Consider the following 54,520-nt stretch of genomic DNA (forward strand, 5'->3'; position numbering starts at 1 on the left):
ACAATCCGGATGCTCCAGTCGTCTACACCGGCCCACTGGACCGCTACTTCGGCTACGCCGAAGGGCACTTAGGTTGGCGCACATTGGATTTCGAGGTCGAAGTGCTGCCCACCGGAGATTTTCAGGGCACGCCGGTGATGAACTACAACGATCCGGACGTGCCGTACACCCGTATTCACGAGTTTCGCCACTTCCACCCCGAGCGGGACTACCCGACCGACAAGACGGTGATCATGCGGGAGTACTCGCGGTTCGCAGACGACGAGGACGAGCCCTACTATCCGATCAACACCGAGGCCGACCGCGCCCTGCTGACCGCATACCGCGCCAGGGCCAAAGCCGAGACCGCGTCGTCGAGAGTGCTCTTCGGGGGACGGCTGGGCACCTACCAATATCTCGACATGCACATGGCCATTGCCAGCGCACTGAACATGTACGACAACGTTGTTGCGCCGCACCTGCGCGATGGCCTGCCGTTAGAGGAAAGCATCCGCGGATGAGTGAGAAAGCCGTGAGCCTACTGGCCCGTGTCATCTTGCCGCGCCCGGGCGAACCGCTCGACGTGCGCAAGCTTTACCTGGAGGAGTCGACGACCAACGCGCGACGGGCGCACGCCGCGACGCGTACCTCGCTGCAGATCGGCACCGAGTCTCAGGTGTCGTTCGCCAGCTATTTCAACGCTTTTCCGGCCAGCTACTGGCGGCGCTGGACGACGCTGACGACCGTGGTGCTGCGCGCCGAGCTGACCGGCGCCGGGCGGGTCGACGTGTATCGGACCAAGGCCACCGGAGCACGGATTTTTGTCGAGGGGCGCGGATTTGCCAGCGACGCCGACCAGCCGGCGGTGATCGAATTCGAGATCGGCCTGCAGCCGTTCGAGGACGGTGGCTGGGTCTGGTTCGACATCACCACCGACAGCGACGTCACCTTGCACAGCGCCGGCTGGTATGCACCGGCGCCGGCGCCGGGCGTGGCTAATATCGCGGTCGGCATCCCGACCTTCAACCGACCCGCCGACTGCGTCAGCGCACTGCGTGAGCTCACGTCAGATCCGTTGGTGGACAATGTGATCGGTGCCGTGATCGTGCCCGACCAAGGTACTACGAAGGCCCGTAACCACCCCGATTTCCCCGAGGCTGCCGCGGCACTGGGCAACCGGCTTTCGATCCATGACCAGCCCAATTTGGGCGGTTCCGGCGGATACAGCCGGGTGATGTACGAGGCGCTGAAAAACACCGACTGCCAGCAGATCCTGTTCATGGACGATGACATCCGCATCGAGCCGGACACCATCTTGCGGGTGCTGGCACTGCACCGCTTCGCCAAGTCGCCGATGTTGGTGGGCGGCCAGATGCTCAACCTGCAGGAGCCGTCCCACCTGCACATCATGGGTGAGGTCGTCGATCGGTCGAAGTTCATGTGGACCGCGGCGCCGCACGCAGAATATGACCACGACTTCGCTGAATATGCCCTGAGCGACAAGAACATTCGCAGTAGCCTGCTGCACCGGCGCATCGACGCCGACTTCAACGGCTGGTGGACGTGCATGATCCCGCGGCAGGTCGCCGAAGAACTGGGTCAACCACTGCCACTGTTCATCAAGTGGGACGACGCCGACTACGGCCTGCGGGCCGCCGAACACGGCTACCCCACCGCCACGCTGCCCGGCGCCGCGATCTGGCACATGGCGTGGAGCGACAAGGACGACGCCATCGACTGGCAGGCCTACTTCCATCTGCGTAACCGGTTGGTGGTGGCAGCCATGCACTGGGACGGCGACATCATCGGCCTGCTGCGCAGCCACCTGAAAGCCACGCTGAAACACCTTGCCTGCCTGGAATATTCGACGGTCGCGATTCAAAACAGGGCGATCGACGACTTCCTGGCCGGCCCGGAGCACATCTTCTCGATCCTGGAATCCGCGCTACCGGAGGTGCACCGGCTGCGTAAGACCTATCCAGATGCGGTGGTGTTGCCGGCGGCCAGCGAACTGCCGGCGCCGTCACGCAAGAACACCCAGATGAAGCCGCCGGTGAACCCGCTGGCCATCAGCTACCGGCTGGCCCGCGGGACGCTGCACAATCTCACCAAGGCCGACCCGCGACACCACCAACGTCCGCAGTTGAATGTGCCGACCCAGGACGCCCGGTGGTTCAAGCTGTGCACGCTCGACGGCGCCACCGTCACAACGGCCGACGGCCGCGGCGTGGTCTACCGCCAGCGCGACCGGGCCAAGATGTTCAGCTTGTTGTGGCAATCGCTGCGCCGTCAGCGCCGGCTGGCCAGTCGGTTCGACGAGATGCGCCGCGTCTACCGCGAAGCCTTGCCGGTGCTGTCCAGCAAGCAGAAGTGGGAGACGGTGCTGTTCGCCGCCAGCGGGCCGTCCCCCAGGGCCCGAAAAGACGCGGCAGACAGCGTGCCTCGCGATGGCTGACGTCGTGGCCGAAACTGCCGCGCCGCGTGGCGAACTTGCTGTGCTGGTGGCTGTCCAAGCGGCGCTGGCCGATCGGCCGGGAATGGTGGCCGCCGCGCGGGGTCTGTCGCATTTCGGTGAGCACAGTATCGGCTGGCTGGCTGTCTCAGCGCTCGGCGCGGTCCTGCAGCCGCTGCGGCGCCGGGCGTGGCTGCGGGTCGGGGCCGGAGCCTTCGCCGCGCATGCGGCGGCTGTGCTGATCAAGCGGCTGGCGCGGCGCACCCGCCCGGATCATCCGGCGGTCGCAGTCAACGTCGGTACACCGAGTCGGCTGAGCTTTCCGTCCGCGCACGCCACGTCGACCACCGCGGCGGCAATCCTGTTGGCCCGGGTCACCGGGTCACCGCTGCCGGCCCTGGTGGTGCCACCGATGGCGTTGTCCCGGATGCTGCTGGGGGTGCACTATCCCAGCGACGTCGCCGTCGGCGTCGGCGTCGGCGTCGCCGTCGCAGCGGTCACGATGCGGGTTGACGGCCGGCTCAAAGGTGAGGTGCCGAATGAGTGAGGACGTGGTGCCGGTGACCGGACCTCCGGCCAACCTGATCGTCGGAGTCGTCAAGGCGATCCGCCCGCGGCAATGGGTGAAGAACGTGCTGGTGCTGGCCGCGCCGCTGGCCGCGCTAGGCCGCGGTGTGCGCTACGACTACACCCACGTACTGGTCGACGTGGGTGTCGCGTTCGTGGTGTTCTGCCTGGCCGCCTCGGCGGGATACCTGGTCAACGACGCCCGCGACGTCGAGGCCGACCGCGAGCACCCCACGAAGCGGTTTCGGCCGATCGCCGCTGGGGTGGTGCCCGAGTGGTTGGCCTATGCGTTAGCCGTGGTGCTCGGGGTGGCCTCGCTGGCGATCTCCTGGTGGCAGGCCCCGAACCTGGCGCTCGTGATCGCCGTCTACCTCGGCATTCAGCTGGCGTATTGCTTCGGTCTCAAACACCAAGCGGTGATCGACATTTGCATCGTCTCGTCGTTGTATTTGATCCGGGCGATCGCCGGTGGCGCGGCCGCCAATATCTACCTGTCGCAATGGTTCTTGTTGATGATGGCGTTCGGGTCGCTGTTCATGGTGGCCGGAAAGCGTTATGCCGAACTGCAATTGGCCGAGCGGACCGGCGCCAAGATCCGAAAGTCGCTGGAGAGCTACACCAGCACCTATCTGCGCTTCGTGTGGACGATGTCGGCGACCGCACTTTTGGTGTGTTATGGGCTGTGGGCGTTCGAGCGCGACGGCTATGAGGGCTCCTGGTTCATGGTGTCGATGGTTCCGTTCACCATCGCGATCCTGCGCTACGCGGTCGACGTCGACGGGGGGCTGGCCGGCGAACCCGAAGACATCGTGCTGCGGGACCGGATATTGCAGCTGATGGGCGTGATCTGGATCGGAACCGTTGGTGCTGCTGTTGCGTTCGGCTAACGCCGCGCCGGTCTCGTCTCGCCGGCCGGCGTCGGCGCCGGCGGGTCGGCCGGTGTTTCCTTACGACACGACGGTTCGGGTCAGCTTGTGGGTGAGCGTCGCGGTGGTCACCGTGCTGTTCGGCTGGGGGGCCTGGCAGCGGCGGTGGATCGCCGACGACGGGCTGATCGTGTTGCGGACGGTGCGCAACCTGCTAGCCGGCAACGGGCCGGTGTTCAACGCGGGCGAACGGGTGGAGGCCAACACCTCGGTGGTGTGGACCTATCTGGTCTATGCGGGAAGCTGGCTGGCCGGGCCGATGCGGATGGAATACGTGGCGCTGACGCTGGCGCTGGTGCTGAGCCTGCTGGGCATGGCGCTGCTGATGTTGGGAACGGGCCGGCTGTACGCGCCCAGCCTGCTGGGGCGACGAGCGGTGATGCTGCCGGCCGGCGCGCTGGTTTACATCGCGATACCGCCGGCGCGCGATTTTGCCACATCCGGGCTGGAAAGCGGCCTGGTGCTGGCCTACCTCGGGCTGCTTTGGTGGCTGATGGTCTGCTGGTCGCAGGCGCTGCGATCGCATCCGCCGGGCCGAATCTTCATTGGCGTAATGGCGTTCGTCGCGGGTTTAAGTGTCCTGGTGCGTCCCGAACTGGCGCTGATCGGTGGTCTGGCGTTGATCATGATGCTGGTCGCTGCACAGGGCTGGCGGTGGCGGTTGCTGATCGTGGTGTCTGGCGGGCTGCTTCCGGTGGCGTATCAGATCTTCCGGATGGGCTATTACGCGCTGCTGTTCCCCAGCACGGCGCTGGCCAAGGACGCAGCCGGTGACAAATGGCCGCACGGCCTGATTTATCTGTCCAACTTCAACCAGCCCTACGCGTTGTGGGTCCCCGCCCTGCTGTTGTTGGCACTGGGTCTGTTGCTGTTGACCACCCGTGGTCGGCCCTGGTGGATTCGACACGCACCGCCAGCCGGCTACGGACCGTTGGCGCGCACCGTGCAAAGCCCGGCCGCCGCCGTGGCCTTCATTGTGTTCAGTGGGTTGCTGCAGGCCCTGTACTGGATCCGGCAGGGCGGCGACTTCATGCACGGGCGGGTCCTGCTGGTGCCGATTGTTTGTCTGCTGGCACCGGTGGCCGTGGTGCCGGTGATGTTTCCCGACGGCACGAAGTTCTCCCGGGAGACCGGTTATTGGCTGGCCGGGGCGATCAGCGCGCTGTGGCTGGCGGTCGCGGGCTGGTCGCTGTGGGCGGCGAACTCGCCGGGAATGGGCGACGGCGCCACCCGCGTCACCTACTCCGGCATCGTCGACGAGCGCCGGTTCTACGCGCAGGCGACCGGGCATGCGCATCCACTGACCGCCGCCGACTACCTGGACTATCCACGGATGCGCGCGGTGCTGGTGGCGCTCAACAACACCCCGGAAGGGGCGCTACTGCTGCCCTCCGGCGACTACGACCGCTGGGATCTGGTGCCGCCGATCCCGCCGTCGGCAACCGGCGCACCCCAAAAGGGGCCGCACGCCGTCTTTTTCACCAACCTCGGCATGTTGAGCATGAACGTCGGCTTGGACATCAGGGTGCTCGACCAGATCGGATTGGCCAATCCGTTGGCCGCCCATACCGCGCGGTTGCAGTACGGCCGCATCGGTCACGACAAGAACCTGTTCCCGGACTGGGTGATCGCCGACGGCCCGTGGGTCAAGTGGTATCCGGGCGTTCCGGGATACCTTGACGCGCAGTGGGTCACCCAAGCCGAGGCAGCACTGCGCTGCCCCGCCACGCAGGCGGTGCTGAACTCGGTGCGCAGCCCGATGGGCCCGCGTCGGTTCCTGTCGAACTTCTTGCACGCCTACGAGTTCACCAAATATCGAATCGACCGTGTCCCGCGCTACGAGCTGCTCAGGTGTGGACTCGAAGTACCGGAGTCCGGCGTGGCCCCCTACACGGGGTTGCCGGCGGCAGGCCCGTGAGCCCCGCGGCGGCGCTCCCCGACGGTCGTTCCGCAGAAAATTTTGGCCACTCGCTTGCCGCGGCAGCACCGGAACCGCGTTGCCTCCGACAGCAACGCCGGATGAGACTGCTCACCGGCGGTAAATCCGTCGTGGGCACATTCATCACGGGGCCGGAACCGGCCCGCTATCCGCGCCAAACGGCGCGCCACCGCGGGCTTTCACGCTGCTCTCGATGAGAGAGTTCGCACCACGATGTGGTTGACTACACGAGCACTGTTGCACCTAGCGCATATCTAGCGCATGCAGTTCGACCCGAATATGGGCCAACCAAGGATGAGGAAAGCACGGATGAAGCTTGTTGACAGACTTCGCGGCGCGGTCAAGGGGATGCCGCGCCGCCTCGTTGTCGGCGCCGCCGGGGCAGCGCTGCTGCCGGGGCTGATCGGCGTCGTCGGCAGCTCCGCGACCGCGGGGGCGTTCTCCCGGCCGGGTCTGCCGGTCGATTACCTGCAGGTGCCGTCGGCGGCGATGGGTCGCGAGATCAAGGTTCAGTTCCAGAGCGGCGGAGCCAACGCGCCGGCGGTGTACCTGCTCGACGGCATGCGCGCCCGGGACGACTTCAACGGCTGGGACATCGAGACCCCGGCCTTCGAGTGGTACTACCAGTCCGGTCTGTCGGCGGTCATGCCAGTCGGCGGGCAGTCCAGCTTCTACAGCGACTGGTACAAGCCTGCCTGCGGTAAGGCCGGCTGCACGACCTACAAGTGGGAAACCTTCCTGACCAGCGAGCTGCCGCAATACCTGCAGGCCAACCAGCAGGTCAAGCCCACCGGCGGTGCCGTGGTCGGCCTGTCGATGGCAGGCGCGTCGGCATTGACTCTCGCGGCCTACCACCCGGACCAGTTCATCTACGCCGGCTCGATGTCGGCCCTGCTGGACCCGTCTCAGGGGATGGGGCCGTCGTTGATCAACCTGGCGATGGGTGACGCCGGCGGTTACAAGGCCGCCGACATGTGGGGCCCCAAGGAGGACCCGGCATGGCAGCGCAACGACCCGTTGCTGAACGTCGGAAAGATCGTCGCCAACAACACCCGGGTGTGGATCTACTGCGGCAACGGCAAGCCGTCGGAGCTGGGTGGCGACAACCTGCCGGCCAAGTTCCTCGAGGGTTTTGTGCGGACCAGCAACATCAAGTATCAGGACGCCTACAACGCCGCGGGGGGCCACAACGCCACGTTCAACTTCCCGGAGAACGGCACGCACAGCTGGGAGTACTGGGGCCAGCAGCTGAACGCGATGAAGCCCGACCTGCAGCGTGTGCTGGGCGCAACGCCTGGCGGCGGTGGCGGCACCACCGAGAGCGCGCCTCAGGGCACTGCGTCCAGCGCGGCCAGCCAGGGCACCCCGGCCAGCCAGGGCGGCAGCGGCGGGACGCCGGTTGCCGCGCAGGGCAGCCACGGCTAGGCGCCAATCATCACCGCTGACGGCGGCGACCTTCGGGTCGCCGCCGTTAGTCGTTTCCGGCCCTCCTGTCGCACCCGGTGTGGTTCACTACCTTGCGGGACGGGGCTGCCGCGGGGTTGGTGGAGCGACACGAGTGAGGTGGACATGAGGGGCCTGTCGATGCTGCTGCGGATGCTGTTCGCTGCCGTGCTTACCCTCGCATTGGGCGGTGTCACCGCGACGCATATCGGCTCGGCGCATGCGGCGGGTGTCGAAAATCTCATGGTGCCGTCGGGCGCGATGGGCCGCGACATCCCGGTGAGCTTCATGGCCGGCGGCCCGCACGCCGTGTACCTGCTGGACGCCTTCGACGCCGCCCCGGATGTCAGCAACTGGATGAACGCGGGAAACGCGGCGAACGCCCTGTCGGGCAAGGGAATCTCGGTGGTCGCGCCGGCGGGCGGCGCCTACAGCATGTACACCAACTGGGAACAGGACGGCAGCAAGCAGTGGGACACCTTCTTGTCCAGCGAGCTGCCGGACTGGCTGGCCGCCAACAAGGGCCTGGCGCCCGGGGGCCATGCGGTCGTCGGCGCCTCACAGGGCGGATACGGCGCAATGGCGCTGGCCTGCTTCCACCCCGACCGGTTCGGGTACGCCGGGTCATTGTCGGGCTTTTTGCGCCCGTCGGGTACGGACGAGACCGGCGCGATCACTGCCGGCATGGCGCAGTTCGGCGGCGTGGACTCCTACGGTATGTGGGGCGCGCCACAGCTGGGCCGGTGGAAATGGCATGACCCTTACGCGCACGCCTCGATGCTGGCCCAGAACAACAGCCGGATCTGGGTGTACAACCCGAGCGGCGGGGCCAGCAACCCGGCCGCGATGATCGGCCAGGAGGCCGTGGCCACGGGCAGCGGCCGGTTCTTCTATCAGCAGTACCGCAACGATGGCGGCCACAACGGGCACTTCGATTTCCCGGGCGGGGACAACGGCTGGGGTTCATGGAGCGCGCAGCTCGCGGCGATGTCCGGCGACATCGTCGGCGCGATTCGCTAGGCGGCGCAGGCTCGACGGCGCCGCATCACCGGCGGGCAGGATCGAGCCAGGAACCCGGTACCGTAAAGCAGGGTGCGACGGCCGCTGCATGGCACGTCGACCGGGCAACCGACCGACTCTGCTAGCAGGAGACATGGCTGTTAAGAAGGCTGCTAACGCACGGCGTAAGCGCCACCGTATCCTGGCATTGGTCGCGGCCGCCGCGACGGCCCTTGTTGTGGCCCTGGTCCTGGTGTTCGTGGTGCTCTATCTCCGCAACCCGGAGACCCCACCCAGCGCGGTGCCACCCAGCATCGCGCCGCCGACCAGCGGGCCCGCACATCCGAAGAAGCCGCGACCGGCCTTCCAAGACGCCAGTTGCCCCGACGTGCAGTTGCTTTCGATCCCCGGCACCTGGGAGTCGTCGTTACAGCTCAACCCGCTCAACCCGGTCGACTTTCCGAAGGCCTTGCTGCTCAACGTGACTCGCCCGATCACCGAGGAGTTCGACACTAACCGCGTCGAGGTGTACACCGTTCCCTACACCGCGCAGTTCCACAATCCGCTGTCGGGCGACAACCAGATCTCCTACAACGACAGCCGCAAGGAAGGCACCGCAGCGACGCTCAAGGCAATGACCGACATGAATGACAAGTGCCCGCTGACCAGCTATGTGCTGGTCGGCTTCTCCCAGGGGGCGGTGATCGCCGGTGACATCGCCAGCGACGTCGGCAACGGGCGCGGCCCTGTTGACGAAGACCTGGTGCTGGGTGTGACGTTGATCGCTGACGGGCGCCGCCAGCAGGGCGTGGGCCAAGATGTCGGCCCCAACCCGCCGGGCCAGGGCGCCGAGATCACCCTGCACGAGGTGCCGGTGCTGTCGACCATGGGCTTGACGATGACCGGTGAGCGGCCCGGCGGTTTCGGTGACCTCAATGGCCGAACCAATGAGATCTGCGGCCAGGGCGACCTGATCTGCGCGGCGCCGCAAGAAGCTTTCAGCATCGTCAACCTGCCGGGCACGCTGGACACCTTGGCCGGCGGCGCCGGTCAGCCCGTCCATGCGCTGTATGCCACGACTCAGTTCTGGAACTTGGATGGGCAGTCGGCCACGGAGTGGACGTTGAACTGGACCCGCAATCTCATCGAAAACGCGCCGCATCCCAAACACGGGTAACAGTTGTGTCAAGCGGTACCTTCGGATTTGGTTCGCAGCGCACCGCCCCTTAACATTAAGAGGAAATTAAGAAGAGCTGAGGTTGGTCTGCTGGGTCGACGCCGTGCTGATCGCACAGCGCGTTTCTGTACCATCTGGGAAGTTTGGCGTACGCGACAAACGCGCAGGCGAATTGGGCGGCATCCCGCCAGCCGCCCCGGAGTCGGATGTGGCCGTCCGCGGACATCATCCAGCCGTAATCCGATCTAGATGTGTCGTGACAGGAGAGTCGCATGGCCAACAGGTCTCACGTCGGGTACCACAACCCGTTCATCGTGGACGGAAAGATCAGGTTTCCCGATAACACCGACCTGGTGCGTCACGTCGAGAAGTGGGCATCAGTACGCGGCGACCGGCTGGCCTACCGGTTTCTGGATTACTCCACCGAGCGCGACGGTGTCGCGCGGGACATTTCTTGGGCGGAGTTCGGTGCCCGCAACCGGGCGGTCGGCGCCCGCCTGCAGCAAGTCACCCAACCGGGTGACCGCGTCGCGATTCTGTGCGCGCAAAATTTGGACTACCTCGTCGCATTCTTCGGCACCCTCTACGCGGGACGGATCGCGGTGCCGCTGTTCGACCCGGCCGAGCCGGGCCACGTCGGCCGTCTGCACGCCGTGCTCGACGACTGCACCCCATCGGCGATCTTGACCACCAGCGACTCCGCCGAGGGTGTCCGCAAGTTCTTCCGCAGCCGCCCGGCCAAGGAGCGGCCCCGGATCATCGCCGTCGATGCGGTGCCCAACGACGTCGCCGCCACCTGGGAGGGCGTGCCGGCCGATGCCGACACCATCGCATATCTGCAGTACACCTCCGGCTCCACCCGAACCCCGGCGGGTGTGCAGATCACGCATCTCAACCTGCCCACCAACGTGGTCCAAGTGATCAATGCGTTAGAGGGCAAAGATGGCGACCGCGGCGTCAGCTGGCTACCGTTTTTCCACGACATGGGCCTGATCACCGCCTTGTTGTCAACGGTGGTCGGCTACAGCTTCACCTTCATGACGCCCGCCGCCTTCGTGCGCCGGCCCAACCGCTGGATCCGCGAGCTGGCCCGCAAGGACGACGACACCGGCCAGACAATCTCCGCCGCGCCGAACTTCGCGTTCGAACATGCCGCACTGCGCGGACTGCCAAAAGACGACGACCCGCCGCTGGACCTGAGCAACGTCAGGTCGATCCTCAACGGCAGCGAGCCGGTATCGCCGGCTTCGATGCGCAAATTTCAGGAGGCGTTCGCGCCGTACGGCCTTCCTGACACGGCGATCAAGCCGTCCTACGGTCTGGCCGAGGCCACGCTGTTCGTCTCGACCACCCCAATGGATGAGGCACCCACGATCATCCACGTCGACCGGGACGCTCTGAACAACCACCGGTTCGTCGAGGTGGCCGCCGACGCGCCCAACGCTGTCGCGCAGGTCTCCGCCGGCAAGGTCGGTGTCGACGAACAGGCAGCGATCGTCGACGTCGAGACCGCCTCCGAACTGCCCGACGGCCAGATCGGCGAGATCTGGCTGCATGGCAAGAACATGGGTACCGGTTACTGGGCCCGCGAAGAAGAGACCCGGGAGACCTTTAAAAACATCCTCAAGTCGCGCACCAGCCCGTCGCACGCCGAGGGCGCACCCGACGACGGGCTATGGGTCAGCACAGGCGACTACGGCACCTACCACGAGGGCCACCTCTATATCACCGGCCGAGTGAAAGACCTGGTCATCATTGACGGCCGTAACCATTACCCGCAGGACTTGGAGTACTCGGCGCAGGAGGCCAGTCGGGCCTTACGCACCGGTTACGTGGCCGCGTTCTCGGTGCCGGCCAACCAGCTGCCCGCCCAGGTATTCGACGACCCGCACGCCGGGCTGAAGCACGACCCGGAAGATTCCTCCGAGCAGCTGGTGATCGTTGCTGAGCGCGCACCCGGCGCGCACAAGCTCGATTACCAACCGATCGCCGACGACATCCGGGCGGCCATTGCCGTCCGGCACGGCGTGACCGTGCGTGACGTGCTGCTGGTGTCGGCTGGATCGGTTCCGCGTACGTCCAGCGGCAAGATCGGCCGCCGCGCTTGCCGGACCGCCTACATCGACGGCAGTTTGCGCAGCGGCACCGCTTCCCCGAACGCCTTCCCCGACCAGGCGGACTGATTCTCGACGACCATGACTGATACAGACACCTCCGCGGCCCCGGCCGCTGCCCGCACCGACATGACCGTCGCCGAGGTGCGGCAATGGCTGCGCGACTGGGTCGGCAAAGCAACCGGGCATTCGCCCGACACGATCGACGAGGCCACCCCGATGGTGGAGCTGGGGCTGTCGTCGCGGGACGCGGTAGCGATGGCCGCCGACATCGAGGACCGCACCGGGGTCACGGTGTCCATTGCGGCCGCCTTCGAGCATCCGACCATCGAATCGCTGGCCACCTGGATCGTCGAAGGCGACCCGATGGACGAGGCCGGCGCCGACGCCGATCAGGACTGGACGCGCAGCGGACCGGTGGAACGGGTCGACATCGCGGTGGTGGGCCTGGCCACCCGGTTGCCGGGCGACATGAACACTCCCGAGGAGACCTGGCAGGCGCTGCTGGAAGGCCGCGACGCGATCACCGACCTGCCCGAGGGGCGCTGGTCGGAATTTCTGGAGGAGCCGCGGATCGCCGAGCGCGTCGGCAAGGCTCGCACCCGCGGCGGCTACCTCAACGACATCAAGGGTTTCGACTCGGAGTTCTTCGCGTTGTCGAAGACCGAAGCCGACAACATCGACCCGCAGCAGCGGATGGCGCTCGAGCTGACCTGGGAGGCCTTCGAGCACGCCCGCATCCCCGCCTCGAGCCTGCGCGGCGAATCCGTCGGGGTGTACGTCGGCACGTCGATCAACGACTACAGCTTCCTGGCGATGTCGGATCCGACCGTCGCGCACCCGTACGCGATCACCGGTACGGCGAGTTCCATTGTGGCCAACCGGGTGTCGTACTTCTACGACTTCCACGGTCCGTCGGTGGCGGTCGACACCGCCTGCTCGAGTTCACTGGTCGCCGCACACCAGGCGGTGCAGGCGCTGCGCAGCGGTGAGTGCGACGTGGCCGTCGCCGGAGGCGTCAACGCGCTGATCACCCCGGCGGTGACACTCGGTTTCGACGAGATCGGGCAGGTGCTGGCGCCGGACGGCCGGATCAAGTCGTTTTCGTCGGATGCCGACGGTTACACCCGCTCCGAGGGCGGCGCGATGCTGGTACTGAAGCGGGTCGACGACGCCCGCCGTGATGGTGACCAGATTCTCGCCGTCATCGCCGGCAGCGCAGTCAATCACGACGGGCGGTCGAACGGTCTGATCGCCCCCAACCCCGACGCGCAGGCCGACGTGCTGCGCCGGGCTTACAAGGACGCCGGCATCAACCCGCGCAGTGTCGACTACATCGAAGCGCATGGCACCGGCACCGTGCTCGGTGACCCGATCGAGGCTCAGGCGCTGGGCCGGGTGGTGGGCCGTGGCCGCCCGGCCGACAAGCCGGCCCTGCTCGGCGCAGTGAAAACCAATGTCGGACATATGGAGTCGGCGGCCGGTGCCGCCAGCCTGGTCAAGATGGTGCTGTCGTTGCAGCACGACAAGCTGCCGCCGTCGATCAACTACGCCGGCCCCAACCCCTACATCGACTTCGACGCAACGCATCTGCGCGTTTTGGATTCGGCGGCCGACTGGCCCCGCTACAGCGGCTACGCGGTCGCCGGGGTGTCCAGCTTCGGCTTCGGCGGCGCCAACGCACACGTGGTGCTGCGCGAGGTGCTCCCCCGCGACGTCGTCGAGCGTGAACCGGAACCGGAACCGGAGGCCGAACCCGCGGCCGCCACCGAGGAACAGCCCGCCGAGCATGTGCGGTTCGACGAGTACGGCGAGTTCATCGAAACCGACGGGGCCGGTTCCGAGGAGCTGGACTACGAACTGCCCGGCATCACCGAGGAGGCGTTGCGGCTCAAGGAGATCGCCTTAGAAGAGCTTGCAGCTGAAGAGCTTCCGGCGCCGCTGGTGCCGTTGGCCGTGTCAGCTTTTTTGACCTCTCGCAAGAAGGCGGCTGCCGCCGAACTGGCCGACTGGATGGAAAGTCCGGAGGGACGGGCGTCGTCGCTGGAGTCGATCGGCCGGTCGTTGTCTCGGCGCAACCATGGCCGTTCTCGTGCGGTGGTGCTGGCTCGCGACCACGACGACGCGATCAAGGGACTGCGGGCAATTGCCGAAGGTAAGCAGAAGCCCAACGTGTTCAGCACCGACGGGCCGGTGACCAACGGCCCGGTGTGGGCGATGGCCGGTTTCGGCGCGCAGCACCGCAAGATGGGCAAGAACCTGTATCTGCGCGACGAGGTCTTCGCGGAGTGGATCGAGAAGGTCGACGCGCTGATTCAAGACGAGCGCGGCTACTCGGTGCTGGAGCTGATCCTCGACGACTCGCAGGATTACGGCATCGAAACCAGCAACGTGGTGATCTTCGCGATCCAGATCGCGTTGGGCGAGCTTTTGAAGCATCACGGCGCCAAACCTGCTGCGGTGGTGGGCCAGTCGCTGGGTGAGCCCGCATCGGCCTACTTCGCCGGGGGGCTGTCGCTGGCCGACGCCACCCGGGTGATTTGCTCGCGCTCGCATCTGATGGGCGAGGGCGAGGCGATGCTATTCGGTGAATACATCCGATTCATGGCGTTGGTCGAGTACTCCGCCGACGAATTGAAGACGGTGTTCGCCGACTTCCCCGGCCTGGAGGTGTGCGTCTACGCGGCGCCCAGTCAGACCGTGATCGGCGGCCCGCCCGAGCAGATCGACGCGATTGTCGCCCGCTGCGAGGCCGAGGGCCGCTTCGCCCGCAAGCTGCAGACCAAGGGCGCCGGCCATACCTCCCAGATGGATCCGCTGCTCGGCGAGTTCTCCGCGGAGCTGCAAGGCATCACGCCGATGAGCCCCGGCGTCGGAATCTTCTCGACAGTGCACGAGGGCAGCTACATCCGACCCGGTGGCGAGCCGATCCACGACGTCGCCTACTGGCTCAAGGGCATGCGGCATTCGGTGTACTTCACCCACGGCGTGCGCAACGCCGTCGACAGTGGGTACACCACGTTCTTGGAGCTTGCGCCAAATCCGGTCGCGTTGATGCAAATTGGGTTGACCACCGCTGCTGCGGGATTACCTGATGCGCAACTGATTCCGACACTGGCCCGCAAACAGGACGACGTCGACTCGATGACCGCGACCATGGCGCAGCTGTTCGTCTACGGCCACGACCTCGACATCCGAACACTTTTCACTCGGGCCATCGGCCCCGAGGACTACGCCAGCATCCCGCCGACCCGGTTCCGGCGCAAGGAGCACTGGCTGGACGCGCACTTCTCCGGCGACGCTTCGGTGATGATGCCCGGCAACCATGTTGCGATGCCGGACGGTCGCCACGTCTGGGAATACGCGCCGCGCGGCGAGACCGACCTGGCTGCGTTGGTGAAAGCCGCTGCCGCACAGGTGCTTCCCGAAGCACAGTTGGCTGCTTCCGAACAGCGGGCGGTGCCTGGGGACAACGCCCGGCTGGTGACGACACTGGCCCGGCACCCCGGCGGTGCGTCGGTTCAGGTGCATGCCCGCATCGACGAGTCCTTCACCCTGGTCTACGACGCGCTGGTATCGCGGGCCGGTCAAGCGGCGGTGTTGCCGACGGCAGTGGGCGCCGGAACCGGAGTCGCAGCAACACCCACGCCGGAAGAGACTGCGCCGGTCGAACCTGAACCCGACGCCGTGCAGGACAGCCTCACTGCCCGCCAAGTCGGGGCTTTGCAGCGCTGGTCACCGGAATCCGGTGAGACCGTGGGCGAGCGGCTGGCCGCCATCGTGTCGATGGCGATGGGTTATGAGCCCGAAGACCTGCCGTGGGAGGTGCCACTGGTCGAGCTCGGCTTGGACTCGATGATGGCGGTGCGGATCAAGAACCGTGTCGAGTACGACTTCGATATGCCACCGATCCAGTTGCAGGCAGTCCGCGACGCCAACCTCTACAACGTCGAGGAACTGATCAAGTACGCGGTCGAGCATCGCGACGAGGTGCAGCAGCTGCACGAGCACCAGAAGACGTTGACGGCCGACGAGATCGCCAAGGAGCAGGCCGCGCTGATTTCCGGTGCAACGCCGGCCACGGTGACCGAAGCCGCTGATCCACAAGCGGAGCCGGAGACGCAAGCGCCACCGTCGGCCACCGATACGCCCATCCCGCCTCCGCCCACCGATCCTTCGGGCCCGCTTGCGCAGCCCGACCTGGCGGCCACCGCGCAGGCGCTCAACCAGCAGGCTGTCGCCGAGGCGCTGGGTTCCGATGTGCCGCCGCGCGACGCCGCCGAGCGGGTCACCTTCGCCACCTGGGCGATCGTCACCGGGAAATCGCCGGGCGGCATCTTCAACACGTTGCCCAAGCTCGACGACGACGCCGCCGCCAAGATGGCGCAACGACTGTCCGAACGCGCGGAGGGGTCGATCACCGCCGAGGACGTCAAAGCCGCCGAGACTATCGAGGCGCTGGCGACCACCGTGCGCGAATACCTGGAGGCGGGCCAGATCGACGGCTTCGTACGCACCCTTCGGGCCCGGCCCGAAGGCTCCACCAAGCCGCCGGTATTCGTGTTCCACGCCGCCGGCGGGTCCACGGTGGTGTACGAGCCGCTGCTCAACCGCCTGCCACCGGACACACCGATGTACGGCTTCGAGCGTGTCGAGGGCACCATTGACGAGCGCGCTGCGCAGTACGTACCTAAATTGCGGCAGCTTTGCGGTGACGGACCGTTCATCCTGGCCGGGTGGTCACTGGGCGGAGCGCTGGCCTATGCCTGCGCGATCGGCCTGCGGCAACAGGGCTGTGACGTTCCGTTCGTCGGGCTGATCGATGCGGTGCGCCCGGGCGAGGAGATCCCGCAGACCAAGGAGGAGACCCGCAAGCGCTGGGAGCGCTACGCGCGCTTCGCTGAGCGCACCTTCAATGTGCAGATCCCCGAGATCCCTTACGAGCAGCTGGAAGAGCTCGACGACGAAGGTCAGGTGCGCTTCGTCCTGGAAGCGGTCAAAGCCAGCGGCGTGCAGATTCCCGGCGGGATCATCGAGCACCAGCGCACGTCGTATCTGGATCAGCGGACCATCGACACCGCCCAGATTCAGCCCTACGAGGGACATGTCACGCTGTATATGGCCGACCGCTACCACGACGACGCCATCATGTTCGAGCCTCGGTATGCCACCCGCAAGCCCGACGGCGGCTGGGGTGACTATGTTGCCGATCTGGAGGTCGTGCCGATCGGCGGGGAGCACATTCAAGCCATCGACGAGCCGATCATCGCCAAGGTGGGCGCGCATATGACTCAGGCGCTCAACAAGATTCAAGCCGAGAGCGAGACCAAGTGACCACCAAGACCACCGCGGAGTTGCTGGCCGACCTGCAGGAGAAGCTGGAGCTGGCCAAGGAGCCCGGCGGTGAGAAGGCCGTCGCCAAGCGGGCCAAGAAGGGCATCCCCAGCGCGCGGGCGCGGATCCACGCGCTGGTGGACCCCGGCAGCTTCCTGGAGATCGGCGCGCTGTGCAAGACACCGGGCGACCCGAACGCGCTATACGGCGACGGGGTGGTGACCGGACACGGCCGGATCAACGGCCGTCCGGTGGCAGTGTTCTCCCACGACCAGACCGTGTTCCAGGGCTCGGTGGGGGAGATGTTCGGCCGCAAGGTGGCCAAGCTGATGGAGTGGTGCGCGATGACCGGCTGCCCGATCGTCGGCATCAACGACTCGGCCGGCGCCCGCATCCAGGACGCGGTCACCTCGCTGGCCTGGTATGCCGAGTTGGCCCGGCGACACGAAATGTTGCGCGGCCTGGTTCCGGAGGTCTCCATCATTCTCGGTAAATGTGCCGGCGGAGCGGTGTATTCACCCATCCAGACTGACCTGGTGGTGGCGGTACGCGACCAGGGCTACATGTTCATCACCGGCCCCGACGTGATCAAGGACGTCACCGGCGAGGACGTCAGCCTCGACGAGTTGGGCGGCGCGGATAACCAGGCCCGCTACGGCAACATCCACCAGGTCGTCGAGGACGAGGCCGCGGCCTTCCAGTACGTCCGCGACTACCTGAGCTTCCTGCCCGCCAACACCTTTGACGACCCGCCGATCGTCAACCCCGGCCTGGAGCCGGAGATCACTCCCAGCGATCTCGAGCTCGACTCGATCGTGCCGGACGCGGACAACACCGCCTACGACATGCACGAGATTTTGCTGCGCATCTTCGACGACGGCGACGTCTTCGATGTAGCAGCGCAGCGTGGCCTGGCGATGATCACCGCGTTCGCCCGGGTAGACGGACGGCCGGTCGGGGTGATCGCCAACCAGCCGATGCACATGTCCGGGGCGGTCGACACCGAGGCCTCCGACAAAGCAGCCGGCTTCATCCGGTTCTGCGACTCTTACAACCTGCCTTTGGTTTTCGTCGTCGACACCCCAGGTGCCATGCCGGGGGTACAGGAAGAGAAAAGCGGAATCATCAAGCGCGGCGGCCGATTCTTCAACGCCCTCGTCGAGGCCGACGTCCCGAAGGTCACGTTCATCGTTCGCAAGGCCTACGGCGGCGGCTACGCGGTGATGGGTTGCAAGCAGCTGGCCGCCGACTTGAACTTCGCGTGGCCCACCGCGCGGATCGCGGTGATCGGCGCTGACGGCGCGGCCCAGCTGCTGATGAAACGCTTCCCCGACCCGAATGCGCCCGAGGCGCAGCAGGTCAAGAAAGATTTCATCGAGGGCTACAACCTCAATATGGCCATCCCGTGGACGGCAGCGGAACGCGGCTACATCGACGGTGTGATTCAGCCACACGAAACCCGGCTGCTGCTGCGCAAGTCGCTGCGGATACTGCGCGACAAACAGAAGTACGACCGGGTGCAGCGTAAGCACGGCCTGACCCCGATCTAATTTGGCGCGAGCGAACCGCGCTCTTCTCATTTATTTCACCGGTGTCGCGATGTCGGGGCATGCCGCCTGTAATGCATTCGTGGCCCCGGCTACTTTGTTGACGACTTCGACATATCGCTTGAACCGGGCATCCTCAGGAATGTTGGCTGAGTTTTGTGCGATGTCCGCGAACTCCGCAAATCCGTCCGCCCATGCACTCAAATTACTTTTGGCTTCCGGCGATGACACCAAGCCCTCCGCTTGACGGCTTTTATCGGCGAGAGCGGTCCAGCGTTGAAGATCCTCGCGCCCGTCCACCTGCAAAGCCGCGGCATTGTCGGACTCACCCACCGACCGCCATTCGCGCGCTACATCAGCGACAACTTCACAGTCCGACGCCGCATAGGCCACCGCTTGTTTGTGGCGTGAAATCCATGCCGCAGCGAACACACCCGATACGACAGTGACAACGAGCACGACTAGGACTGCGGCCCGAAGCGTTCGAGTCGGCCTTAGTACCCGTCTCACGGGGCAGTAGCCATCGGACGCTTGGGGTCAAGTACGAACTGGCCACCATCCGGCGTCGGCAAATACATGGTAAGGCGCAGGTTATGTGCCTGCGCCTGGTATATATCTTTGATGTCAATCGGATGCCACTCGTTCATGCCGAAATTCGGTGTAAAAAATCCCGTTCCGCTCACACCGCGACGCATATGCTCGGCCTCGTAATTATAATCGATCCATTTCGCTTGATACCAATTACCGTCACGCTGAACCCAACGGATGTGATCGGGCTTGCCGTTGAACGTTTCACCGGTTAAACGGAATTTGTAGTTCTCCTGCATTCTCCACGATGGATCAACGCCCCATCCATTAGGCGGGCTGCCGACGACATCTTGGTAACCAGTCGGTCCGCCTTCGACAGGAGGCTTGATGTCACGATGCCAAGGCTGAGGCTGTGCGAAAGGGCCCATAGGCGGACCACCGCCGGGGCCGCTGGGGTGAGGCGTTGGGTCGAGCTGCCAGCGGCCACCGCCCGGGGCTGAGTCGGGCGGGGGCGGCGGATCCCACGGATATTGCCATCCCTCGTCGCCCATCAGCGTTTGGATCTTCGGTTCAGATTCGTCGCCCGGCTTACCGGGCTTCCGGTCGAGTTGGGATTCGTCCGTACCTTTGTTCCCGCCCAAGGTTGCGTATTCCTGGCCGAGGGCGTGTATCCGTCCGCCGATGCTGTTGAGTTCGTTGTTGGACCGGCGGACCACATCGGCGACTTCATCAATACCTCGACGTGCGATCTGGGCCTCCAGCTCTTCGCGGTTGACACCCGCAGGCAGCGAAGCAGCCGCATCCCGCACCCATTGTTTGATCGCATCCAGATTCTGGCGGCCCGCCGTGACCACCGCCGCAGAACGATCCACCTCCGCGGCAAGGCGTTGGTCTAGTTCAGCCATCCGGCCGAATCGGCTGGCGTGATCGGCATTAGCGCTCGCATACGCATCCGCAGCATTACCCGTCCAACGCGTCCCTGGTGCTGCAGCCTCCACCGTGGATTGCACCTGCCGCAACTGTGTGCTGCCATCAAGCTGGTCCCCCTGCTCAGGGGTGCCCTGCCCGAAGACTGCCTGGGCATTCGACCACGTCGAATAAAAGCCGCCTAACGAACCCACAGTCGCACCCCGTCTCACCAGCCAAGGGTTTGCCCCAGTCTAAAAGCACATCTCGCGGCCGCCGACACCAACATCTGACGGCGACCGCTAGCCGAGATAGTCGGCAAGTGCGTTACCGATCGCCGCGGCGCCCATGGCGTTGGGGTGCAGCGGAGCCGCGGGGTTGACGGGCACGAATCCCTCGACCCAGCGTTCGTTGGGCGGCGCACACATGTCATGGCCCACCGACATCGGCCGGGTGTCGAAGTAGTCGATCCCTTTGTCCGCGGCGAGTTGCTTTTGCTGGTCATCGAGTTCGTTGACTTTCGATTCGAAGTAAGTGGCGTCCCGGGGCAGCACCGGCTGCTGCGGATAGCAGCCGCCGGGCCGGATGTAGGTCGGGTATCCGACCCAGACAATCCGCGCGCCCGGGGCCCTGGCCCGAATGACGTCGATCATCGCGGCCCACTGCGGGACATGGGCGGTGATTGCTGCGGAGATGCTGTCGGTGCCGTCGATGACGAAGCGGTCCACGCATGGCGGCGTGTCGAGCGACGTTGCCCGGCACTGGGCGGCATCGGCAGCCAGGCTGACGTCGTTGCCGCCGATCGTGACCGTGATCAAGGTGGTGGCGGCGTCGACGGCGTCGATCTGCGGGGGCACCGTGCCATCACGCGTCACTTGCGCTCGAGTGATGATGTCGTCCGTGGTGGCGCCGCTGCAGGTGACGTCGCGGAAGACGGCCGGGGTGATTCGTCGGGCCAACACCGATGGATAGTTGTTGGTCGACTTCTGACAACCGGGCGGCGGCGCGGGGTCCGGCACGCCGGGCTCCGCCGCGGCGGAGTCGCCCATCGCTACATAGGTCAGCCGGTTCGGCGGTTCAGCGCTGCTCGGCGAAGGCGAGCTGCATGCGACTGCCACCGCCCCGAGCAGTGCCACCAGACCCCGACGCAACGTCAGCCGCCCGCACCAGCGATCTTGGCGGCCACCTCGACCAAATCGTTGCCGACAATGTCTGGCTGCGGATCAAGCGGAATCAGAGCCTCCCCCGGTCGTCGCACAAAGGCAGCCCGGCAGCCGGCCGCCAGCGCACCGGCGACATCCCAGCCGTGCCCGGCGACTAAACGCACCTCGCTCAAGCCGACACCCACCGATTTCGCCACATGCTGGTAGGCCTCGGCGCGCGGTTTCAAAGCCCGCACATCATCAGCTGAGAGAATCCTGGCGAACCGTCCGGCGATTCCGGCGTTTTCCAACGCGGTGGTCGCTGATTCGAGCGGCGAGTTGGTCAGCGCCACCAACGTGAAATCAGCAAGCCGGTCTAGAGCCGGCCCGACGTCAGGGTAGGCCGGCAACTGCCTCATCCCGGCGATCACGTCGGCTTCGCGCGGCAGGTCGAGCATTTCCAACGCAGCCTGCTGCGCACTGGGGTAGTCGATGTAGTTGCCGGTCAGGCCGCCGACGAACGCATTCTGCAGCATCAGCGAAAACCAGCGCCGGCGCACGTCCTCCCCGCCCAGCAGCGGATCCAACGCCTGGGGATCAAGCAAGGTCCCGTTGACGTCGAACGCGATGACGGCCATCTCGGCGATCCCGGGTCAGTCGGACTCGTCGGACTCTTCCTGGGCCTTCTTTCCCGTCGCCGTGGACTCCTTGAGCTCCTTCTTCGCCTGCCCGGCTTCGTCAGCCAGACCTTTGACGGTTTCGTCCCCTTCTTCAGCGCGCATGCGGTTCGGGTTACCCGCCGGCAGCGGTGGCGAATCGCTACGGCTTGATTCGGATCTGACCGGGCGACCACCAACCGCTGCGGGTTGCGGTACCGAGCTCAAGCTGCGCCGGCTGCGCATTGGCGATCGTGTCGAACTTGCGCAGTGATCCCCAGTCGCGGGCCCAGTCCCGCGACAGGTAGGTGGCCATGACGTGGGCGCGCAGCAGCACGTCGGTGATGCCCAGCAGACCGCCGTTGACACCGTCTTCCCAGGTGTCGGTGTCCTGCTTTTTGGCGGTGTAGTCCGGGGTGATGCGGAACTTTGGTATCTCGGTGACGCCGTTGGCATGCAGCATCGGCTGCTGGCACGGGAAGGCCAGCCCGACCGCCCAGTCCATCAGCACCGGCTGTGACGAGCCGACGTATTCCTGCAGCGAGCGCAGCTCCGGCACCCTTGGCGGGGTCACCGCGATCCAGTCTTCCGGAGTCAGCGAGAGGTCTTCGGCCACAACGCGCACCGCAGTGGCGTCTGCCGGGATGTCGGCGCGGGCGAAGCGCAGGTTGCGCCACGCCTTCGGTTGCTCACCGTACAGATCGTCGGGCACCAGCCGCCCGGCCGGCGCCAGGTCGGCCCGCGCGTACTCCAGCACGACGGTCTGCCCTTCGGTGTGCCCGTGCAGCACGCTGTTGCCGGTGATCTTGCCCGCGGCGGTCACCACCACCAACGGATGCCCGTCGTCGGCCTTGGGCAGCTCATACCACGCCGAGGTGAGCCGGCTCTGCTGCTGCGCGCCGGTGGTATAGCTGCCCGCCAACGGAACCCGCGCCGGGTCGAGGCCGTACGGCAGCGGCACCGTCGACCCGTTGGCGCCCGGCGTCTTGAGCTTAATCGGCGCGTCCCAGTCGTAGTCGGTGCCCGGCTGCGGCGGCGTTGGCATCCGAATCGCTTCTGCGACAGTGTGTTCCGGGACACCACTTGGTGTGAAGCCCACCGGGTTGTTACCGCCCAGCGGTCCCAACGGGCCGTAATCCCCGGGCAGCGGGCCCATGAAGCCGTCGTTGGCGTCGGGCTCGACCAGGACGTCGTCGGCCAGCCCGCACCCGCCGGAGAACGCGCGCAGGTTGGCCCAGCCGTTGGAGTAGGTGGGGTACTGGCGCACCACACCGATCACCATCGACGCGATGAACACCAACACCATGAAGCCGGCCGCGACCGGCACCGGGGCCGCCGTCAGCGCACGGGCCATCCGGCCCTCGCCACGGTCCCGAGGAGCGAAGTGCAGCCAGACCGCATACAGTGCCGCCAGAGCAAACAACGCGAAAAAGACTGTGCTGACTGTGATTCCGTCGACTTTGGGCATCGCGCTGTTGAACGGCACACCGTAGCTCGACACGTACCACCAGCCGTTGGTGGTGGCGAAGCACAACGCCAAGAGGAAAAAGACGGCCGCGACGAATGCCATCCGGTTGCGTGACCACCCCAGCACCTTGGGCGAGACCAGTGCGGTGGCCAGCGCCGCCATCGCCGCCCCGACGGCGGCGAACAAGCCGAAGTGGTGCACCCACTTGGTGGGGGTGAACATCAGGAAGAACATGGTGCCGAAGATGACGCCCATCAGCCGCCACGCCGGCCCGCGGGCCACCCCCGGAACCCGCTTGCGCCGCAACATGATGAACAGCGATGTGAACAGGCACAGTGCCGTGATCAAGAAACCGAAGCGGCGGGACAGCGAGCCGTCGACGGTAGGCAGGAGTAGGTAGTAGTAGCGCAGGTTCTCGGTGTACCAGGCCTGGCTGGGACCGATGTCGCTGCGAATCCTGGTGGCTTCCAACACCGTTGACAACGTTTGGTCGGCGAACACCACGGTCAGCACCACAAAGCCGGCGGCCAGCAGCGGCGCCACCAGCGGCCAGGTGCCCACCAACCGATGCCGACGCACCAGAATCCGCAGAATCGGACGACCGCCGGCCACCAGCGCGGCCACCGCGATCAGACCCGTCGGCTGGATGCCGAGGGTGAACGCCGCGGCAATGATCGCCAGCGCCGCCGGCGTCATCCGCCCGGAGTTCATCGACCGCTCGATCAGCACGTAAGTGATCAGCGAACCGACGGCGATGATGCCCTCGGGCCGCAACCCATTGTTGAACGGCATCCACGCCGCCAACAGCACCAGGCCCGCCGCCCAGACCGCGGCCTTGCTCGACGCCACCGCGGGCCCCAACCGCGGCAACACCTCACGGGACAACAGCAGCCAACACACCAGCCCGGCAGCAAGATCGGGCAACCGAATCCAGATGCTTTGGTCGCTGACATGGGTCATCAGCGCCAGCAGGTTGTAGTACCAGCCGAACGGGTCCTCAGGGCTGCCAAACCAGCGGAAGTAGTTGGACATGTAGCCGGCATGGTCAGCGACGCGGGCCATGCCCAGGATGTAGCCGTCGTCCGACGAGTTGGCCCCCATCACGTGCCAGAGCAAGAACGCGAAGATCACCGTGGCATCGGCCAGGCTGAAACCGTGCCAGCGGCCCGGGATGATGCGGTGCATCCGGCGGCCGTCCATGCGGTCCAGCCGCCACAGCGCAACCAGTGCCACGACGGTGGCGGTGATCGCCAGCACGATTGCGGCCAGCTTCAGCGCGGTGGGTTTGGTGGAGAACCGGGTGTCGATGGTCGCCGAGAGTTGCAGGCCGGGCGGCGCCGGACCGGTGAGATCGGTGAATACACCGACGATCTGTGGGCGCAAGTTGGGGTCGGGGAACCCCGAGGGCTGTCCCGCTGGTCCGGGCATCCCGACGAAGGTGGCGAAGGTGCCCGCGTGCGTCGAAGTGACTTCGATGCGCTGACAGTTGCTCATCTGGGCCCGCGGCACACTGGCGATCACCACGTTGCGGTCGGTGACGTCGACCCGTTGGCTGGTGACGTTCACGAACAGACCCTGCAGCGCAGCGTCCTTGCCACTCTTGGGCGCGGTGCCCAGCACCAGGCCACCCTTGTCCGGCATCTCGTTCACCACGGAGCACGGCACCGTCACCGTCACCGCGACCGGTGTCTGCGAAATCAGCGGCGCGGTCACGTTGTTGAATTGCCCCTGCTGCGGCCAATTCAGTGTCGCGGTGGTCTGCACGACCGGTAGCAGCGGTGTCGCGACCGACAGCAGGAAGCCGATCAGCCCGGCGATCGTCGCCACCCACCGTGCCACCTGCACGTCGCGAGTGCCGGTGTCGGAAGCGGTGTTTTCCTGAGTCATCGTCATGGGCTGGTCGGTTCGCGACCCGTCCCCCGCAAGCGGGAGGTACCCCCAGCGCCCTTTGCCGCGCTTGCGATCGCTCATGGCAGTGCTCGAATCGGCCCTTGTCGGCTCCAGCCGTAGACCGTGACGACCCCCTGGTCGATGACGGCGTCCGGCGCCTGGTCGGCCGGCACCACGCGGTGGTACTGCTCCACTGATCCCCAGTCCCGGTACCAGTCGTCGCGCAGATAGGTCGGGATGGTGGAGGTCCACAGCAGCGCAGTGGTGAACATGAACGGCCCGCCATCCTCGGCCGACTGCCACAGGTTCGACGACGCCGCCGTCTGCTTGTGGTCGGGCAGGATGCGGTAGTCCGGAAGTTCGGCGACGCCGAGGTGTTCGGAGAATGGCCGCTGGCAGGGGAAATTCGCGGCGGTCGCGACGTCCATCAGTACCGGCGCCCGAGATCCGACCAGCTGCTGCAAGCTCTGCAGCACCGGCACCCGGGGCGGGGTGAAGGCGAACCACTGCTCGGAGCTCAAGTTGGGGTCATAAGCGACGATGCGGGCCACATTGGCCTCCGGCGGCGCCCCGGCCAGCGGGAACCGCAGATTGCGCCACGCCGGTTGCGGGCCGAGGTCGATCGGGTACATCTGGCCCAAAGGTTGTGTTGAGCCGTCAGGCTTTGCGATGCCCCACTCCAGTTTCAGCTGCTGGCCGTAGCTGAAGTCGCCGTCCTCTTTGTAGGACCAGATGGCACCGGCGGCGGCGACCACGACCAGCGGCCGGTCCGGTGTGCGGGGCGGCAGTTGGTACCAGGCCGACGTCGCGGTGGCGGCAAGGCTGTTCTCGCCGTAACTGCCGATCACCGGGGTGCGGGCCGGGTCCAGGCCGAACGGCAGCGCAGCTCGTGATCCGTTTACCCCGACCGGGCCGTGACCGCCGGCGGTGCCCGCCGAGTCGCTCATCGCGGCGTTGGGCTTGTTCGGGGAGGCGTCGGAGTTGACCAGCCCGGGCTTCGACACCACCGGGTCAGACCTCAGGTCCTCACCAACCCCGGTCGGGGTGAAGCCGACCGGGTTCACGCCGCCCAGCGGCCCGGCCGGTCCATACTGCTGTCCCGGGAGTGGCTGCAGCAGACCAACATTGGCGTCTGGCTCGGCCAACAGGTCGTCGGCCATCGCGCAAGCGGTGTCGGCCAGCCCCGACTCGAGCGCAGCCACGTTGGCCTTGGCGGTGGTGTACATGGGGTAGCGAACGGCCGCGGCTTTGGCCAGCGAGCCCACTTCCATGACGACCATGATCGTGGCCACCACCAGCAGCGGCGTGGACGCCAGAATCCGGTTGCGCCGAGTGGGCTTGACCTCGGTGTGCCCGGCGTAGTCCAGCCGGAAGTGCTGCCAGGCGGCCAGCAGCCCGGTCACGATCGAGAGCGCCAGGAACATCGACGTCACCGGATGGCTGGCGATCACCGGCTGGATGTCGAACCACGGCACCCCGTAGTTGCCGACATAGAACCAGCCGTTGATCCCTGACGTCGCCCACGCCAGCACGAACAGCAACCCGGTGACATACAGCGACAAATTGCGGCGGCTGTGCAGGCCGACCCGGGCGAACGCGTAGGCGGTGACGGCGCCCAGTGCACCGGCCAGCCCGGCGAACGCGCCGAACTGCACCGCCCACTTCGTCGGCGTGAACGTCAGCAGCAGCAGACCCACGGCGGTGGTGCCGATCAGCCGCCACACCGCGCCGCTGGCCAGACCGGCGACTCGGCCGCGCCGCAGCAGCACCACCAGCACACCGAATAGGCAGAAAAACAGGATCAGCCACGCGAATCGCCGCGACATCGACCCGTCGACGTTGCTCTCCACCGTGACGAAGTAGTAGCGCAGCCACTCCTGATACCAGGCGATCGTCGGACCGACCTTGTATTTGATGCGCGCCGACTCCGCCACCGTTGCCAGCGTCTGCGAGCGGAACACCACCACGGTGATCAACGACAGCGAGGCTGCCAACGTCATCAGCGGTGCCAACAACCCGTCGGTCGCGCGGCGGCGGGCGATGATGCGGGCGATCGCGCGAGCGCCGGTGAGCAGCGCGGCGATACCGATCAACCCCTGCGGGGCCAGCGTGGCGGTCAACATCGCCACGATGATCGCGACGGCGGCCGGGACCAATCGTCGAGTGGCGATCGCGCTCTCCACCAGCACCCAGGTGACAATGACGCCCAGCGCGATCAGCGGCTCGGGGCGCAGCCCGTTGTTGAACGGCAGCCAGGCGGCCAAAAAGACCGCGCCGGCAGTCCACACCGCCACCCGGCTGGCGGCTAGGCCACCCTTGCCGGGACCGAGCCGCCGCAACACGTAGCGGCTGATGATCAGCCAGCAGACGATGCCGGCCACCGTGGCCGGCACTCGCATCCACACCCCGGCGGTGCTGACCGCGGCCAGGTGCGCCAGCAGCGCGGGATACCAGTCGAACGGCGCTTCGGTCGTCCCGAAGAACCGGTAGTAGTTGGCCAGATATCCGGCCTGTTGGGAGACCCGCGCGATGGTCAGGTTGTAGCCGTCGTCTGACGAGATGGCGCCGATGACGTGCCAGATCAGCAGCACGGTGAGCACGCCGGCATCCGCAAGCCAGGTGGCGATTCCCGCCCGCCGCGCCCGCCAGAAATGCCGCCAGTTGCGGGGTGCGCGGCGGCCGGATCCTCGGTCGAGGACGCTCAGCGCGACGATCGCGGCCAGCACTGACAGGCCGCCGAGAACCATCACGGCCTTCTTCAACACGCTGGGCGCGACGATGAAACGGGTATCGATGTCGATGCGTGCCGACAATCCGGGCTGCGCGGGAACTTTCAGGTCGGTGAAAACGCCGCCGACTTGGGGTTTCTTCTCGGGTGCCAGGGCGCCCGCCGAGCCCGGGATGCCGACGAAGTCCGCGCCGGCGCCGCCGGCGTCGGCCCAGATGTGCAGCACGCTGCAGGCACCGGCGGCAATCGCCGGGCGGGGCGCCACGGCGGCCACCGAATCCCGGAAGGCGACGACGACCGTGTCCTTGTTGGCGCGGACGAACAGGCCGTTCTTGCCGGTCTCGAAACCGTCGGTCGGCAGGGTCGACAGCACCAGACCCCCGCCGGCCGGCAGGGTGGCGATGGCGGGACAGGGGACGGAGATGTCCAGCGCCCGCGGCGCACCAGATACCAGGGGCGCGGTGACGCTGGTGATGTGGCCGTCGTGGGCACCCTGCGGCCACAGCACCGTCGCGGTGGTCTGCTTGACCGGAAGCAACGGGACCACGCCGCAGAGCAACACCCCTGCAATCCCCGCGACGATGGCGACCAACCGGGCGATCCGGTGCGCATTATCGTCTTGGGGCACGAGGGTCGATCGTAGGCGACGGGGGTCAGCTCTGGTGATGCGGCGGGCCGGGGTTGGCGTGAACCGTCGAGCGCCCTAACGGCGCAGCGGCGCCGGGTTCCACAGGCCGCTACGTGTCGCCGAACCAAGGTCGAGGCGGGCCGGCACCGCGGCCGGGTAGTACGGCGTCAACTGCTGCAGCGCACCCCAGTCCCGGAACCAGTCGTCCTTCAAATAGGTCGGCACGGTGGTTGCCCGGTCCAGCAATTCGGTCAGACCCAGCGGGCCGCCGCCGAGGTTGTCCATCACCGGCGAGTTGGCCTCGGCGCCGAACCGATCGGGCAGGATCCGCCACTTGGGCGCCTCGATGACACCGTTTTGATGACCGAACGGTCGCTGGCAGGGGAACGCCAGGCCGACCAGCCAATCCAGCAGCACCGGATCCTGCGAGCCCACCACCTCCTGCAACGTGCGCAACCGCGGAATCCGGGGCGGGGTCAGCGCGATCCAGTGCTGCGGGGCCAGGTCGTCGTCGCTGGCGATTACCCGCACTCGGGTTGCGGTGTCGGGTACCGCCGCCAGCGGCGCACGCAGATTGCGCCAGGCCGGCGAAGCTCCGACATCACCGAAACTCACTGTGCCCGCTGGGTCTCCGTCGTCACCCGCCCACTGGACCTGGACTTCGCCGGAGTCGAACCGGCCCGCTGCCGACACCACCAGCAGCGGCCCGGCCTCGTCGCGCGGGGGCAGTCGGTACCACGCCGAGCGCAGTACCGCGGGCACCTGCGCACCCGAACGCCAGCTGCCCAGCATCGGGGTGCGGGCGGGGTCGAGGTTGTACGGCAGCCGTGCGCGTGACCCGTTGATTCCCGGCGCCGCGGTGGTGCCGCCTTCGGTGCCGGCCTCGCTGCTGGTGACCATCCCGTCGTCGCCGACGAAGCTGCGGTCGCCGGCGCGTTCCATCACCGGGTCGGCGGAGACGTCCGCGGGAATGCCGTTGGCCTCGAAACCTTCGTCAAATGCGGCGCCCAGCGCGTCTTTCGCCGGCACACCGACCGGTGTGAGCATGCCGGCGTTGGGGTCCTGTTCCACCAGGACGTCTTCGGCCAGCCCGCAGGTCTTGCCGGTCAGCGCCTGCAGGTTGGAGCGGCCCACCGTCCACGCCGGATACTGGCCCACCATCGCCAGCGTCAGCGACACCACTTGGAAGAAGATCAGCACCCATGCAGCAATCCCCAATGGGGACTGGATGATTGACGCTAGTCGCGAACCCGGGCGGCGTCCCGGCGAGTCGCCGTTGTTGATGAAATGGAACCATGCCGCCGCCAGCAGGGCCAGCAGCGTCAGCCCGACCAGCACGGTGGCGAATGCCAAATGCCATTTCGGGAACGCATTCGACCACGGCACACCGAAATTGGACACGTACCACCAGCCGTTCACACTGGCGAATGACAGCGCCAGGATGAACAACACCAGCGCGGCAAACAGCGTGCGGTTACGCCGGGAACGCATCGCCGCCGCGCTCACCGCGACCGCGGCCAGCGCACCCAGCGAGCCGGCCAACCCGGCGAACACCCCGAAGTGGTGGGTCCACTTGGTGGGCGTGAACATCATCGCGATGAACGAGATGATCGTGATGCCGATGATCCGACGGCTGGGCCCGACAGCGGTGCCCGGAATCCGGCCCTTGCGCAACGACATTGCCACCGACACGGCCAGTGCCACAAGCAACGCCAGCACGCCGAACCGTCGCGCAACCGAGCCGTCGGGGGTAGCCAGGAACAACCGCTCGTAACGGACATGCTCCTCGAACCAGGCCAAACTGGGCCCGACAGCGGATTTGAGCATGCTGGCCTGGGCTTCGCCCATCAACGTCTGGTCGCGGAAAATCACGATCGTGGTGACGGTGACCGCGGCTGCCACCGGCGCTACCAGCGGCAGCAGCCCGAACTGTTTGGAACGGCGGTGCAGGATCGTGCGCAGCGGCCCGATCGCCACCAGCAGCGCGCCGATCGAAGCGATGCCGGTCGGGCCGGAAAACAGGGTCAGGGCGCCGATGATGCAGGCCACCGCCAGCGGCAGCAGCCGACTGGTGGCCACTGCCCGTTCCACCGAACACCAGGTCAACAGGATGCCCAGCGCAATGATCGGCTCGGGCCGCAGCCCGTTGTTCAATGGCAGCCAGAAGGCCAGGAACACCCCGGCCGCCGTCCATGCCGCGGCACGGCTGTGTTTGACCGCATCGCCGAGCCGGGGGATGACTTCCCGGCTGATCACCCACCAGCAGGCCAGCGCCATCAGCAGAGTGGGCAGTCGCATCCAAATGCTGGCCGTGGTGACGTGCGCCCACAGCGCCAGCAGGTCGTAGTACCAGCCGAACGGCGCTTCGGGCGTGCCGAACCACCGGTAGTAGTTGGCCATGTATCCGGCATGTTCGGACACCCGGGCCATAGTCAGGATGTAGCCGTCGTCGGCGGTGTTGGCGCCGACGAAGTGCCACCACACCAATACCGCGGCGACCAGGGCGTCCAGCCCGCTGATCGACCACCAGCGCGGCGGCAGGAAACGGCGGGGCCGGGTGGAATCGGCGGTGTCCAGGACGTGCAGGGCGATCAATGCGGCGACGGTCAGCGAGACCCCGAGGATCATCGCCGCCAGCTTCAGCCATGTCGGCCCGCTGCTGTAGCGGGTGTCGATGGTCGCCGAGAAGGTCAAGCCGGGCGGGGCCGGCCCGCTCAAATCGGTGAATACACCGACGATCTGCGGTCGGAAGTCATAGCCGCCGCGTTCGCCACGAAGCGGTGCGCCGGGCTGTTTGGCGTTGGGCCCCTGGGTCAGCCCGACGAATTCGCCGGTGACCTTGTCGGCGTGCGCGGTGAACACCAGCTTCTGGCAGGCGCCGCTGAGCACCTGGCTCAACGGCGCCACCACTACGGGTGTGTTGCGGACGATGACCAGCAGGTCGTCGTTGACCCGTTCGATCAACAGCCCGCGGTCGACGGCTTTCGGCGCCTGCTTGGGCACTGTGGACAACAGCACCGACTTGGCGCCGGTCAGTTCGGCGGCGGCTCGGCAGGGAACGGTGATGTTCAGGTCGGTGGCCACGTAGCCGATCAGCGGCGCGTCGACACTGCCCAGCTCACCGTTTTGCGGCCAGTTCAACTCGGCGGTGGTTTGCTTGACCGGCAGCAGCGGGGTGGCGATCGCCAGCAGCGCGCCGAGCAGGCCGGCGACCACGGCCACGACCCGGGCGACCCGGTGGTTTGCTCCCGCGTCGGTCAATGGGCGCCGCTCCACCTCATCGCTTCCCACTGCATCGTCGACGGCGCGGCTCACGGACCTAGATGCTAATTCCCCGGCCCGGGTGGTTTCGGCCGCCATCAGCCAGTTACCCCCGGATTCCGGACGGCCAGGACAAACGGCCCGATCTCCCGGACCGTGAAGCGCGGCCCGGCGAACAGGTCGGCGTCGAAGTCGACGGTGTAACGGCGGACGTTCGGCTGATTGGGATAGACGTCCTCGGCCAGCCGCAACGTGTAAGTGTCGTTCGCGCCGCGACGCATCAGGAACACCGTCGGCGGCTGCCAGGGCAAGGTGTCCAGCGCGTGAGCGAGTTGGTCGGCGGACTTGAGTTTGGACCAGGCCTTGATCGCGGCCGCCCGGCTGTCGAACTGCGCAAGCGGGTTGGCGTAATGCGACGTCAACCCCTGAAAGCCCCAATAGGGGTAGTAGGAGAGAAAGCTGTAATCGGCGGTGAGCATGACGATTTCGTCGCGCGGCTTGCCGGTCAGCTGGGTGATCGTGGCGTCGACGGCCGGGTAGTACTTCTCGGCGCTGGGCGGTCGGCGATCGCCACGATGGCCGTGCCCGTCAGTGTCGGTGTAGGCGATGGTGATGTCCGGGCGCAGCACGCCGGGAATGTCCTGACTGAAGCCGATCGCGCTGGCCAGCCCCACCACGATGGCCACACCGATGACCCGGCGGTCGCGGCTGCGGGCGAGGGCGAGCGCCAGCTCGACGAAGCCGAACACCCCGGCGGCCGCCAGCAGCACGGTCAATGTCGGCTGCAGCCGGAACGACAACAGCGTGGTGCGGGCCAGCGTGGTGAGCATCGACAGCAGCGACCAGAGGTAAACGGCGGCCACACCGATCGCCAGCGCGCCGGCGCGCACCGACCCGCGGGCGCGTAGCACCAGCCACAGGGTGCCGACCATGCAGAGCGCGCCGAGCAGGGTGGACTGCAGCATCGGGAAGGTCAGCTCGGCGCCGTCAGCCGGCAGGTAATGCCGGGCGCTGCCGGTGTTGCTGACCGGATTGTGTGCCGCGCGCAGCAGGTACGGCAGCCAGGTGGTTGCCCCGATGGCTGCGGCGATCACAGCGATGCCAGCCAGCCGCAGCAGGGGTTCTACGGCGGCTTTGATGCCGTCCCGCCACCGGGATGCGGCCAGCAGCACCGCCATCAGCGCGACGGTGAATGCGCTGTAGGCCAGCAGCAGGGTGTAGAAGGTGGCCGCGAAGCCGAGAAAGATGCCCGCTGCGATCACCGCAGCCCACCCGCCGGCTTGTGCGCCGAGCGTCACGCCAGCGTGGCGCTCGCTCCCCGCAGTCACACTGGCGTGACGCTGGCCGGCGCGCAATCCGGACCAGGTCAAGATCAGCACCGGCGGCAGCAGCACGGTGATCATCGCGGCGTAGGGCTCCGGCGAGCTGTAGGCCAGCGTCACCGCGGCCGTGGCCGTCGCGACCACCAGCGCGTACTCGAACCGGATCATCCGCCACCACAACACCAGCGCCACCGCAACCGCGATCGTGATCGAGGTGATGGCCCACGGCTTGTACATCTCCCAGGCCGGTGTCCCGGTCAGCGCGGCGATGCGTCCGCCGATCCAAAACCAGCCTGGCGGATAGAACGGCGGCAACCCGATGTAGGTCATGTCCTGCAGCGCGGCGCTATCGGTCAGCCGGGTTAGGTATTCGGTGCGGAACTGCTGGTCGACGGAGATGCCGAATAGATAGAGCTTGGTGGCGCCCAGTGGCATCGCCAACGTCACCACCGAAAACGCCGACGCGAACACCAGCGCGCCGAGTTGCGCCAGCCGCTGCCGGCCCCGCCGCCACAGCCACCCCGCACCTAGCAGTCCGGCGAGGCAGCTGACCTGACCGACGGTGGTCAGCGCGTGCAGTTGGTTCGACGACGGAAAAGCCGGCCAATTCACCCTGGCGATGGCGCTCAGCGAGACGACCGCGACCACCACGGCAACCGCGGCGGCGATCAGCATCTGGCCGATAGTGGCCAGCGCGTTTCGCATGCCGCTCAGATTGGAAGTTTGCGGAAGATGGCCCGCGGAATGTGTCGCAACACCATCATCACATAGCGGAATGCTCCTGGTGCCCAAACCAATTCCTTACCTTTCGCGGACGCGGTGACCGCGAGGTTGGCTACATATTCTTTGTCGACCGTCAACGGCGCCTCTTTGATATGGGCACTCATCCTGGTGCGAACCTGCCCCGGCCGGATAACCAGAACCCGAACGCCATACTCCCGCAGTGCTTCTGAAAGCCCGAGGTAGAAGCCGTCCAAGCCGGCCTTGGTGGAGCCGTAGACGAAGTTGGATCGACGCACCCGTTCGCCGGCCACCGTGCTCATTGCGATGATCTGGCCGAAACCCTGGGCACGCATCTTCTCGCCGAGCAAGACGCCGACCGAAACGGCTGCGGTGTAGTTGATTTCCGCGATCTGCACGGCCTTGCGCTGATTCTGCCACAGCTCCTCGGCATCGCCGAGCAGCCCGAACGCGACGATTGCGACGTCGACATCGCCATCGGCGAACACTTGCCCGATCACGTGAGGATGGCTGTCGGTGTCGACGGCGTCGAAGTCGACCAGCTCCACCGCCTTGGCGCCGGCGGCTTTCATCTGAGCGACGGCATCATCGCGGCCGGGGTCGTCGGGTAGGCAGGCCAGCACGATCCGCGCGTGCGTGTTCTGCAGGTAGCGCTCACAGATCGCCAACCCGATCTCGGAGGTGCCCCCGAGCAGCAGAATGGTCTGCGGGTTACCAACGGCGTCAAAGACCATTTAGAGCAGCTCCAAACGTCGGGCCATATCGGAAACGAATACCCCGGTGGGATCGACCTTGCGGCGCACGGCAATCCATTCGTCGATGCGCGGATACATGGCGTGGAACATCTCCGCCGTGGTGCGGGAATCCTTGGCGGTGTAGACCCGTCCACCGAATTCCAGAACGCGGCGGTCGAGTTCGTTGAGGAACTCGTTGAGTCCGGGCTTGATGGGGAAATCGACGCAGACGTTCCATCCCGGTATCGGGAAGCTCAGTGGCGCTTGGTTGCCTGCGCCGAACAGCTTGAACACATTGAGAAATGAATAGTGGCCGGACTTTTGGATGTCGCGCAGAATCCCTTTGAATTCCTCAACGGCGTTGGTGGGCACCACGAACTGGTACTGGCCGAAGCCGGCCGAGCCGTAGGCACGGTTCCATTCGCCGAACATGTCGAGTGGGTGATAGAACTGCGTCAGGTTCTGGACCTTGCCGCGGTAGGTGCCCGATTTGCGGTACCACAGCTCACCGACCGGTGTGAACGTGTACTTGTTCATCAGCCCGTTGGGAAAGACGTCCGGGAACGTAAGTAATTGCGGCGCATCGAACTTCAACGGGTTGCGCCGCAGCTTCTTGGGCAGCTGGTCCAGTGTCGCCAACGACCCGCGGGAAATCGCCGCCCGCCCCAGCTTCGGCGGTGCGCTGATGGCATCGAACCAGGCGGCGGAGTAGGTGTAGTTGGCGTCGCTGCCGTCGCTGTGAAACGCGATCGTCTCGTCGAGCGAAGCAGTGACGTCACCGTCGGCGATGAAATACGCCGTCTCGGTGGGCGTCATCGCGATGGTGGCACGCAAAATGATGCCGGTCAGGCCGTTGCCGCCGACCGTGGCCCAAAACAGTTCGGCGTCGTCGCCGTCGGGCGTGAGTCGGCGGATCTCGCCGCTCGCGGTCAGCAGGTCCATGGATCGCACGTGATCGCCGAAGCTGCCCGCGCTGTGGTGATTCTTGCCGTGGATATCGCAGCCGATCGCCCCGCCGATGGTGACTTGGCGGGTACCGGGCAGCACCGGAACCCACAGCCCGAACGGCAGCGCAGCTTTCATCAACTGGTCGAGGTTGACCCCGGCGTCGACGTCGACCAGGGCGCTGTCGGCGTTGATCGAGTGAATCCGATTCAGCGGCGTCATGTCGATGACCAGGCCGCCGCCGTTTTGCGCGTTGTCGCCGTAGGAGCGGCCGAGCCCGCGGGCGATCACGCCGCGGTCGCCTGCGTCGGCGGCCTGGGCCACCGCTTTAGCGATCACCTCGGCGTCCGGGGTAGCCAGCACCTGCGCCACCGACGGCGCAGTGCGGCCCCAGCCGGTCAGCCGCTTGGTGGTGGTGGGAAACGTGGGCAACATCAGTGAAAGAGGGTACCGCCTGGCCGGGGGGCCTCAGCGCATCCGGAAGATCACCGAGCGCTGCACGACGAAATTGATCACCGAGGCGGTGCCCTGCGCGATCACGAACGCGACCGGAACCGCCCAGGCCTGGTAGTCCGCCAACGCCAGGCAGAGGTGGTTGAGCCCGACCTGCACGGCGAAGGTGACGCCGTACAGCGCCATCACGACCAGGAACCGGGCGGTGCTGGGCGGTGCCTGGAACGTCCACCGCCGGTTGATCAGGTACGCGGTGATGGTGCCGGCACACCAACTGATCATCTTGGCCGGGTCCCACGCCAAGCCCAGCCGATGTAAGACCAGATAGAGCCCGAAGTCGACGATCGCCGACAAGCCGCCGGTGACGACAAACCGCCACACCTGTGTCGTCAAGCTCAGGTCTGCGCGCGGTGGGGCGATCTCGGCCATCGCGGGAAGTCTACGGGCGGGCCGGCTACCTCGGGTACTTCACGTCGAGCAGTTCGACCTGGCTTTCCCCTTGCGGCGTCGTGTAGGTGACCTTGTCACCCGGCTGACGGCCGGCCAGCGCCTGTCCCAGCGGGCTGCCGGCCGTCAACGTCTCGGCTTCGTGGCCCACCAACGTTTCCTCGACAACGGAGATCACCTGCATCGTGGCGACCGAGCCGTCGCCGAACCGCAGGGTCACCTCGGTGCCGCCGGGCAGCGCGCCGGTCCCGTTCGACGGCGACGGCCCGGTGCGCAGCAGCCTGTCGAGCTCGACGATCCGCTCGTCGAGGCCGGCCAGCTCGTCGGCGCGCTGGATGGCATCGGCGGCATCGGCATGATCACTGACGCTGCCGCGGTCGTTTCTGACCTCGATCTCCAGCCGGTCGCGGCGTTCGCGCAGCCGGTCCAGCTCCGCGGTGATGCGCTCGCGCGCCACATCCGACAGCCCGGTGGCTTCGACTTCCTCGCTCACTTCGCACCTGTCCCTCAGGGCGCAGCGGCGATTGCCACCCCGGAGCGCCTCGATTGTTTTTGTGGTTGTTTCGTCAATATATTCCCGCGCACTCGTTATGAGTGGCCGCATTTTGATACCTGGCCATCCGCCCGCCGGTCTAGACCGCCCAGCGGTTGGACCGCACCGATTACGGGTACTGCCGACCCCGTGCACAAGACTTCCCCGCGCGTGCTGGTTGTGGTGTCAGCGGCTGACCGAATTCCGCTGCGGGAAGGCCGCAGCGAGCCGACCGGCACATACCTCGGCGAGTTGGTCGAGCCGACCGACGCGATGCTGGCCGCGGGCTTTGAGTTGTCTTTCGCGACACCCGGTGCGCGCATCCCTACCATCGACGGGACGTCGTGCAGCCTGATGTATTTCGGCCTGTCGCGAGGAAAGCGCGAGGCGGCACTGTCCAGTTATCGACGGCTTCTGGAACTCGGTCTCGCCCAACCCGCCAAACTCGAGGAGATCGCTCACGACGACCAACGATTGGCCGGTTTCGACGCACTCTTTGTGCCGGGCGGGCACGCGCCGCTGGTCGATTTGCTGCACCGCGACCTGTTCGTCGATGAGTCACTCAACGACGACTTCGGGGCCCTGGTGCGCTATTTCCATGACACGCAACGCACCACCGGCTTGATCTGTCATGCTCCGGCGGCGCTCGCCGCGGCGCCGAGGATCGACGGCCGCTGGATCTACGACGGCTACCGGATGACGTGCTTCAAGACCGGCGTCGACACCATGTTGTCGACCATCCCGCTGGCGCGCCGCTTCCGCGGACACCTCATCGACGATCCGACTCAGCTGTTGGCCTCCCGCGGCGCCAAAGTTCAGCAGACGGTATTGCCGATGGGCAGCAAGGTCGTCGAGGACCGCGAACTGATCACCGGACAGGATCCGTACTCGGCAGCGGCGTTCGGCGCCGCGTTCGTCAGCAAGGTGCGACGCGACAGCTGACTGTCAGGGTCAAACCCGCCGCTGGCCGCGTCCGCGACCACGTCCACGTCCACGTCCACGTAACGCGTCCTTGACCTTTTCGCCGGCGTCCTTCAAATCCGATCCGATCCGATCGCCGACACCGCGGTTTTCCAAGTCGCGGTCTCCGGTGGCGCGGCCAAGGGTTTCTTTGGTTCTGCCCTTCACGTTCTGCAACTTGTTTCTGGCCTTGTCGGTCAAACTCATAACGACTCCTTTGTCCGCTTCCCCGCATACCCGCGGCGGACGGTGGTCAACCGACGGCCAGCGCCAAACGCTGCCTGGCTAACGCACTGAGATGCGACGGCTACACCCAATACGGCACGCGCGCACGGTATTGGCGCATTGCAACGGCCGCCAGCACCCAACCGACGACTGTGAGCACCAGCACCACCACCCAGTGCCGCAGTTCTTGCTGGGCGCCCAGTAGCGGCGCGCGCACGATGTCCAAGTAGTGCAACAGCGGGTTGAGTTCGACGATCTTGCCCCACCGGCCGGCGCCCTGCTGCCGCAGCGTGTCGTCGTTCCAGATGATCGGCGTCATGAAGAACAGCAACTGCACGACGGAGAACAGCAGCGGGCCGATGTCGCGGTAGCGGGTGGCCAGAATGCCGAAGCACAGCGAGACCCACACGGCGTTGAGCACGATCAGCGCCAGCGCCGGGATCACGGTCAAATCGGCCCACGACCACGGTTTGGGGTAGATGATCGCGATGACGACGTAGATAACGATGTTGTGGGCGAACAGGATCACCTGCCGCCAGACCAGCCGGTAGACGTGCAAACTCAGCGGCGCCGGCAACTGTTTGATCAACCCCTCGTTGGCGACGAACACGTCGGCGCCTTCCATGATGGCGGCGTTGATCAGATTCCAGATGATCAACCCGAGCGTGACGTAGGGCAGGTGCACCGCCAACTCGAGGTGAAACAGCTTGGAGTACAGGCCGCCCATCGCGACGGCGGTGGTGCCCGTTGCGATCGTGATCCAGAACGGGCCGAGCACGCTGCGGCGGTACCGCTGCTTGATGTCCTGCCAGCCCAGGTGCAGCCATAGCTCGCGACGTCGGAAACCGTGGGTCAGATCGCGCCAGGCGCGGGAGAACGTCTTGGACTGGGCCGCGGCGTCAACAATCGTCATGCAGGCCCCCCGGGTCGGCCGAATTGTTCGCGACGTCCCAACCGCCGCAACCTGAACCACTCCGCCAGCCCGGCCGGGTCGCGGCGAGAAACCAGGAAGAACCAGCCGAACCGCAGCCATTCCTGGGGAAGCAGTCGACGCAGTCCCGGCTGCGAGAGCAGATAGCCGCGGTTGCGGTAGGTGAAGTACCGCTTGGCGGCGTCGTCGGGGTACTGGGTGTGCATCCGCCCGCCCAGGATCGGCTTGAACTCGGCGGATCCGCAGGGGTGCAGATACGACGTGGTCAGGCACGTCCCGAACGACAGGCCGGAGCGCACCAGCCGGCGGTGCATTTCGACCTCGTCGCCGCGGATGAACAAGCGCAGGTCGGGGACACCGATCGCGTCGAACGTCGAGGCGGCAAACAGCGCCCCGTTGAACAGCGACGCGATTCCCGGGAGCAGATCCTGGTGGGAGTCGGTGCGCAATTCGCTGACCAACCTGCGCCACACCAAGCCGCGCCGCAGCGGGAACGCCAACCGCTGCGGGTCGTCGGCATTGCACACCATCGGCGAGACTTCGGCCAGGCCGTACCGCTGCGCGCAGGCCAGCAGGGTGGTCAGCACCTCGGTGTCGGCCGGGTGGCCGTCGTCGTCGGCCAGCCACACCCAATCCGCGCCCAGCGATAAAGCCCGCAGAATGCCCAGCGCGAAACCCCCTGCCCCACCGAGGTTTCGGCGCGAACCAAGGTAGGTCGTGGGGATCGGCTGGCCGGTTACCATCTCCCGGACCCGGTCCTGGTTGCCGTTGTCGACCACAATCAAGTGGTCGGGCAGCCGGCTCTGGGTGGTCAGCACATCCAGCGACTTGGTCAGCTCGTCGGGGCGCCGATGGGTGACCACGACAGCACACACTGTGCTCATGCGCCGCTCCTCCTCATCCCGACACCCCCTCGCCGGCCGCGGTCTCGGCCAGCACCTCGCGCACATGTCGGGCGGCGTCCTCGCCCTCGTAGGCCCGTATGACGTCTTCGATGCCGCCGGTGAGCCGGATACTGCCGTGGTCAATCCACATCGCGGTCTTACACAGCCGGGCCAGAAACTCGTTGGAATGGCTGGCGAAAACCAGGATCCCCGACCGCTCCACCAGCCGCTGCAGCCGGGTCTGGGCCTTCTTCAGGAACTCGGCGTCCACCGCGCCGATACCCTCGTCGAGCAGCAGGATCTCCGGGTCGATACTGGTCACCACACCCATCGCCAGCCGCACCCGCATCCCGGTGGAATAGGTGCGCAACGGCATCGACAGGTAATCACCCAGTTCGGTGAACTCGGCGATCTCGTCGACCTTGGCCAGCATCTGGCGCCGGGTCTGGCCCAGGAAAAGGCCGCGGATGATGATGTTCTCGTAACCGGAAATCTCCGGGTCCATGCCGACGCCGAGATCGAAGACCGGCGCCACCCGGCCGGTGACCGAAGCCGAACCCCGCGTCGGCTCGTAGATCCCCGAAAGCAGCCGCAGCAGAGTCGATTTCCCGGCCCCGTTGTGACCGACCAGGCCGACCCGGTCGCCCAGGCTCAGCGACATGCTGATGTCCCGCAGCGCCTCGACGACGACCACGTTGGACGCGTTACGCCCGATCGTCCCGCCGGCCTTGCCGAGGAACGCCTTTTTCAACGAGCGCGATTTGGCGTCGAAGATGGGAAACTCCACCCACGCATCGCGCGTCTCGATCTGCGGTGTGCTCACCAGCGTCTGCTTACAGGTATTGCCCGGTGCCCGGACCGTGCCCGCCCGCGCGGCCGATACCGGGCGGCAGGGCGCCCTGACGCATCTGTTCGAGCTGGGCGCGTGCGGCCATCTGCTGGGCGAACAGCGCGGTCTGGATTCCGTGGAACAGCCCTTCCAGCCAGCCGACCAACTGGGCCTGGGCGATGCGCAGCTCGGCGTCGGAGGGGGTTTCGTTGCTGAACGGCAACGTCAATCGGTCGAGTTCGTCGCGCAGTTCGGGCGCCAGCCCCTCCTCGAGCTCGCGGATGCTGGTGGCGTGGATTTCGCGGAGCCGGCTGCGGCTGGCCTCGTCGAGCGGGGCCGCCCGGACCTCTTCGAGCAGCTGTTTGATCATGGTGCCGATCCGCATCACCTTGGCGGGCTGCTCGACGAGGTCGGTCAGCGAGCGGTCATCGGAGTCGTCATCGTCGCTTGCCCCGATCAGCCGCGGGTCGATGCCGCCGATGATCTCGATGTTGTCGTCATCATTCGAGGTACTCAATCCAGTCACCATCCTCATGTTCTAGGAGTCGTAGGGGCGCCGCGCCACTCGTAGATCCGGGCTTCGCCGTTGTCATAGATTTTCACCCACGACGTGGACTTCTCGAGTGACACTAGCCCGTCGGGCATTGCAAACCCCCTGACGATCGGCTTGCTGGTCAGGACGTAGCGGATATCGAGTACCCGAACTGCCTCGGCTACTCGCGGGTCGGTATCAGCATCATCGGCATAAGCCCAGAAGATGAAGCGGTTGTAGCCCGGGCCCTGCTGCACCGGGTAGTCGTAGTGCGTCCACAGCGGGTGCAAGCCGGCCACCGCATACATCCACGCCGTGCCGTCGGTGTTGCCGTTTCCGATCAGCGTGGTGCGCGCGCCGGGCAGCCGGGACAGGTATGCCATCGCCTCGAGGTCCCGCTGGTCGACCATCACCGAGTCGTACTTGTTACCGAACAAGAATCGATGCCGTGGAAAGTAGTGCCAGGCGCTGATCAGCGTGACGGCCAACAGCGCTATTGCGGTGGCTGCGCCCAGGGTCGGGGCGGATAGCTGCCGACCAGCTAGGCGTTTGGCCCGGCGCTGGGCGATGAGCGCGCGCAGCGCGCGAAGAGGGACAGCGCCACTTAGCACCGCCACCAGCAGCACAACCAGTGCCAGCAGTCCGATCGCGGCCATCGGTGTCAGCAGCAGCGTCGTCGCCGCCGCTATCCGGCGCGGGTCTTTGTAGAAGAACTCGCCGAACAAACCGGCGACCGCTCCCACCGGGCCACCCAATGGTGTTCCCGCGTCGACGTTCATCACGATCAGGAGCAACCACACCGCCAGCGGCCACCAGATCATCTTGATCAGCAGCACCAGCCCGCCGATGGCTGCCAAAACGGTCAGCGCGTACTGCACCGGGAAATCGTTGAGGTGGCGGGAATGCTGAAATACCGCGTCGAACAATCCCCGCTTTGTGCTCAGGTAGGTGAGAAAGGAATGCCCGGCGATGATGTCTTCCTGCTTTTTCACCACAAGGAATTGGGGCAACAGCACCAACCCGGTCGACACCGCGACGGCGGCCAGCGTCCCGACGTCGGAAAGGCGGCCACGCACCGGGTCACGAAGCGCCTCCAGCAACCACCACCCGGCAAGCAACAGGACGGCGACGATGCCGCCGGTGATGTGCACCGAAAAGACCCCAACCAACGCCAGCACTGCTAACGGAATCCGGTCGCGGTGCCGCAACGTGGAGGTGACCAGCACAAAAGCCGGTACCGCCAATCCGTAGGCCGTCAGGTTGGGCATCGCGGCGGTGTCGAACTCGATGTAGGGCACCGCGGTGAACGACGCCGACAGCACCGCCGCGGCAGCCGCTGCCCAGGCGGTGCGTTCCACGGTGGTATGTGCGCGCACCACCCGCCAGGTGAGCACCGCGGCGCTGACCGGGAACAGCCAGATGGCCGCCGCCAATGAGCTCAGCGTGTAGGCGGTGGTGGGGGCGGCGCCGGTCAGCTGGCAATCCACCGCAATCAGCGCGTGAAATGCCGACGGGTAGTAGAGCACGTCGTGGGTGCCCACGTTGCGAAGCTCGCCCATATGAGTCGAGGACGCCTGGCCGGTGTCGAGGATGAACCGGACGGTGTTGGCGTGCCAGACCGCGTCCCAGGTGCTGGGGATCGATTGCCAGTGGGGGATGCCGCGCAGCGCCGCGAACCAGATCAGCAGCGCTCCCAACAGCACTCCGACAGCCACCGTCCACGCGGGCCGGCCGGCGACCGACCGCGATTCGCCGGCTACGTCGCGGTAGCGGGCCAATCCCACCCGCAAACCGGCCGCCAGCACCGTCACCACCGCGAGCGCAGCCAGAGCTGTCCAAGCGTTCCAAGGGATTCCGACGGCACCGAAGGGAATGATGGCCAGCGCGACGACGCCGTAGGTCAGCGCCGGGCCAACCGCCAGGGCAATGGGCCAAGTTAGCTGAGCGCTGCGGGCGACGATTGCCCCCGGCACGATCAGCAAAAACAGTGCGATCAGCGTTCCGAACGTCAGCGCCACTGGACTAGTATGGCTGGCCGGGTGACCTGGCTCGGGACGGCGGGGACGCATCCGGGCGCCCCGCTACCGTCACGGTTTGCGGAATTTGCGGGATTCTTAAGGTGGCTGGCATGGCATACGACGTCGCCCGGGTGCGCGGACTACACCCGTCGCTGGGAGACGGGTGGGTGCACTTCGACGCGCCGGCGGGGATGCTGATCCCCGACTCGGTGGCCACCACGGTGTCGACCGCGTTCCGCGGATCGTTCCCCAGCGCCACCGGCCCGCATCCGTCGGCACAGCGCAGCGCCGCCGTGCTGGAAGCCGCGCGGGCTGCGGTGGCCGACCTGGTGGGCGCCGATCCGCGTGCGGTGGTGCTGGGTGCCGATCGTGCGGTTTTGCTGGCATCGTTGGCCGATGCGTCGTCCTCACGGGCGGGGCTGGGCTACGAGGTGATCGTCACCCGCCTGGACGACGAGGCGAATATCGCCCCGTGGCTGCGTGCAGCAAACCGATTCGGCGCCAAGGTGAAGTGGGCTGAGGTCGATATCGAGACCGGTGAGCTGCCGACCTGGCAGTGGGAGAGCCTGATCGGCAAATCGACGCGCTTGGTCGCTGTGACGTCGGCGTCGGGAACGCTGGGCACCGTCACGGATCTGCGTGCGGCAACCAAGTTGATCCATGACGTCGGCGGTCTGGTGGTCGTGGACCACTCCGCCGCGGCGCCCTACCGACTGATCGACCTCGACGAGATCGACGCCGACGTGTTGGCAGTGAACGCAGTCGGGTGGGGCGGTCCGCCGATCGGAGCGTTGGTATTTCGCGATGCCTCGCTGATCAATTCTTTTGGCTCGGTGTCGACGAACCCGCAGGCGGCCGGTCCGGCCCGGCTGGAAGTCGGCGTGCACCAATTCGGGCTGCTGGCCGGATTGGTCGCCAGCGTCGAGTACCTCGCGTCGCTCGACGAATCGGCGCGCGGAAGCAGACGCGAACGCCTCGCCGTTTCGATGGAATCCGCCGCGTCCTACATGAGCCGGATATTCGATTACCTGATGACCTCGTTGCGGTCGCTGCCCTTGGTGATGGTGATCGGTCGGCCCGAGGCGCGGATACCTGTCGTCAGCTTCGCCGTCCACGAGGTGCCGGCCGAGCGGGTGGTGCAACGGTTGGCCGACAACGGGATTCTGGCGATCTCCAATGCCAGCTCGCGGGTGCTCGACGTGATCGGTGTCAACGACGTGGGCGGCGCGGTCACAGTCGGTCTGGCGCATTACTCGACCATGGCGGAGGTCGACCAGTTGGTCCGCGCGCTGGCCTCGCTTGGCTAGCTGGCCGATTCGTCCAGCGTCAGCACGATCTTTCCGGTCACCCCGCCCGAGGTGAGCATTCGATGCGCCTCGGCGGCCTGCTGAATCGGCATCCGGGCACCGATGACCGGGCGAACGCGGCCGTCGGCAAACATCGGCCACACCGACTGCCGCACCGCGTCGACGACAGCGCTCTTGCCGCTGGGACCCGTCACCGGCCGTCCCCGCAACGCCGTCCCGATGACCTGCGCTCGTTTGCTGATCAACTTACCGATGTTGAGCTCACCCTTGACGCCGCCCTGCATACCAATGATGACCAGCTTGCCGTCGGCGGCCAGCGCGTCGATGTTGCGGTCCAGGTAGGCCGCGCCCATGATGTCCAGGATCACGTCCGCGCCGTCGCTGGCCTCTTTCACCCGCGCGACGAAGTCCTCGTCGCGATAGGCGATGGTGATCTCGGCGCCCAGTTCGCGGCAAAGTTTCAGCTTGGCGGGGGACCCGGCCGTGATCGCTACCCGGGCGCCCAACGCACGGGCGATTTGGATGGCGTGGCTGCCCACACCGCTGGCGCCGCCGTGGATCAGGATTAGCTGGCCTTCGGATAACTCGGCTGTCAGCACCAGGTTCGACCACACTGTGCATGCGACTTCGGGCAACCCGGCGGCATCGTGCAAGTCGATACCCTCCGGGATCGGCATGACCTGACCTGCGGGAACAGCGACATACTCGGCGTATCCGCCGCCGGCCAGCAAAGCGCAGACTTCTTGCCCGGCCGACCATTCGGCGACATCGTCGCCCGCCTCGGCGACGACACCGGACACCTCCATGCCGAGCAGTTCGCTGGCGCCCGGCGGCGCCGGGTAGCGACCGGCGGCCTGCAGCACATCGGCGCGGTTGACGCCGGCGGCGCTGACCTTGATCAGCACCTCGCCGCGGCCCGGCTTGGCGTCGGGCACTTGCTGCCACAGAAGTTGATCGGCGGATTCAGCGACGATGGCGTGCATTCCCGACACGCTACTACCTGGGAATTCCGGCTGTTCCAAAGACGATGTGTCGCATAGCATGACGGGATGGGCGGCCTCATCGCCGGCTGGACTGCCAGTGAGATGCCCGGGCTGGATATCGCCGAACAGAAGTCGTGGCAGAACTTCTTGGATGCCGCGCTGCGTTTGTATGCGACGCTCAACCGCCGGCTGGTCGACGTCCACCAGCTGTCCCTGATCGATGTCCGGGTGTTGGACTTGCTCTGCAGCGCGCCCGGCGGCTCCCTCCGGATGGGTGATCTGGCCGAGGCGCTGCCGGCCTTGCCGAGCCGGCTGACCCGGCAGATCGGTCGTCTCGAGTTGCAAGGGCTGGTGCGGCGGGAGGCCAGCCGCGACGACCGACGTGGCGTAGTGGCCACCATTACCGACGACGGCCGGGTGGTGGCGACGCAGGCCCTGGTCACCTATGCCGAAGATGTGCGCACCCATTTTCTCGGCCCATTGTCGCGGTCGCAGATCTCGGCGACGGGAGAGAACTGTCGTCGGATCGCCGCCGCGCTGAAGCTGTCGGGCAACCGGACCTAGGCTCCCGCTACCCTTATCGGCGGTGGCGTGGCAGAGCGGCCTAATGCACTCGCCTTGAAAGCGAGAGACGGCTAAAACCGTCCGGGGGTTCAAATCCCTCCGCCACCGCGTTTTTGTCAGAGGCGAGAACCGTCCTTCGTGAGGGACGGGATTTCGGCGGCGATGCGGTCCATCAGCGCGGTGTAGCGCTTGGGCGCAGCATCCCTGCCGGGTTTGCCACTGCTGATCAGCCCGGCCGCCAGCCCGCGCTCGGGGTCGGCCCAAATCGCGACGTTGACCAAACCCAAGTGCCCATAGGCCTGCGGCGCTTGGCGTCCGAACGGCCCGAACCTGTTGGAACCCAACATGAATCCGGTGCCCCAGCGAAGCGGAGCCAGTCCGGTTGCGAAATCCGGTCGTAGACGTCGGCATTCGCGCACCGCACCGCGCATCGTCTCGGGCTGCAGTACTCGCACACCGTCGAGTTCACCGCCACGCCGCCAGATTTCGGCGAACCGCGAAAGCTCATCAGCATTGGAGACCGTGTTCGACGACGGGACAACCGTCGTCAAGAACAGCGGTGTGTTGGTCAGCGGGATGATCTGGTGAACCGTACCGCCAATCGCCTTGCGGAAAGCCACCGCAATCGGGGCAGGCAGTTGTCTGCCAGTAGCGTGGCTGGGTGCGACCAGCGGGAGATCTTGTTCTGCGACACCGAAATTGGTCCAGCGGAAGCCCAATGGGTCGAGGATCTCGGTGGCCAGAATTTCGCGGATGTCCTTGCCGGTGGCGGCATAGACGATTTCACGCATCAGCGGTCCCCACGTCAGCGCGTGGTAGATGTGTACTCGCCCGGGCCGGTATAGGGGCCGTAGCTTGCCGAGCTGTTCCTGGGCGTACTCGTGGTCATCCGCCCGTTTAAGGTCCGGCCTCGGTCCCGTCGGGAACGGCACACCGGCGCTATGCGTCAGCACGTGCCGGATTGTGGTGCGGTCCTTGCCATGACTGGTGTAGGTCGGCAGGTATTCGCAGACCCGATCGTCGAGTGAGAACTTCCCACGTTCGGCCAACATGTGCACGACGGTCGCGGTGATGGCCTTGGCCGAGGAGTACGCGCAGAACGGGGTGTCGGTCGTGACCGGGATTTTCTCCGCGTCGGGCGGATCGGTCGGGGCATTGCCCCAGCCATGGCCGATCGCGCGGTTGAGCACGACGCGGCCGTTGTGGCGCAGGCACAGTTGGATGGCCGGGTGCATGCCGCCCTGGTACCAGTACCGGGCCGCCGCCCAAATCCGTTCGATGGCTTTCGGATCGATTTCGGAATGGTCCTCCTCGCCTACCGCGGTGACAGCGTCGAGGTCGGCGGGCACGCTGATTGCGCCGTCGGAATTACTCATCCCGCGAGGCTACGTGTTAGTGCGATGTGACCGCGTAGTGCGACCCCCGCCGAGTTATCCCCAGTTCGGTTTTTATCCACAGCCTGCGATTTTGGTAGGCCCAGCGTCGTACCCCGACGATATTATTCGAACATGTTGGCGAACAGTCGTGAGGAGATCGTCGAAGTCTTCGACGCGCTCAAGACCGACATCAAACGCGCCCTGGATCTGTCTTTTGACGTGTTGACCACCCCGGAGCGGTTGGCGTTGCTGGAGTGCTGCGAGACACTGCGCCGTCAGTTGCCGGCCGTGGAGCATCCGTTGATCAACCAGATCGGCGAACAGGCTGACGAGGCCGAGCTGGGCGGCAAACTGTCCTTTGCGCTGGCCGAGCGGCTGCGAATCACGCGCGGGGAAGCCTGCCGGCGTATCGGGGAGGCCGCCGATCTGGGGCCACGTCGGGCGATGACCGGTGAAGTCTTGGAGCCGGTGTTGACCGCCACGGCTGAGGCGCAGCGCGCCGGCACCATCGGGTCTGGGCATGTGGCGGTGATCCGCAACTTCTATCACCGGCTACCCGAGGCGGTAGACGTCGAGACGGCCCAGCACGCCGAAGCCCAGCTGGCTTGCCAAGGTGGGGAGTTTCGGCCGGATCACCTGGCCAAACTGGCCGACAGACTCACCGACTGCCTCAACCCCGATGGCGATTTCACCGACAACGACCGCGCCCGGCGGCGCACCCTGATCCTGGGCAAGCAAGACACCGATGGCATGTCGAAGATCACCGGGTATCTCACGCCCGAAGCCCGCGCCACCGTCGAGGCCTGGCTGGCGAAACTGGCCGCCCCCGGCATGTGCAACCCCGAGGACCCCACCCCCTGCATCAGTGGTACGCCGTCGCAGCAAGCCATCGAGACTGACACCCGCAGCGCCGGCCAGCGCAATCACGATGCGTTCAATGCCGCGGGGCGCGCGCTGTTGGCATCCGGCAATTTAGGGCAGCACAACGGCCTACCGGCGTCGATCATCGTGACCACCAGCCTGGCCGAGTTAGAGGCCGGCGCCGGTAAAGCGCTGACCGCCGGGGGCATACTGTTGCCGATGAGTGATGTGATCCGGATGGCTTCACACGCGCATCACTACTTGTGCATTTTCGACAAGGGCAAAGCGATCGGTCTTTATCACACCAAGCGGCTGGCCTCGCCCGGACAGCGAATTGTATTGCACGCCAAAGACCGTGGCTGCACGTTCCCCAACTGCACCGTGCCGGGGTATCTCACCGAAGCTCACCACTGCACCGACTACTCCCAGTGCCGCGAAACTGACGTCAACGATCTCACTCAGTGCTGCCGGCCGCACCACAAACTGGTCACCGAGGACGGCTGGACCACCCGCAAGCTCAAAAACGGCGACACCGAATGGATTCCACCACCGCATCTCGATCGCGGCCAACCCAGAACCAACACCTACCACCACCCCGAGAAGCTCTTACGCAAAGACGAAGACGCCTAGGCGATCACAGCGCTCAGTGCAACGTCGGTGCGTACCGCAGCACCGCGCCTATCCCGTCGGCCGGGGCGATGCGTTCGTCGGTGCGGACCAGCGCCGCCCCGATCGACACCGCGAGCAGCGGCAGCGCCTCGTCGGCCCGCACCGTTCGGGCCGGCGCGGCGCCCTGCTCGGAGAGCACGTCGGCGTTCGGTGCCACCGCCGTGAGGTCTTCGTCGGCGACGACCGTCGCCTCGCCGATGTCGCCGATGATCAAGGTTTCCACCGCACCCTGGCGGAGGGCCGAACACACCGGGCCGAGTCCTTCAGCGGCCAACCCGGATTGTCGGCCGATCTCGGCGCTGAAACGTTGTGCGGCTTCGTCGAGTACCGCCAACCGGCGTTTGAGCAGCTCCTCCTCGATGGCCTGCTGCACCTCGTCGAAGTCGTGGCCGCTGTGCCGGGCACCCACCTGCAGCGGCACCGCGAGCGCGCTGACCCGCGCGGGCAGCGCGGCCAGCAGATCAGAGCGGGACCGGACCTCGCCGACGACGAAGACGGCGTCGGCCGAGGCGTCGTCGGCCAGTTCGGCGATCCGGTCGGCCACCGCACGGACGTTCTTGCGGCCGGCTTCGTCGGTGCGCAGTTGCGGATCGCCGTAGCCGGCGGTTTCGGCGCCCGACGCCTTGTGCACCGGATGACCGCCGCCGTCGACAGTCTCCGAGCTCAGCGTGCCGTCGACGTGCACTGTGATGTCGGCGCCGGTGTGGTCGACGGCGACGAGCAGGTAATTGATGTCCTCGAAGCCCTGCTCGACGATCGGCACGATGTAGGGCAACTCGGACACGCGAACGACCGGCGCGGCGGTCGGGCGCAGCAGATGCTCGTTGAGCACGACACCGTCAGCACCGGCGACCACCGCGCGGCCGCTATGCCCGACTGGGGCGCGCAAATCCATGACGGCGCGTTCGATCCCAGCGGTCAGCGCGTCGTCGATGCCCTGTTCGACAAGCTGGTCGCGCAGTCCTCGCCACTTGAGGTCAAGCTGGGTGGCGGCATCTTCAGTGTCGTGCGAGTCCTCGAAATAGACCGATGCGAACGGGCCGCGGGTGGTCAGTAACTGGCGGAAGCGTTCGGAATCCATGCCCGGTTGGGTTGCCCGCCTACTGGGCGGACAAACGCCGCCTCAGGCGCGGTCGCCTTCGGTGTCGTCGAAAAACCGCCAGTCGCCATCGATGTTGACTTCCATCCGCCAGCCGAGTTCGGTGTTATCGGCTTTGGCGTCGACGAACCACGCGTGCGCGTCGTCGGCGCTGGCGATGTCCTTGGTCGCGACGACGTCGCCCTTCGGGTTGAGCACTCGGTAGGTAGACATAGCCCCAGGGTTCCCAACCCCGGCCGCGCCGAACCGTCCTACTCGCCGGTGAACTGTGGCGCGCGTTTGGCAAACGTTGCCGAGATACCCTCCGACAGGTCTTTGGACGGCAAGAACGCCGAGTTCCACGCAGCTACATAGCGCAGGCTCGCGGACACCATCGAAATACGTTGCTGGTCAAGGACATCCTTGATGCCGTGCACTGTCAACGGCGGGTTGGCAGCGATCTCGGCGGCGGTGGCGTGCGCGGCGGACAGCGCAGCGTCGGCGTCGGCGAACACATCGTTGACCAAACCGATCTTCTCGGCACGCGCGGCGTCGATGTCCTTGCCCGTCAGTGCCAGTTCCCGCAAGTGGCCGTCGCTCAAGATGAGCGGCAGCCGAGCCAGGCTGCCGACGTCGGCGACCATTGCGAGTTTCACCTCGCGGACGGAGAACTTGGCATCAGCGCTGGCATAGCGGATATCCACCGCCGAGATCAGGTCGACGCCGCCGCCGATGCACCAACCGTGCACTGACGCGATCGTCGGGGTGCGGCAGTCGGCGACGGCGCTGATGGCCTGCTGCATGCGCAGCACCTCGGCGTGGAAGTCAGCGCGCGGGCGCGCCGATGCGCTCTCGGCCAGCACCGAGCCGATCGACCCACCCATCGCCTTGATGTCCAGGCCGTAGCTGAAGTTAGGGCCCGACCCGGTCAGGACGATGGCCCGCACTTCGCGGTCGGCGTCCAGTGCCGCGAACACTGCGGGCATCTCCGACCAGAACGCCGGCCCCATCGCGTTGCCTTTGCCCGGTCCGATCAGCGTGACCTGCGCGACGCGATCTTTGATCTCGACAGTGACGGATTCGTACGGCTCACCCATGGCCAGACCGTACCGTGGAGGTCATGTCCTCTGACCTGCGGCCCGGCCCTGACTCACCGCCCACCGACGAACTGGCCAGCGCTGAAGCCACGTTGGGCGTGCTTCAACATGTGCTGCATCCGATCGCGCGCGACGACTTGTCCAAGCCAACGCCGTGCTCGGAATACGACGTGGCGCAGCTGACCGACCATCTGCTGAACTCCATCACCGTGATCGGCGGTGCGGTGGGCGCACAGTTTCCCGACCGCGACGCCGGCGACTCGGTGGAACGGCAGGTCGTCGGCGCGGCGCGGCCCGCGCTGGACGCGTGGCACCGCCGGGGTCTGGATGGCACGGTGACCATCGGGCCGAACGAGCTGCCCGCCGCGGCCGCCGCCGGCATCCTGTCGCTCGAATTCCTGGTGCACGCGTGGGATTACGCCGCCGCGACCGGACATGAGGTGGACGTCACGGAGTCGGTGGCCGAATACGTGTTACGGCTGATACGCAAGAATCTGACACCACAGGCGCGCTCGATAGTGGGGTTCGACGACCCCGTCGACGTGGCCGACAACGCACCGGCGCTGGACCGTCTGGTCGCCTTCACCGGTCGCCACCCCCGGCCTTAGACCCGCTCCAAATAGAAGTAGAAGTAGCGGCCGTCATCGACCACGCCCTTGCCGTTCATGATGCCCATCACCGCGGTGTCGTCGATCCGCTTGAAGTGATCGTGCACGGGTTGGCCGTCGTAGACCATGCTGGCGGTGACCTCGCCACGAAACTCTTCCAGCCACAGGCTGGCCTCGCCTTTGCCCATCTTGACGTTGGAGAACTTGTTGCCGTCGTCATCGAGACACACCAGCGGCTGCACGTCGGTGGCCGAGTTGAAGGACTTGCCGAACCAGCGGGCCTTCTCCAGCTGCCCGTTCATGCGGTGGCCGGTGACGAACTCGCCGCCTTTCCATTCGCCGAGCATGTCGTCGATGCGGGCAGGCTTCAGACTCGCCCAGTAGTCGTCGAGTTCGGCGTCGTCGATGGTGCCGGTGCGCTCGGTGAACTCGGTGAACTTCTTGCGGGCCAGCTCGTCGCTCATGAAATCCATCCTTTCGCGAACTTCAGTAACGCGTCATTCTCCTCTGGCGCGCCGATGGTGATCCGCACACCGTCGTTGGCGAAGGGCCGCACCACGATCTTGGCCTCGGCGGCTTGCTCCACGAACTCCGGCGTGCGCTCAGCCAGCGGCAACCACACGAAGTTGGCCTGCGACGGCGGCAGGGTAAAACCGGCGGCGCGCAGCGCGCCAGAAACCCGCTCCCGTTCGGCCACCACCGCATCGGTGCGGGCCAGCAACTCGTCGGCAGCGTCCAGCGAGGCGATCGCTGCTGCCTGCGAGACGTTGGTGGTGGTGAACGGCACCACCACCTTGTCCAGGGCGGTAATCACCTCGGGGTCTCCCACCGCGTAGCCCACCCGCAGCCCGGCCAGCCCGTAGGCCTTCGAAAACGTACGCAGCACAACGACATTGCTGTAGCTGCGGACCAGCTGAAGGCTGTCGGGCAGCTTGCCGTCGCGGATGTATTCGACGTAAGCCTCATCGATGGCGATCACGATGTCCGACGGCACCGCCTCGACGAACCGGGCCAGTGCATCCGGGTCGACCACCGTGGACGTCGGGTTGTTCGGATTGCAGACGAAGATCAGCCGGGTGCGGTCGGTGACGGCGGCCAACATGGCGTACAGATCGAATGTCTCGTCCCGCAGCGGAACTTCGACCGGAATCGCGCCGGCCACCCGGACCTGCAGCGGGTACATCCCGAAACTGCGCCACCCGTAGAGCACCTCGTCGCCGACCGACGCGGTGGCCTGGACGAGCCGTTGGCACAGTGCCACCGAACCGCAGCCGACGGCGATGTGTTCCGGGCTGAAGCCGCAGTCCAGATGCTGCGACAGCCGCAACCGCAGCTCGACGTTGTGGTTGTCGGGATAGCGGTTGACGTCCTCGACGGCCTGCGCGATGACGGCCCGCACACTGGGCAGCGGCCCGTGCACCGTCTCGTTGCTGGCCAGCTTGATCGTGCCCGGGATCGTCTTACCCTCGACGTAAGCCGCCACCTCGGCCAGCTCAGGACGCAGGCGGGCAGGCATTTAGACAGCATATGTGGGGGCTGTGTACGCTGTGCTCCGCGGCGGTTCCGGGACCCCGACCGGTGTCCGGTACCCTCAGAAATCCAAGGAGGCGTGCCAGAGCGGCCGAATGGGACTCACTGCTAATGAGTTGTCCTCTTACCGGGGACCGGAGGTTCAAATCCTCTCGCCTCCGCCAACGAGGCGATCGCGAGCGCGGCGTAAGCCGGGCGAAGCGGGTCGCCGCAAAGGTACGACAACAAGTGAACACAGGCGCCCGTAGCTCAACGGATAGAGCATCTGACTACGGATCAGAAGGTTGGGAGTTCGAATCTCTTCGGGCGCGCTTTCGCGAAACGTCGAAGCCTTTTTTCGACCGGTTTCACGGCGCCTTGCTTCATCGTTGACCGATGTTTGACGACAGTGGTCTGCGCCGTTCCGACACAGTCGTACCCGTAACCGAGGAGATCATCATCGGCCAACTCGACGGCAAGACAGCTCTAGTGACGGGCGCAACCTCCGGGATCGGTCTGGCCACAGCACGCGCCATGGCAGCCGAGGGCGCCCACGTCTTCATCACCGGCCGCAACCAGCAGGCAATCGACGACGCGGTCAGCGTGATCGGCGACTCGGCGACTGGAATACGTAGCGACGTCACCAAACAAGGCGATCGCGATGCCCTTTCCGAAGCGATCAAGGCTCGCGGCAATGGCCTCGACGTGGTGTTCACCAACGCCGGTGGTGGCGAGTATGCCCAGCTGGGAGAGATCACTGCCCAGCACCTGGCCGACACCTTCGACCGCAACGTCGGGGGCACGCTCTTTACCGTCCAGACCGTGCTTCCGCTGCTGAATCCGGGAGCATCGATCGTGTTGGCAAGCTCGACCACTGCCTACAACGGAACACCTTCATTCAGCGTCTACGCGGCATCCAAAGCCGCAGTCCGCTCCTTCGGCCGCACATGGGCAGCCGAACTCGTCGACCGCAACATCCGGGTTAACACCATCGTTCCCGGCCCTGTCGAAACACGTGGCCTTACAGAGTTGGCGCAGCCCGACCAACAGCAGGCCCTGCTCGATGGGCAGGCAGCCATTGTGCCGATGAAGCGGGTGGGCCAGCCCGAGGAGATCGCGGCGGCGGTGGTGTTTCTCGCCTCGGATGCCAGCAGTTTCATGACCGGAAGCGAGCTGTTCGTCGATGGTGGCGCCGAACAGTTGTAGCCCGTCGGGCGCGCTTATTACCCGT

At 66.2% G+C, this 54,520-nt stretch carries 43 protein-coding genes, 3 tRNA genes and 1 pseudogene (1 of these 47 running past the window's edge); 21 read left to right on the forward strand and 26 right to left on the reverse strand.

The features are described from left to right. The 11 genes from glf to AC5Y49_RS18205 all read left to right on the forward strand — a co-directional run. Positions 1–500, forward strand: the 3' portion of a protein-coding gene (gene glf / locus AC5Y49_RS18155) for a UDP-galactopyranose mutase (protein WP_499889476.1). The gene continues 694 nt to the left of window position 1, outside the view; only the last 500 of its 1,194 coding nucleotides appear in the window; the start codon falls outside the window, past its left edge; it ends in the stop codon at positions 498–500. After that, positions 497–2,434 carry a glycosyltransferase gene (locus tag AC5Y49_RS18160; RefSeq protein WP_499889478.1) on the forward strand — a complete coding sequence of 646 codons (1,938 nt, stop codon included), beginning with the start codon at positions 497–499 and terminating at the stop codon, positions 2,432–2,434. Before glf ends, AC5Y49_RS18160 begins: the two co-directional genes overlap by 4 nt. Then, complete coding sequence (locus AC5Y49_RS18165; RefSeq protein WP_499889480.1) at positions 2,427–2,978, forward strand: phosphatase PAP2 family protein; 552 nt, start codon at positions 2,427–2,429, stop codon at positions 2,976–2,978. Before AC5Y49_RS18160 ends, AC5Y49_RS18165 begins: the two co-directional genes overlap by 8 nt. Next, positions 2,971–3,885 carry a decaprenyl-phosphate phosphoribosyltransferase gene (locus tag AC5Y49_RS18170; protein ID WP_499889482.1) on the forward strand — a complete coding sequence of 305 codons (915 nt, stop codon included), beginning with the start codon at positions 2,971–2,973 and terminating at the stop codon, positions 3,883–3,885. The genes AC5Y49_RS18165 and AC5Y49_RS18170 overlap by 8 nt, the downstream gene beginning before the upstream one ends. Beyond that, the gene (gene aftB / locus AC5Y49_RS18175) at positions 3,872–5,842 is read left to right on the forward strand and encodes a terminal beta-(1->2)-arabinofuranosyltransferase (protein ID WP_499889560.1); all 1,971 of its coding nucleotides are present in this window, start codon (positions 3,872–3,874) and stop codon (positions 5,840–5,842) included. Before AC5Y49_RS18170 ends, aftB begins: the two co-directional genes overlap by 14 nt. A 330-nt stretch (positions 5,843–6,172) precedes the next feature. Next, on the forward strand, positions 6,173–7,288 hold the full coding sequence (ag85A, locus tag AC5Y49_RS18180) for a diacylglycerol acyltransferase/mycolyltransferase Ag85A (protein WP_499889484.1): 1,116 nt from the start codon (positions 6,173–6,175) through the stop codon (positions 7,286–7,288). 144 nt (positions 7,289–7,432) lie between these two features. Then, on the forward strand, positions 7,433–8,326 hold the full coding sequence (locus AC5Y49_RS18185) for an esterase family protein (RefSeq protein ID WP_499889486.1): 894 nt from the start codon (positions 7,433–7,435) through the stop codon (positions 8,324–8,326). Positions 8,327–8,459: 133 nt separating this feature from the next. Beyond that, on the forward strand, positions 8,460–9,482 hold the full coding sequence (gene culp6, locus AC5Y49_RS18190) for a carboxylesterase Culp6 (RefSeq protein ID WP_499889488.1): 1,023 nt from the start codon (positions 8,460–8,462) through the stop codon (positions 9,480–9,482). A 272-nt stretch (positions 9,483–9,754) separates the two neighbouring features. Then, positions 9,755–11,665 (forward strand): long-chain-fatty-acid--AMP ligase FadD32, encoded by a 1,911-nt coding sequence (fadD32, locus tag AC5Y49_RS18195; RefSeq protein ID WP_499889489.1) that lies wholly within the window; start codon positions 9,755–9,757, stop codon positions 11,663–11,665. Positions 11,666–11,677: 12 nt separating this feature from the next. Next, complete coding sequence (pks13, locus tag AC5Y49_RS18200) at positions 11,678–16,930, forward strand: polyketide synthase Pks13 (protein WP_499889491.1); 5,253 nt, start codon at positions 11,678–11,680, stop codon at positions 16,928–16,930. Beyond that, positions 16,927–18,480 carry an acyl-CoA carboxylase subunit beta gene (locus AC5Y49_RS18205; RefSeq protein ID WP_499889492.1) on the forward strand — a complete coding sequence of 518 codons (1,554 nt, stop codon included), beginning with the start codon at positions 16,927–16,929 and terminating at the stop codon, positions 18,478–18,480. Before pks13 ends, AC5Y49_RS18205 begins: the two co-directional genes overlap by 4 nt. 30 nt (positions 18,481–18,510) lie before the next feature. On the opposite strand, the gene AC5Y49_RS18210 is transcribed toward AC5Y49_RS18205, so the two are convergent. From AC5Y49_RS18210 to AC5Y49_RS18235, 6 genes are all read right to left on the reverse strand, one after another. Then, positions 18,511–18,936, reverse strand: a complete 426-nt coding sequence (locus tag AC5Y49_RS18210) for a hypothetical protein (RefSeq protein WP_499889494.1) — start codon at positions 18,934–18,936, stop codon at positions 18,511–18,513. Positions 18,937–18,983: 47 nt separating this feature from the next. Then, entirely contained in the window at positions 18,984–20,126 is a 1,143-nt protein-coding gene (locus tag AC5Y49_RS18215) for an EspA/EspE family type VII secretion system effector (RefSeq protein ID WP_499889496.1), read from the reverse strand. Between the two features lie 87 nt (positions 20,127–20,213). Next, a complete protein-coding gene (locus AC5Y49_RS18220; protein ID WP_499889498.1) occupies positions 20,214–20,960 on the reverse strand; it encodes an SGNH/GDSL hydrolase family protein in 747 nt (248 codons plus the stop codon). 104 nt (positions 20,961–21,064) lie between these two features. After that, positions 21,065–21,691: a haloacid dehalogenase type II gene (locus AC5Y49_RS18225; protein ID WP_499889500.1), complete on the reverse strand. Its 627-nt coding sequence runs from the start codon at positions 21,689–21,691 to the stop codon at positions 21,065–21,067. 15 nt (positions 21,692–21,706) lie between these two features. After that, the gene (locus AC5Y49_RS18230) at positions 21,707–21,835 is read right to left on the reverse strand and encodes a hypothetical protein (protein WP_499889502.1); all 129 of its coding nucleotides are present in this window, start codon (positions 21,833–21,835) and stop codon (positions 21,707–21,709) included. 37 nt (positions 21,836–21,872) lie between these two features. Beyond that, the gene (locus tag AC5Y49_RS18235) at positions 21,873–25,070 is read right to left on the reverse strand and encodes an arabinosyltransferase domain-containing protein (protein ID WP_499889504.1); all 3,198 of its coding nucleotides are present in this window, start codon (positions 25,068–25,070) and stop codon (positions 21,873–21,875) included. Between AC5Y49_RS18235 and AC5Y49_RS18240 the strand changes: the two are divergent. Further along, positions 25,060–25,143 (forward strand): annotated as a pseudogene (locus AC5Y49_RS18240) (hypothetical protein); the annotation flags it as partial. The gene AC5Y49_RS18235 and the pseudogene AC5Y49_RS18240 sit on opposite strands and share 11 nt — an antisense overlap. Before the next feature lies 1 nt (position 25,144). On the opposite strand, the gene AC5Y49_RS18245 reads toward AC5Y49_RS18240, so the two are convergent. The 7 genes from AC5Y49_RS18245 to AC5Y49_RS18275 form a co-directional block, all read right to left on the reverse strand. Next, positions 25,145–28,423 (reverse strand): arabinosyltransferase domain-containing protein, encoded by a 3,279-nt coding sequence (locus tag AC5Y49_RS18245; RefSeq protein ID WP_499889506.1) that lies wholly within the window; start codon positions 28,421–28,423, stop codon positions 25,145–25,147. Positions 28,424–28,498: 75 nt separating this feature from the next. Next, entirely contained in the window at positions 28,499–31,738 is a 3,240-nt protein-coding gene (locus AC5Y49_RS18250) for an arabinosyltransferase domain-containing protein (protein ID WP_499889508.1), read from the reverse strand. 44 nt (positions 31,739–31,782) lie between these two features. Next, positions 31,783–33,711, reverse strand: coding sequence for a galactan 5-O-arabinofuranosyltransferase (locus tag AC5Y49_RS18255; protein ID WP_499889510.1), 1,929 nt, complete (start codon positions 33,709–33,711; stop codon positions 31,783–31,785). Between the two features lie 5 nt (positions 33,712–33,716). Beyond that, complete coding sequence (gene dprE2, locus AC5Y49_RS18260) at positions 33,717–34,481, reverse strand: decaprenylphospho-beta-D-erythro-pentofuranosid-2-ulose 2-reductase (RefSeq protein WP_499889512.1); 765 nt, start codon at positions 34,479–34,481, stop codon at positions 33,717–33,719. Beyond that, a complete protein-coding gene (gene dprE1, locus AC5Y49_RS18265) occupies positions 34,482–35,861 on the reverse strand; it encodes a decaprenylphosphoryl-beta-D-ribose oxidase (protein ID WP_499889514.1) in 1,380 nt (459 codons plus the stop codon). It abuts the gene before it with no gap. A gap of 33 nt (positions 35,862–35,894) precedes the next feature. Beyond that, positions 35,895–36,308, reverse strand: coding sequence for a GtrA family protein (locus AC5Y49_RS18270; RefSeq protein ID WP_499889515.1), 414 nt, complete (start codon positions 36,306–36,308; stop codon positions 35,895–35,897). A gap of 25 nt (positions 36,309–36,333) precedes the next feature. Then, complete coding sequence (locus tag AC5Y49_RS18275; protein ID WP_499889517.1) at positions 36,334–36,819, reverse strand: GreA/GreB family elongation factor; 486 nt, start codon at positions 36,817–36,819, stop codon at positions 36,334–36,336. Positions 36,820–37,008: 189 nt separating this feature from the next. Here AC5Y49_RS18275 and AC5Y49_RS18280 point away from each other — a divergent pair, with 189 nt between their 5' ends. Next, a complete protein-coding gene (locus tag AC5Y49_RS18280; RefSeq protein ID WP_499889518.1) occupies positions 37,009–37,800 on the forward strand; it encodes a DJ-1/PfpI family protein in 792 nt (263 codons plus the stop codon). A 9-nt stretch (positions 37,801–37,809) separates the two neighbouring features. Here the strand turns inward: AC5Y49_RS18280 and AC5Y49_RS18285 are convergent, their stop codons facing one another. From AC5Y49_RS18285 to AC5Y49_RS18310, 6 genes are all read right to left on the reverse strand, one after another. After that, on the reverse strand, positions 37,810–38,025 hold the full coding sequence (locus AC5Y49_RS18285; RefSeq protein WP_499889520.1) for a CsbD family protein: 216 nt from the start codon (positions 38,023–38,025) through the stop codon (positions 37,810–37,812). 100 nt (positions 38,026–38,125) lie between these two features. After that, positions 38,126–38,956: a galactan export ABC transporter permease subunit Wzm/RfbD gene (gene wzm / locus AC5Y49_RS18290; RefSeq protein WP_499889521.1), complete on the reverse strand. Its 831-nt coding sequence runs from the start codon at positions 38,954–38,956 to the stop codon at positions 38,126–38,128. Beyond that, entirely contained in the window at positions 38,953–39,858 is a 906-nt protein-coding gene (gene glfT1 / locus AC5Y49_RS18295; protein WP_499889523.1) for a galactofuranosyltransferase GlfT1, read from the reverse strand. Before glfT1 ends, wzm begins: the two co-directional genes overlap by 4 nt. Before the next feature lie 13 nt (positions 39,859–39,871). Further along, positions 39,872–40,684: a galactan export ABC transporter ATP-binding subunit Wzt/RfbE gene (gene wzt, locus AC5Y49_RS18300; protein ID WP_499889562.1), complete on the reverse strand. Its 813-nt coding sequence runs from the start codon at positions 40,682–40,684 to the stop codon at positions 39,872–39,874. A gap of 7 nt (positions 40,685–40,691) precedes the next feature. Beyond that, positions 40,692–41,222 carry a bacterial proteasome activator family protein gene (locus AC5Y49_RS18305; RefSeq protein WP_499889525.1) on the reverse strand — a complete coding sequence of 177 codons (531 nt, stop codon included), beginning with the start codon at positions 41,220–41,222 and terminating at the stop codon, positions 40,692–40,694. Continuing rightward, complete coding sequence (locus AC5Y49_RS18310) at positions 41,219–43,237, reverse strand: DUF6541 family protein (protein ID WP_499889527.1); 2,019 nt, start codon at positions 43,235–43,237, stop codon at positions 41,219–41,221. The genes AC5Y49_RS18305 and AC5Y49_RS18310 overlap by 4 nt, the downstream gene beginning before the upstream one ends. A 110-nt stretch (positions 43,238–43,347) precedes the next feature. Here AC5Y49_RS18310 and AC5Y49_RS18315 point away from each other — a divergent pair, with 110 nt between their 5' ends. Then, positions 43,348–44,544 carry a cysteine desulfurase-like protein gene (locus tag AC5Y49_RS18315; RefSeq protein ID WP_499889529.1) on the forward strand — a complete coding sequence of 399 codons (1,197 nt, stop codon included), beginning with the start codon at positions 43,348–43,350 and terminating at the stop codon, positions 44,542–44,544. Here the strand turns inward: AC5Y49_RS18315 and AC5Y49_RS18320 are convergent. After that, on the reverse strand, positions 44,541–45,527 hold the full coding sequence (locus tag AC5Y49_RS18320; protein WP_499889531.1) for an NAD(P)H-quinone oxidoreductase: 987 nt from the start codon (positions 45,525–45,527) through the stop codon (positions 44,541–44,543). The two genes, AC5Y49_RS18315 and AC5Y49_RS18320, sit on opposite strands and share 4 nt — an antisense overlap. A 66-nt stretch (positions 45,528–45,593) precedes the next feature. Between AC5Y49_RS18320 and AC5Y49_RS18325 the strand changes: the two genes are divergently transcribed. Together AC5Y49_RS18325 and AC5Y49_RS18330 are read left to right on the forward strand one after the other, a co-directional pair. Next, positions 45,594–46,091 (forward strand): MarR family winged helix-turn-helix transcriptional regulator, encoded by a 498-nt coding sequence (locus AC5Y49_RS18325; protein WP_499889532.1) that lies wholly within the window; start codon positions 45,594–45,596, stop codon positions 46,089–46,091. Positions 46,092–46,112: 21 nt separating this feature from the next. After that, positions 46,113–46,199: transfer RNA gene (locus AC5Y49_RS18330), tRNA-Ser, on the forward strand. Between the two features lie 8 nt (positions 46,200–46,207). Here the strand turns inward: AC5Y49_RS18330 and lipE are convergent. Next, positions 46,208–47,467 (reverse strand): lipase LipE, encoded by a 1,260-nt coding sequence (gene lipE, locus AC5Y49_RS18335; RefSeq protein WP_499889533.1) that lies wholly within the window; start codon positions 47,465–47,467, stop codon positions 46,208–46,210. Positions 47,468–47,599: 132 nt separating this feature from the next. Between lipE and AC5Y49_RS18340 the strand changes: the two genes are divergently transcribed. Next, positions 47,600–48,958 carry an HNH endonuclease signature motif containing protein gene (locus AC5Y49_RS18340; protein ID WP_499889535.1) on the forward strand — a complete coding sequence of 453 codons (1,359 nt, stop codon included), beginning with the start codon at positions 47,600–47,602 and terminating at the stop codon, positions 48,956–48,958. Positions 48,959–48,971: 13 nt separating this feature from the next. On the opposite strand, the gene AC5Y49_RS18345 is transcribed toward AC5Y49_RS18340, so the two are convergent. The 3 genes from AC5Y49_RS18345 to AC5Y49_RS18355 are packed head-to-tail and all read right to left on the reverse strand — an operon-like array spanning position 48,972 to position 51,172. Then, a complete protein-coding gene (locus tag AC5Y49_RS18345) occupies positions 48,972–50,078 on the reverse strand; it encodes an Rv2629 family ribosome hibernation factor (protein WP_499889538.1) in 1,107 nt (368 codons plus the stop codon). A gap of 42 nt (positions 50,079–50,120) precedes the next feature. After that, the gene (locus AC5Y49_RS18350; protein ID WP_499889540.1) at positions 50,121–50,309 is read right to left on the reverse strand and encodes a hypothetical protein; all 189 of its coding nucleotides are present in this window, start codon (positions 50,307–50,309) and stop codon (positions 50,121–50,123) included. A 38-nt stretch (positions 50,310–50,347) separates the two neighbouring features. Continuing rightward, the gene (locus tag AC5Y49_RS18355; protein ID WP_499889542.1) at positions 50,348–51,172 is read right to left on the reverse strand and encodes a crotonase/enoyl-CoA hydratase family protein; all 825 of its coding nucleotides are present in this window, start codon (positions 51,170–51,172) and stop codon (positions 50,348–50,350) included. Positions 51,173–51,195: 23 nt separating this feature from the next. Between AC5Y49_RS18355 and AC5Y49_RS18360 the strand changes: the two genes are divergently transcribed. Continuing rightward, complete coding sequence (locus tag AC5Y49_RS18360) at positions 51,196–51,780, forward strand: TIGR03086 family metal-binding protein (RefSeq protein WP_499889544.1); 585 nt, start codon at positions 51,196–51,198, stop codon at positions 51,778–51,780. Here AC5Y49_RS18360 and AC5Y49_RS18365 read toward each other — a convergent pair. Together AC5Y49_RS18365 and hisC are read right to left on the reverse strand one after the other, a co-directional pair. Then, a complete protein-coding gene (locus AC5Y49_RS18365; RefSeq protein ID WP_499889545.1) occupies positions 51,777–52,244 on the reverse strand; it encodes a DUF4334 domain-containing protein in 468 nt (155 codons plus the stop codon). The two genes, AC5Y49_RS18360 and AC5Y49_RS18365, sit on opposite strands and share 4 nt — an antisense overlap. After that, positions 52,241–53,296 (reverse strand): histidinol-phosphate transaminase, encoded by a 1,056-nt coding sequence (gene hisC / locus AC5Y49_RS18370; protein ID WP_499889547.1) that lies wholly within the window; start codon positions 53,294–53,296, stop codon positions 52,241–52,243. The genes AC5Y49_RS18365 and hisC overlap by 4 nt, the downstream gene beginning before the upstream one ends. An 87-nt stretch (positions 53,297–53,383) precedes the next feature. On the opposite strand from hisC, the gene AC5Y49_RS18375 reads away from it, so the two are divergent. The 3 genes from AC5Y49_RS18375 to AC5Y49_RS18385 all read left to right on the forward strand — a co-directional run bounded on the left by AC5Y49_RS18375 (position 53,384) and on the right by AC5Y49_RS18385 (position 54,495). Continuing rightward, positions 53,384–53,474: transfer RNA gene (locus AC5Y49_RS18375), tRNA-Ser, on the forward strand. 74 nt (positions 53,475–53,548) lie between these two features. Beyond that, positions 53,549–53,621: transfer RNA gene (locus AC5Y49_RS18380), tRNA-Arg, on the forward strand. 127 nt (positions 53,622–53,748) lie between these two features. Further along, entirely contained in the window at positions 53,749–54,495 is a 747-nt protein-coding gene (locus AC5Y49_RS18385; RefSeq protein WP_499889563.1) for an SDR family oxidoreductase, read from the forward strand. Positions 54,496–54,520 lie beyond the last annotated feature (25 nt).

It is taken from the genome of Mycobacterium sp. NGS62 (genome assembly GCF_059812285.1).

Excerpts from the sequence above, each read along its gene's own strand:
- pks13 (WP_499889491.1), top strand. The coding sequence starts at position 11,678 with ATGACTGATACAGACACCTCCGCGGCCCCGGCCGCTGCCCGCACCGAC.
- AC5Y49_RS18165 (WP_499889480.1), top strand. The coding sequence starts at position 2,427 with ATGGCTGACGTCGTGGCCGAAACTGCCGCGCCGCGTGGCGAACTTGCT.
- ag85A (WP_499889484.1), top strand. The coding sequence starts at position 6,173 with ATGAAGCTTGTTGACAGACTTCGCGGCGCGGTCAAGGGGATGCCGCGC.
- AC5Y49_RS18325 (WP_499889532.1), top strand. The coding sequence starts at position 45,594 with ATGGGCGGCCTCATCGCCGGCTGGACTGCCAGTGAGATGCCCGGGCTG.
- culp6 (WP_499889488.1), top strand. The coding sequence starts at position 8,460 with ATGGCTGTTAAGAAGGCTGCTAACGCACGGCGTAAGCGCCACCGTATC.
- AC5Y49_RS18160 (WP_499889478.1), top strand. The coding sequence starts at position 497 with ATGAGTGAGAAAGCCGTGAGCCTACTGGCCCGTGTCATCTTGCCGCGC.
- AC5Y49_RS18315 (WP_499889529.1), top strand. The coding sequence starts at position 43,348 with ATGGCATACGACGTCGCCCGGGTGCGCGGACTACACCCGTCGCTGGGA.
- AC5Y49_RS18235 (WP_499889504.1), bottom strand. The coding sequence starts at position 25,070 with ATGACGATGACTCAGGAAAACACCGCTTCCGACACCGGCACTCGCGAC.
- AC5Y49_RS18350 (WP_499889540.1), bottom strand. The coding sequence starts at position 50,309 with ATGTCTACCTACCGAGTGCTCAACCCGAAGGGCGACGTCGTCGCGACC.
- dprE1 (WP_499889514.1), bottom strand. The coding sequence starts at position 35,861 with ATGTTGCCCACGTTTCCCACCACCACCAAGCGGCTGACCGGCTGGGGC.
- AC5Y49_RS18225 (WP_499889500.1), bottom strand. The coding sequence starts at position 21,691 with ATGGCCGTCATCGCGTTCGACGTCAACGGGACCTTGCTTGATCCCCAG.
- AC5Y49_RS18360 (WP_499889544.1), top strand. The coding sequence starts at position 51,196 with ATGTCCTCTGACCTGCGGCCCGGCCCTGACTCACCGCCCACCGACGAA.
- AC5Y49_RS18345 (WP_499889538.1), bottom strand. The coding sequence starts at position 50,078 with ATGGATTCCGAACGCTTCCGCCAGTTACTGACCACCCGCGGCCCGTTC.
- AC5Y49_RS18220 (WP_499889498.1), bottom strand. The coding sequence starts at position 20,960 with ATGGGCGACTCCGCCGCGGCGGAGCCCGGCGTGCCGGACCCCGCGCCG.
- AC5Y49_RS18170 (WP_499889482.1), top strand. The coding sequence starts at position 2,971 with ATGAGTGAGGACGTGGTGCCGGTGACCGGACCTCCGGCCAACCTGATC.
- AC5Y49_RS18185 (WP_499889486.1), top strand. The coding sequence starts at position 7,433 with ATGAGGGGCCTGTCGATGCTGCTGCGGATGCTGTTCGCTGCCGTGCTT.
- AC5Y49_RS18270 (WP_499889515.1), bottom strand. The coding sequence starts at position 36,308 with ATGGCCGAGATCGCCCCACCGCGCGCAGACCTGAGCTTGACGACACAG.
- lipE (WP_499889533.1), bottom strand. The coding sequence starts at position 47,467 with ATGAGTAATTCCGACGGCGCAATCAGCGTGCCCGCCGACCTCGACGCT.
- glfT1 (WP_499889523.1), bottom strand. The coding sequence starts at position 39,858 with ATGAGCACAGTGTGTGCTGTCGTGGTCACCCATCGGCGCCCCGACGAG.
- AC5Y49_RS18355 (WP_499889542.1), bottom strand. The coding sequence starts at position 51,172 with ATGGGTGAGCCGTACGAATCCGTCACTGTCGAGATCAAAGATCGCGTC.
- fadD32 (WP_499889489.1), top strand. The coding sequence starts at position 9,755 with ATGGCCAACAGGTCTCACGTCGGGTACCACAACCCGTTCATCGTGGAC.
- AC5Y49_RS18255 (WP_499889510.1), bottom strand. The coding sequence starts at position 33,711 with ATGCGAAACGCGCTGGCCACTATCGGCCAGATGCTGATCGCCGCCGCG.
- AC5Y49_RS18320 (WP_499889531.1), bottom strand. The coding sequence starts at position 45,527 with ATGCACGCCATCGTCGCTGAATCCGCCGATCAACTTCTGTGGCAGCAA.
- wzm (WP_499889521.1), bottom strand. The coding sequence starts at position 38,956 with ATGACGATTGTTGACGCCGCGGCCCAGTCCAAGACGTTCTCCCGCGCC.
- AC5Y49_RS18305 (WP_499889525.1), bottom strand. The coding sequence starts at position 41,222 with ATGAGGATGGTGACTGGATTGAGTACCTCGAATGATGACGACAACATC.
- AC5Y49_RS18285 (WP_499889520.1), bottom strand. The coding sequence starts at position 38,025 with ATGAGTTTGACCGACAAGGCCAGAAACAAGTTGCAGAACGTGAAGGGC.
- AC5Y49_RS18365 (WP_499889545.1), bottom strand. The coding sequence starts at position 52,244 with ATGAGCGACGAGCTGGCCCGCAAGAAGTTCACCGAGTTCACCGAGCGC.
- dprE2 (WP_499889512.1), bottom strand. The coding sequence starts at position 34,481 with ATGGTCTTTGACGCCGTTGGTAACCCGCAGACCATTCTGCTGCTCGGG.
- AC5Y49_RS18230 (WP_499889502.1), bottom strand. The coding sequence starts at position 21,835 with ATGCGCGCTGAAGAAGGGGACGAAACCGTCAAAGGTCTGGCTGACGAA.
- AC5Y49_RS18340 (WP_499889535.1), top strand. The coding sequence starts at position 47,600 with ATGTTGGCGAACAGTCGTGAGGAGATCGTCGAAGTCTTCGACGCGCTC.
- hisC (WP_499889547.1), bottom strand. The coding sequence starts at position 53,296 with ATGCCTGCCCGCCTGCGTCCTGAGCTGGCCGAGGTGGCGGCTTACGTC.